A 56,467-nucleotide genomic window follows, 5' to 3' on the forward strand; every position below is an offset into this window, starting at 1 on the left:
CGCCCTCCCGCCCGCGCCCCTTTCCCCGCGCCCCCGCGCCCCCCGCGTCCCCCGCGGCCCCGGGGTCCGCCCGCCCCACCGGCACCCGGAGCGGGGGGTGCGGCGCCGATCCCCACGTCGACGCCGTCTCCGGGGAGCTTCCCGACGAACTGCCGGGGGACCTCCTCGCTTCCGAGCCCTTCCCCTTGGTCGGCCGCGTCTGCGCGGTCCTCCCGGGCGGCGCCGACACCGTCTCCGGCTGGGCCGAGACCACCACCGACGACGGCTCCCCCGCCCTCCTCGCCGTCCGCACCCCGCCCGGCGACCCCGCCGTCCCGGCCGGCCGCACCGCCCTCCTCCACGCCCACGACCCGGCCACGGACACCTACCTGATCACCCCCCTCGACCTCGGCGTCCTCTTCAGCTGAGCTTGTCGGCCGGACCGAAGAGCAGGCCATCCGACTTCCGGTCGGCGAACTCTTCCCGGAGTGGGAGGAGTTGAGTGTCCGACCTCCTGCCGGTCTTCCTCGACGACGCTGTCCGGGATGACGCTGGGGTACCGCGTCGGCGACGCCGAGTTCCGGATCGCGCCGCTGCTCGTCGGGCCCTGAGGGGCGCGGGGTCGCCCGGGGTTCAGCGGCGGGCGGCGGCGAGCAGGGCGGGGACGGTCGGGAGTTTGACGCGGGGGCGGCCGGTGGCCTCGCCGCGGGCGCGTTCGGCGCGGTCGATGGCGCGCAGCTGGCGCAGGCCGAGGGCGTCGGGGCGGCGGGTGCGGACCAGCCGGTCGAAGGACCTGCGGTCGGCGGTGGGGACGGGCAGGGTGCCCGCGACGGCGTCGTCCATCAGGGCGTGCACGGTCTCCTCGGCGCAGGCGCGGTTGGCGCCGATTCCGCCGGAGGGTCCGCGCTTGGCCCAGCCGACCAGGTAGGTGCCGGGCAGCGGCCGGCCGGTCGCCGGGTCGAGGACGCGGCCGCCGGTGTGCGGGACGCTGCCGGCGGTGTCGTCGAAGGGCAGTCCGGGGACGGGCACGCCGCGGTGGCCGATGGAGCGCACGACCAGGGCGGTACGCAGGAGTTCGCCGGTGCCGGCGAGGCGGACCGCCTCGACCCGGCCGTCGCCGAGGAGTTCGGCGGGCGCGGCGTGGAAGCGCAGCACGATCCGCCGCCCGGGCCGGGGCGGCGCGCCGGTGTCGACGCGCTCCAGCGGGACGCCGGCCGGCAGCGCCGCGCCGCGGACCTCCGGGCGGTCGTCCACCACGACGTCCACGCCCGGGAGTCGGGTGAGGGCGAGGAACTCGGGCGCGCTCCACGCGGCGTTCTCGGGCCCGCGCCGGGCGAGCAGGACGACCTCGCGGACCGCGCTGCCGCGCAGTGCGGCGAGCGCGTGGTCGGCGATGTCGGTGGCGGCGAGCCGGTCGGGGTCGGAGAGCAGGATCCGCGCGATGTCGACCGCGACGTTGCCGTTGCCGATCACCACCGCCCGGTCGGCGCCGCTCCCCGGCCCGCCGGACAGGGTCACCGCGTCGGCCGGCACCGTCGGTTCGGCGTTGTACCAGCGGACGAAGGTGGTGGCGGGAAGGCTGCCGGGCAGGTCCTCGCCGGGCACCCCGAGCCGGCGGTCGGCGGCGGCCCCGACCGCGTACACCACCGCGTGGTGGTGGGCGGCGAGTTCGGCGTGGCCGAGGTCGGTACCGACCTCGACGTTGAGGTGGACCCGCAGCCGCGGGTCGTGGAAGACGGACGCGAAGCTCTCGGCGATCCGCTTGGTCGACTGGTGGTCCGGGGCGACCCCGTACCGCAGCAGCCCGCCGGCCACCGGCAGCCGGTCGAGCATGGTGACCTCGGCGCCGGTGGAGCGCAGCAGCGCCTGCGCGGCGTAGCTCGCGGACGGCCCGGTGCCGACGACGGCGACCCGCAGCGGGCCGGGCCCGAGGTCGAGGCCGGCGGGCAGGCTGCGCGGGAAGACGGGCGCGCCCCAGGCGTGGTCGGCGGGATGGTCGCGGAAGAAGTCGCGGTTGAGCTCGGCGTGGGCGGCGTCGGGCCCCGTCAGCCGGTCGACCGGGAAGACCGCGTCCACCGGGCAGGCGTCCGCGCAGGCGCCGCAGTCGATGCAGGCGGCCGGGTCGATGTAGAGCATGTCGGTGCGGCCGAAGTCCGGCTCGTCCGGGGTGGGGTGGATGCAGTTGACGGGGCAGACGGACACGCACGAGGCGTCGTTGCAGCAGGTGCGGGTGATCGCGTAGGCCATGGCGGGGGTGGGGTCCTCGCTGCGCTGGGGCTGGGGCTGGGGCGGACGGGCGGGGCGTGGGAGGTGGGTCAGAGCATGTGGATGCGCCGGTAGAGCTTGGCCGCCGGACCGGTGATCAGGCCGTTCTCGGCGAGGAAGGCCATCAGGTGGCGGCTGCTGGTGCGCATCATGGCGCGCCGGTGCTCGCTGGCCCGGACCTCGGCGAGCGCCCGGGCGACGTCCAGCCCGGCGGCCTTGTACACGGACGGGTGAACCATGCTGGTGACGATGACGAAGGCGCCGGCCGCGATGCCGAAGGCGGCGTTGCGACGGCGCAGGGCGCCGGCTCCGCGCAGCCGTTCGCGGATCTCCTGGCGGGCGAACTTCATGTGCCGGGACTCCTCGACCACGTGGATCCGGGAGGTCCCGCGGACGATGTCGAGGACGTTCTCGCCGCGCATCCAGTCACGCTGCATGACGTCCAGCACCTCCTCGGCCACCAGGATGCCGCCGTAGGCGAGTTCGCCCCGGGCGAGGGACTTGTAGGCGCGCCCGGCCTGGGCGACGAGCCGGTTCGGCCGGTACTGCGGGACGCCCATCCGCTCGCAGGCGCGGGCGAACATGATCGAGTGGCGGCACTCGTCGGCGATCTCGGTGAGCGCGAAGCGGAACCCGGCGCTGCCGGGGTCCTTGAGGTACTGGTCGCGCAGCACCATCTGCTGCAGGATCATCTCGAACCAGATGCCGGTGGTCATGATCGAGCCGACCTCGTGGCGGGTGAGGGTGACCCGCTGCTCCTCGGTCATCCCGGCCCAGAGCGGGGTTCCGTAGAGGGTGCTCCACTCGGGGTTGAGCCCGTAGTGCCCGGGCGGGAGCGGGGCGTCCCAGTCGATCTCGACGGACGGGTCGTAGGAGAGGGTCGCGGCCGAGTCGAGGAGCCGCTTCGCGACGTCGTCGTCGGCCGCGGTGCGGGTCCGGGTGGGGATGCGTTCCGCCGGGTGAGCCATGGCTGCCTCCGTCAGGTGCGTGGCCTGCGCGGGAACCCGCCGGCCCCGCTTATTGACGGAGATTACAATAAGACTGGACGCCCGAGAACCCCCCGTGCAGCGCGCTGTCGCCGCCGGGAAACTGGCGGGCTCGCCGGGCCGGGGGATGATGGAGGGGTCGCGGCAGCGAACCCGCCGACGGAGAGGAGCGGACCGGATGGACACGGCGGACGCCCTGTACCGCGGCCGATCCCCCTTCGTCGTCAACGCCATGGGCGCCCTGCTCGACGCGGACGGCCGCATCGTCCGCTGGACCCCGGAGGCGGAACGGCTGCTCGCCCTCGGTGCCGCCCAGGTCCACGGCCGGCCGGTGCACGACCTGCTCGACGACCCCTCGGGGTGGCCGGCGATGTCCGAACTCACCGCGGAGCAGCAGGCCGAGGGCTGGTCCGGCGAAGCGGTGCTGCGCTCCGGCCGGGGCGAACGGCTCGCGCTCTCCTACCAGGTGCTGCCGCTGAACGCGCCCGAGGAGGACCCCCCGCCGGGCCCGGCGGGCACCGGCGCCCCCCGGTACTTCGTGCTCGCCGCCCCCACCGCGCTGATCGCCCGCTCGCGCCAGGACCAGGCCTTCACCCGCGAGCTGTTCCTCCAGGACCGGGTCGGCCTGGCCGTCTTCGACGAGCGGCTGCGCCTGATACGCACCAACACCCATCTGCTCCCCTACAGCGGCCTGCCGCCGGACCTGCGCGGGCGGCGCCTCGGCGACTTCCTGGAGGCGCAGGACGCCGCCGCCGTCGAACGCGGGCTGCAGGACGTGCTGCGCACCGGCCGGCCGCTGATCGGCGCGGAGGAGATCGTCCGCACCATCGAGGACCCGGCCGGCGGGGCGGTGATGGCGATCTCGGCGTTCCGGCTGCAGTCCCCCGACGGGCAGGTCATCGGGGTGACCGCGCTGTTCACCGACGTCACCGAGCTGCACCGGTCCGCCGAGCGGCTCGCCCTGCTGCACCGGGCGACGGCGGCCGTCGGCGGCTCGCTGTCGGTCACCGGGACGGTGGAGGAGCTGGCCGCCGTACTCGCCCCGCCGTCCCCGTCGGCCCCGTCGGTCGCCGCGGCCCCGCCCTCCGCCACGCCGTCCGCCCCGGGCGGGCCCTCGGCGGGCGACGGATCGGTGCCCGGGCTCGCCGACCTCGCGGTGATCGACGTCGCCGAGGCCGTGTTCACCGGCGGGGAGCCGTCCCCGGGCCGGGACGGCCGGGTGCCGCTGCGCCGCACCGCGGTCGCGAGCACGGCCAGGGCCGAGGCCGACGGAGCGGGGATCCCGGCGCCCCCGCCCACCGGGGTGACCCTGCACGCCGACCCCGGCGAGCAGACCACCCACACCGCGTTCCCGCCGTCGATGACCGTCCCGCTGCGCGCCGGCGGCAGTCTGCTCGGCCGGGTGAGCGTCCACCGCGCCCCGCACCGGCCGCCGTACCTGCCGGCCGACCTGGAGCTGCTGCGCGAGATCGCCGACCGCGCCGCCCTCGCCCTGGACAACGCCCGCCGCTACGCGCGCGAGCACCGCGCCGCCGTCGGCCTCCAGCGCAGCCTGCTGCCGCCCTCGCTGGCCGAGACCACCGCCGTCTCCACCGCCAGCGTCTACCTGCCCACCGACACGGCGAGCGGGATCGGCGGCGACTGGTTCGACGTGATCCCGCTGTCCTCCGCCCGGGTCGCGCTGGTCGCGGGGGACGTGGTCGGCCACGGGCTGGCCGCCAGCGCGACCATGGGCCGGCTGCGGACCGCCGTCCGGACCCTGGCCGATCTCGACCTGGAGCCGGACGAACTGCTGGTCCACCTCGACGACCTGGTCGCCCAGCTGATGGTGGAGGCCGAACGGCCGGACGAGGAGGAGGACGGCCCCGGCGCGGAGCCCGGGGCGACCGCGGCCACCCTGCCCCCGGTGAGCCACGGCGCGTGGAGCGACGGTGCCCACGACACCCCCGACGACCAGCAGACCGTGCCGTTCGGCGCCACCTGCGTCTACGCGGTGTACGACCCGGTGTCACGACGCTGCGCGATGGCCTCGGCGGGCCACCCGCCGCCCGCCGTCGCGGCACCGGACGGCCGGGTGCGGTACGTGCCGCTGCGGCCCGGGCCGCCGCTCGGCGTGAGCGGGCTGCCGTTCGAGGTGACCGAGGTCGACCTCGAACCCGGCAGCCTGCTGGCGCTGTACACCGACGGGCTGCTGCTCGGGTACGCGGACGACCTGGAGGAGGGCATGGACGAGCTGTCCCACCGGCTCGCCGCCGCGGCCGCCCCGCCGGACGGCTCCGTGCCCCCGGCCGGCGCCGCGCTGCGCGAGCTCGGCCGGGACCTCGTCGCCGACCTCCCGGCCCACCGGCTCACCGACGACGTCACCCTGCTGCTGGCCCGGACCCGGGCGGTGCCGCCGGAGGACACCGCGGGCTGGACGCTGGAGGCGGACCCGGCGGCGGTCGCGCGGGTCCGGGAGGCCGCGACCGCGCAGTTGCTGGCCTGGGGGCTGGAGGAGCTGGCGTTCACCACCGAACTGGTGCTGAGCGAGCTGGTCACCAACGCGATCCGCTACGCGGGCGGTCCGGTGGGCGTGCGCCTCATCCGCGCCGAACGGCTCACCTGCGAGGTCTCCGACCCCAGCGCCACCCAGCCCCGGATGCGCCGCGCCCGCCTGACGGACGAGGGCGGCCGCGGTCTCTACCTGGTCGCCCAGCTCACCACCCGCTGGGGCAGCCGCTACACCCGCCAGGGCAAGACCATCTGGGCCGAGCAGGACCTCCCGCCGGTCGGCTGACAGACCCCGTGCGCCGATCGGCGCACCCCGTACGGCGGGCGGTGGCGAAGACACGCCCTCGTTGCGAGCAATGCGCCGGGATCGCCGCCCCTCACCGGTGTGATGGTGCTCTGATCTGCCAACTCATCCCCTCACAAGGAGAGACATGCGCACTCGCACCGCCCTCGCCGCCGGCATCCTCGCGTCGGCCGCCCTGCTGGCCGGCGGCGGCACCGCCGCCGCCGACTCCGTCGCCGAGGGCATCGCCGCCAACTCCCCCGGCGTCCTGTCCGGCAACCAGATCCAGATCCCGGTCCACATCCCGATCAACCTCTGTGGCAACTCGATCGACATCATCGGGCTGGCCAACCCGGCCTTCGGCAACGTCTGCATCAACAAGTAGGACCACCGGCACCGCGACGCGGGTCCGCCCACTCGGGCGGGCCCGCGTCCGCGCGTCGGCCGAAGAACGAACCGCGCCGCCCGGGAGCCCCGGGCGGCGCGGTGTCGATCAGGCGACCGGTCGTCAGACCGAGAACCAGCCGATCAGGTCGGCGACCACGTCGGTGCTGCCCCACTGGTTGGCGAACGACACGCGTCCGTCCACCACCGGGACCATCACCAGCGTGGAGACGACCTCACCCGGGCGGTAGTTGATGTTCGAGGCGTCCGGACGGTCCTGTCCGTGCGGATAGACCGTCAGGAAGCTGGTGTCGGTCGGCCACACCACGGTGACGTTCATCAGCACCGAGGTCACCCCGGTCGAGGGCACGCCCTCGACGCCGTCCACCCGCACGCTGAGCAGGTCTCCGTTCCCGCCCAGGGTGCCGATCCGGGCGCCCTCGCCGGTGCGGGTGTCCAGCAGCCGCACCAGGTTCGCCGGCGAGTAGGTGGCACCCGAGGCGCCGTAGTAGCCGACGATGTCGACCCCGAGGTCGATCTCACCCCAGGCGTTGTACAGGTCGACCCTGCCGTCCGCCCCGACCGGGACCGTCACCAGGTTCGACACGTTCTGCCCGGCCGCGAAGTTGACCACCGAGGCGTCCGGCACCGACTCGCCGTGCGGGTACGCCGTCACGAAGCCGGTCCGGGTCGGATTGACGGCCGTCACGCTCATCACGACCGCCGTCACCCCGCTCGTCGGCACCCCGGCCACGCCGGTCACCTTGAGCGGCACCACGCCGCCCCAGCCGACCCGGCCGGCCGGCGCGCCGACCCCGAGCACGGTGTTCAGGATCCGGGTCGGCGACACCGGGCTCAGCAGGGAGCCCTGGGTGGTGCTGTCGGTGTAGTAGCCGACGACGTCCACCCCGAGGTCGACCTCGCCCCAGGCGTTGCGCAGGTCGACCCTGCCGTTGGCCAGCGGCACCGTCACCAGGTTGGTGACGTTCTGCCCGGCCGCGAAGCTCACCGTCGGCAGGTCCGGCACCTTCTGGCCGCTCGGGTACGCCGAGACGGCGCTGTCGCGGGTCGGGTTGACGGCCGTCACGTTCATCACGACCGCCGTCGCCCCGGTGACCGGGACCCCGCCCGCACCGGCGACCTGGAGCGGCACCACGCCGCCCTGGCCGACCCGGCCGGCCGGCGCGCCGACCCCCAGCACGGTGTTCAGGATCCGCGCCGGCGAGACCGGCACGAACCGGCCCTTGGCCGCGGCCTGCTCGGGCGTCACGGTGAAGCCCTTGGCGAGGGTGACACCGATGCCCCCGTTGTCGAGCACCACGTCGTACGCCCCCGGCTGGAGGCCCCTGGTGTCGAACAGGACGTGCGCCTCGGTGCCCTCGGGGTTCACCGAGATCGGCTTGAGGTCGTACGGGTACGAGGCTCCGTTGCCGGCCAGCCGCAGCTTGCTGCCCAGGGTGAGGCCGGAGCCGCGGACCGCGACCTGGACCGAGGTCCCGGCCGCACCGGTGGCGGGGCTGACCGAGGTCAGCCTGACGGGGGCCGGCTGGCCGCTGCAGGTGGAGTAGAAGCGGTCGCACACGCCCTGGAGGGTGTACTCGACCGGCGTGACGGAGTTGCCGGGGGTGACCAGCAGGACCGCCTGCCCGGCGACCGCGTTGTAGGCGGAGTTGCACCGGCCGCCGAACTCACCGGAGTTGGTGCTGCAGGTGTAGGCGGGCGTGGACTCGTCCCACGTCCCCGGCCCCATGAGGTGCACCAGGGGCTTCTCCCCCGATCCCACCGAGGCGGTACCGAAGACGTTGAAGGACTGCGACGGCTTCATGTCGACCACCGCGCAGTACGCCGTCGACGATTCGGTGAGCACCCCGCTGCGCAGCGGGAAGCCCGACACCGAGACCGGACGGGCGGTGCACTCCGGGGCCCACCCGTCCGCGGTGCCCACCCGCCAGGTGTCCACGTTGGTGTGGATCGGGGCGCCGCCCTTGTAGCCGGCCGCGAGCACGACCATCGTGTACGAGGTCGAGCCGGTGACCTTGCAGGCGTAGCCGAACTGGACGCAGACCGTGCGGCCGCTGCCGTCCGCGACCTGGAGCTGCACCGTGGGGTCGTAGCGGCCCGCGGTCGACCGGGCGCTCAGCCAGAGCCGGTCGGTGGCGGCGGCGGACACCCGGATGCAGCGGGCGTCCAGCGCCGAGCCCAGGTCCAGCGGCAGCGAGCGGCCGCCGACCGTGGTCGAGCTCGGGGTGAGGCAGTTCGCGGTCGGCGAGATGTCCCGTCGGGCCAGCTTGTAGCCGTCGTCGTAGCGGCCCGCCAGCAGCCCCGTGTAGGACACGCCGTCGGTGAAGGCGCAGGTGAAGGCGCCGCCCTGGCAGACCACGTCGCCCTGCGGGTCGACCACCTGCAGCGAGGCGCCGCCGGTGTTGGTGGCGTTCGTGTAGTCGACGGCCTCGGCGGTGCTGTGCTGACCGGCCGGCAGGCCGAGGCAGATCTGCGGCACGGCCTCGGTGGGCGTGACCTCCGCGCCCCAGCCGCCGTCGAAGGCGCTGCGCGGCCAGGCCGTGCAGCCGGCCGTCTCACCGGTGCGGTGGACCACCAGCCGGTACGTCTCGGTCGGCGCACCGGTCGGCAGCACGCGGAACGGCGCCGTCCCGGTCAGCTTGCAGATCGTGGTGCCGTACGCGAAGGGGTTCTCGCACTGCTTGGCGCCGACCGCGTCGAGCACCGTGAAACCGGCCCCGGTCATGTCCTTCGGCGGCTGGTTGAGCAGGTAGACGCCGGTGCCGGTGGCGGTGGGCAGGAGGAGGCAGGAAGCCTGCCCGGTGGCGCCGAAGGAGCCGGTCGCCGGGCCGGACACCAGTCCGGTGTCACCGGTCGCCGCGCAGCCCCTGGTCTCCCTGGCCGAACGCAGGACCAGGCCGAAGCCCTGGTCGGCCGGGGTACCCGGGTCGACCACCCAGGTGTGGTCGCCCGGGGTCAGCTCACAGGTGTAGGCCGCTGTGCAGCCGACGTTCAGCCGGCTCCGGTCGGGCGCGAACAGCTCGCCGGTGAGCGCGGTGCCGCCCGCCGCGGTGACGGCGGCGAGGTAGTACTTGTCCTTCTCCGTGATCCGCAGCGTGCGGCAGCGGGCGACCTGGCCCAGGTCCGGGGAGGTGCCGTAGGCCTGCGGCTCCACGAGCACGCAGCCCTGGGTGCTGGCGAGGCGTGCCATGGTGAGGTCGTACGCCTGCGTCGAGCCGTAGCCGGCCTGCACCGTGAACCGGAACGGCGCCTGGCCGGCCGTCGTGCAGTCCAGCCGGAAGGAGTCCCAGCTGTTGGTACCGGAGCAGATCTGCCGGCCGGTCGCGTCGTAGAGGGCGCGGGCGGCGGAGTAGGCGCTGACGCGGGTCCGCAGCTGGTCCCCGGCCGCGAGGTCGGCGGCGACGTAGCACTCACCGGCGGAACCGGTCGGCAGCGAGCCGTGGAACGCGGTCGGTGCGGCGAGCGAGAGGTCGGCGGCGCTCACCGTCCGGCAGGCCCCGGGCGCGAGCAGCGGCAGGTACGAGACGGAGAGGCCGCCCGCCACGCCGTAGTCCTGGGTGACCTGGAGGGTGTGGTCGCCCGCCTGCGTGGTGACGCAGCGGCGCATCCCGCCGGACTGGTCCTCGCAGGTCGGCGCCGTGCCGTCGGGCGCGCGCAGGGTCCAGCGCGGCGAGCCGGTGGCGGTCAGGACCCGGACGAACAGCACGTCCTGGGGCTGGGGCAGGGTGAGGGAGAACGACTGCGGCTTGCCCGGTTCGACCGCGCACTCGGCGACCGCGCCGGCCGTGAGCGCCGTCGGGCAGGGGCCGGTCGGGTCGGCCTGCTGGAGTTCGCGGGCGGCGGCCGCGGCCTCGGCCTTCGGGTCCACCGGCGGCGCGGCCGTCGGCCCGGCGGTGGGAGCGGCACTCGGCGTCCGCGCGGCGGCGTCGGCGCCCGGCTGCGGCGAGGCGGTGGCCGCCGGCGGCGGCGCCACGGCGACGGCGGGGCCGGCCTGGCCCACCAGCGTCGCCAGGACGGCGAGCAACAGGGCGCCCGGAGCGGCGATGCGCTTCCTTCTTCGGCCCTGTCCCCCGCGGCTGCCCGATGGCAGCAACTTCATTGATGCCCCCTCATGTTCTACGGCCCCAACTCATATGACGATCACAGAGTTCGTAGGCAGCCGGATTCTAGCGATCGCCGGACACCGTGCCGACCGGATATCCCGGATGCCACAGGACGGCGCCCCGTCCCGCCCCAGGGGGGTGCGAGCACCGACCACCACGAGGGCCGCCGAGCACGACGACGCCGGGCACGACGACGCCGAGCACAACGGCGCCGGGCGCTACTCCGCGGGGGTGTCCGGCGTCGGGCGCCGCCCGGCGGGGTCGGTGGCCCACCGCGGGCCGATCAGGAGCTCGCCGAGCCGCTCGATGTCGGCGGCCATGTCGATCTCCGGGTCGAGCAGCCACTGGAGCTGGATGCCGTCGACGGCGGCGATGAAGATCCGGGCGAGCCAGGCCGGGTCCACCTCGTCGGCGACGTTCCGCTCGATGCGCTCCGCGAGCCGGGCGCGGAGGTCCGCGTAGCGCTGCTCGAAGAAGTCGTGCGCGGGATGGTCGGGTTCGGCCGCCGCCGCCGCGAGGTCGACGAAGAGCTTGACCAGCCCCGGGGTGGACGCGTTGTGCCGCAGGATCTCCGAGTGCGGCAGTCCGGTGCCGTCGGGGTCGGGTCCGAAGCGTTCCGCGGCCACCGCGTCCCGGGCCTCCAGGACGGCCGTGAGCAGGGCCTCCTTGCTGCCGAAGTGGTGCATGACCCCGGCGTAGGTCATCCCGACCCGCTGGGCGATGTCGCGCAGCGAGACGTTGCGGCTGCCGGCCTCCGCGTAGGCGGCGAGGGCGGCGTCGATGATCTGCTGCCGCTTGGCCGAGGTCTTGGCGTACGGCCCCCGAGGCTTGCTCATGGGCGGATCCTACCGGGCACGCCACAAAAACATATCGATGCCAGGTTTTCGGCGGCGAAAGCATTGCCCTGTCATGTTTTCGTGCTTATGGTGGGGCACCCCCGCGCAAACGCGGCCGGCCCGGCCGGCGGACCGCACCACGGAAGAGAGACCCGTCATGAGCGACGCGCCGATCACCTCCCTGCCCGAGGGCTTCCTCTGGGGCGCCTCCACCTCCGCCCACCAGACCGAGGGCGGCAACACCACCAGCGACTGGTGGCCGCTGGAGCGCGCCGCCGGCGAGGGCGGCCACATCAAGGAGCCCAGCGGCGACGCCTGCGACAGCTACCACCGCTGGCGCGAGGACATGGACCTGCTCGCCGAACTCGGCTTCACCGACTACCGGTTCAGCATCGAGTGGGCCCGGATCGAGCCCGAGCCCGGCGAGTTCTCGCGCGCCGCCCTCGCCCACTACCGGCGGATGGTGGAGGGCGCCCACGAGCGGGGCCTGCGGCCGATGGTGACCCTGCACCACTTCACCTCGCCGCGCTGGTTCGCCGAGCGCGGCGGCTGGGCCGCCCCGGACGCGGGCGAGCTGTTCGCCCGCTTCGTCGAGACCGCCGCGCCCGTCTACGCCGACGGCGTGGACCATGTCTGCACCATCAACGAGCCGAACATGGTCGCCACCATGGCCCCGCTGCTCGACCTGATGCTCGGCCGCGTCGACCCCTCCGAGCTGTCCCTCCCGCCGGCCGGCCTGCCGGCGCCGGACCCGCGGACCACCGAGGCCCTGGTCCGGGCCCACCGGCTGGCCGTCGAGGCGGTCAAGTCCCGGGCGCCGCACGTGCGGACCGGCTGGTCGATGGCCAACCAGGTCAGCCACGCGCTGCCCGGCGTCGAGGGCGCCGAGCAGGCGCGCGCCGCGTACCTGCGTCCGCGCGAGGACGTCTTCCTGGAGGCGGCCCGCGGCGACGACTGGCTCGGCGTACAGTCCTACACCCGCACCCTGATCGGGGCGGACGGCCCGCTGCCGGTCCCCGAGGACGTCGAACGCACCCTCACGGGCTGGGAGTTCTACCCCGGCGCGCTCGGCGACGCGCTGCGCCACACCGCCGCCACCGCGCCCGGCGTACCGCTGATCGTCACCGAGAACGGCATCGCCACCGCCGACGACACCCGCCGCGTCGCCTACACCGCGGGCGCCCTGGAGGGCATGGCCGCCGCCATGGCCGACGGCGTCGACGTGCACGGCTACTTCCACTGGAGCGCCCTGGACAACTACGAGTGGGGCAGCTTCCTCCCCACCTTCGGCCTGATCGCGGTGGACCGGGAGACCTTCGTCCGCACCCCGAAGCCGTCCGCCGCCTGGCTGGGCGCCGCCGGCCGCAGCCGCGTCCTGCCCGTCGCCGGGGCCTGACCCGCGCCATCGACAACAGAAGGAGCACACCCATGACCGAGCAGAGCCACCACCCCGCCCTGAGCACCGAGCAGCAGGCCGCGCTGACCTCCGGCGGCGACTTCTGGCACACCCGCGCCCTGCCCGAGGCCGGCGTCGAGGGCATCATGCTCACCGACGGCCCGCACGGCCTGCGCAAGCAGCCCGAGGACGGCGACGCCCTCGGCATCGGCACCAGCGAGCCGTCCACCTGCTACCCGCCCGCCTGCGCCCTCGGCTCCTCCTGGGACCCGGCGCTCGCCGAGCGGGTCGGCCGGGCCATCGCGCTGGAGGCCGTCGCCAAGAACGTCTCCGTCGTCCTCGGCCCCGGCGTCAACATCAAGCGCTCCCCGCTCGGCGGGCGCAACTTCGAGTACCTCGCCGAGGACCCGCTGCTCACCGCCCGGCTCGGCGCCGCGCTGGTGCACGGCGTGCAGTCCCGGGGCGTCGGCACCTCGCTCAAGCACTTCGCCGTCAACAGCCAGGAGACCGACCGGCTCCGGGTGAGCGCCGAGGTCGACGAGCGCACCCTGCGCGAGATCTACCTGCCCGCCTTCGAGCACATCGTCACCACCGCCCGGCCCACCACCGTGATGGCCGCCTACAACGCGGTCAACGGTGTACCGGCCGCCCGCAACCACTGGCTGCTGACCGAACTGCTGCGCGGCGAGTGGGGCTTCGACGGCCTGGTCGTCAGCGACTGGGGCGCGGTCGCCGACCGGGTCGCCTCGCTCGCCGCCGGGCTCGACCTGGAGATGCCGCCCTCCCGGCGGGAGGCGCAGGTCGTCGCGGCCGTCGAGGACGGCTCGCTGGACCCGGCCGCCCTGGACGCCGCCGCCCGGCGGGTCCTGGAGCTGCTGGAGCGCACCGCGGCCGCCCGGGTGCCCGGCGGGAGCTACGACGAGGACGAGCACCACGCGCTGGCCCGCGCCGTCGCCGCGCAGTGCGCCGTGCTGCTCAAGAACGACGGCGGCCTGCTGCCGCTCGCCCCCGACGGCACCGGAACCATCGCCGTCGTCGGCGAGTTCGCCCGCAGCCCGCGCTTCCAGGGCGGCGGCAGCTCGCACGTCGTGCCCACCCGGCTCGACACCGCCCTCGACGCGATCCGCGCCACCGTCACCGGCCCGGAGCGGATCCGCTTCGCCCCCGGCTTCACCCTCGACGGGGCGGCCGACCCGGCGCTCGTCGCCGAGGCCGTCGAGGCGGTGCGCGCCGCCCGGCACGCGGTGCTCTTCCTCGGCCTGCCCGAGACCCACGAGTCCGAGGGCTTCGACCGCACGGACATCGACCTGCCCGCCGACCAGCTCGCCCTGCTCGACGCCGTCACCGCCGCCGCCGAGGCCTCCGGCGCCGACGTCACCGTGGTCCTCTCCAACGGCGCGCCGGTACGGCTCACCCCGTGGCAGGACCGGGTCGGCGCGGTCCTGGAGGGCTGGCTGCTCGGCCAGGCCGGCGGCTCCGCCCTCGCCCGGCTGCTGTTCGGACTCGACAACCCCTCGGGCCGACTCGCCGAGACGATCCCGCTGCGGCTGGAGGACAACCCCAGCCACCTGCACTTCCCCGGCGCGGACGGCAAGGTCCACTACGGCGAGGGCGTGTACGTCGGCTACCGGTACTACGACACCCTGGGCCTGCCGGTCGCCCACCCGTTCGGCCACGGCCTGAGCTACACCACCTTCGGCTACGACGGCCTGGAGGTGACGCCCACCGGGACCAACCGCTACGACGTCTCGTTCACGGTCACCAACACCGGCACCCGGGCCGGCGCCGAGGTCGCCCAGCTGTACGTGCACGAGTGCGCCCCGCGGCTGCGCCGCCCCGAGCACGAGCTGAAGGGCTTCGCCAAGGTCCACCTGGAGCCCGGCGAGAGCGCCCGGCTGACCATCGCGCTGGACGAGCGCTCCTTCGCCCACTGGTCGGTGCGCGACCACCGCTGGCGGGTCGAGGGCGGCGAGTTCGAGCTGCGGATCGGCGCGTCCTCCCGGGACCTGCGGCTGCGCACCACGGTCGGCTGCCCCGGCGACGGCCACGCCCCCGAGCTCACCGCGGAGTCCACCCTCGGCGAGTGGCTGGCCGACCCGGTCGGGGCGCAGATCATCGGCGCGGCGATGCAGACGATGGCGGAGTCCATCGGCATCCCCGCCGACGACCCGATCGCCACCACCATGGGCGGCAGCCTGCCGGTCGGCCGCATCCCGGCGTTCGTGGACAGCGTGACGCCCGAGGACGTCGAGCGCCTGGTCGCCGCCCACCGCGAGCTGACCGCCGCGCGCGCCGCCGGGGCCGGGGCCGACCGGGTCTGACGTTCGGCCCCGGGCGTTCCGCTCCCGGCATTCGGCCCCCGGGTGTTCAGCCCCCGGCGCCGTCCGGTCGCGGCTGGTCCCGGTCCGGCCACACCTCGATGTGGTCGGCCGCCAGGACCAGCCGCACCCGGTGCGCCGGTCCCAGCGACTCGGTGGACTCACGCGGCAGTTGGAGCCGGCCGACCCGGTCCGGCACCGTGTGCTCCTGGGCCGTGAGGCCGCCGCCGGCGCCCGGGGCGGCCGGGTGGCGCAGCCCCTCCGTGGACGTGCGGCCGTCGCGGATCCGCACCGTGCGGTGGACCTGCTCGGCCACCAGCGGGCCGTGGGTGACGATCAGCACGGTGGTGCCCAGCTCGCCGTTGGCGGCGCGCAGGGCGTCGAAGATCTCCTCCGAGGTGGCGGTGTCCAGCTCGCCGGTGGGTTCCGCACAGGTTCGCCGGGTTGTGCAGCCGCTGGCCGCGTTTTGTCCTCATCGCCGGGGCGGAACCAGCAACCATCCGGTCACGGCACCAACGGCTCACGGCCCAGTGGAGTCAGGGACGGCATGCAGGGACAGGACCGCGACGTCGCCGCCGAAGCCCACCACGAGCGAGCCTTCCGGGGTCACGGTCAGCGCATGGACTGGCGCGGGAAACACCAGCTCCCGGCCGATCTGCCGCCCGGCGGCCGGCTCCCACAGGCACACCGTTCCATCCGAACCACCGGTGACGACCCGGAGTTCTCCACCGATCACCGCGGTCACCACCGCGGACACGGTGCCTTCGTGGCCGACCAGCCTGCCGACTTCCCGTCCCATGACCAGGTCCCACACGCGCACGGTGGCGTCGTAACCCGCCGTGATCGCGTGGGCTCTGCCGCCGACGACCGCTGTCGCGACCGCCCACGCCTCGCCGTCGTGGCCCGGCAGGGGCTCCCCGACCGGTTGTCCGGTGGTCAGGTCCCACTGCCAGACCTTGCCACCGCTCGTACAGCCCACCGCATGGGGCCTGTCATCGATCACCAGCGTGTCGATGGCCATCAGGAAGTCGTCGTGTCCGGTGAGTTCGCCGACCTGTTCCCCGCTGGCCAGATCCCAGACCCGCACGGACACGTCGTCGTCGCTGGCGAGCGCACACGGTCGCCCCTGGACGACAGCCGTGCCCAGACACCACACCTCACCGTTGATCCCCGGCAGCTCGCCCGTCTGCCGGCGGGTGGCCAGGTCCCACGCGAGTACCGCCCAGTCGCCGGCCGTGACGACGCACGGCCGACCGTCCACGACCTCCGTCGCCACCGCCCACACTCTGCCGTTGAGGTCGCTCATGGGCCCGCCGACCGGTTGGCCGGTCTCAAGGTCCCGCACCCGGACCGTCTGGTCCTTGCTGCCGGTGACCACGACGTGGCGGCCGTCCGAGAAGGTTGTCACCACCGCGTCAACACCGCCGGTGTGACCGGACGGGTTCATCTGGAAGTGCGGGTCACTCTGCGCGCCGGTGGACCACAGCACCTGCCATGGCTCGGTGTCGACATCCTCCACTGACACGGCGGCAATCCGTGCCGACAACTCCCGGTCCCCGTACCGAGCAGCGTCCAGGGCCAGCAGCTGCCGCCGCACCCACGGTGGCACGTCCCGGTGTACGTCCACCGACGCCCGGTAGACCGCAGCCATCAGTCGCGCGTCGGAATCCGCATCGGAAGCCGGCAACCCCAGAACCCGCTCCGGATCAGCGTTCACCAGCCATGGCAGGTCCGTCCACCACCCTTCCGCCCCCGACGGATCCGATGCCGAAGCGGTCATATGAACGTCGTCACTCACGGCCGAAACTCTAGTGATGCGGCCGGACGGGTCCGCGCACCGAACTCGTACTGCCGCGGCGAACGATCCGCCGCAGTTTCCGCCCTTCCTGGTTGGTCGGTCTGCGCACACGGACAGGCTCGGCCACCGCGCCTCCAGCGGTCGGACCGGACGTCACCGCAGATCCAACCGCCATGACGTCCAACCCGGCGAACCCATGCGGTCGGAGCACTAGATCTCGATCCCCAACGAGCGGGTCAACTGGGCGAGTTCGGCTTGGAAGAGCTTGTCCGGCGCGGAGGTCTGGGCCCGCAGGTGGCCGTAGACCTCCAGCACGACCAGTCCGTGCAGACGGCCCCAGATCCGCAGCGCCAGGGCCACCCCGGCCGGCGGCAGCGCGGGGAACGCGGGGCGGACCTTGTCGAGCAGGCCGGGATCGAAGTCCTCCCAGTCGAAGCCGTCGCCCGCACCGGCCCCCGCACCCGCGGCGCCGCCCCAGGCGGTGTCGGCGAGCGCGGCGATGCCGACGCAGACCCGTCGGGCGGCGTCGGGCGCGGCCCCGCCCTCCGGAGCGCGGTAGCCGGGGACGGGGTCGCCGTAGATCAGCCGGAAGCCCTCGGGGTTGGCCAGCGCCCAGCTGCGGAAGGCGTGCGCCCAGGCCTGGATCCGCCCCGCCGGGGCGTCCTGCGCGGAAGCGGCCCAGGCGGCGTCGAGGGCGTCGGCGAGCGCCGTGTAGACGTCCGCGACGAGGGCGGTGACCAGGTCGTCGCGGGTGGCGAAGTAGCCGTAGATGGCGTTGGCGGTCATGCCCATCTCGCGGGCGATGGCCCGCAGGGTGATCGCGTCGGGACCGCCGGAGCGCATCAACTCCAGTGCGGTGCGCTTGATCTCGGCGGTCGTCTCGATCCGCAGTCGCTCGCGTCGTCCGGTGCTCGGGGTGGCTGCCACGGCGTCACTCTACAGCGTCACCTCACTGATTGCCGTGCGAAAACTTCACGCCGTATAGTTCCAGCACAGCGTGAGGGGCAGGCCTGAGGAAACGCTGCCCCGATCCGCCGTTTCGGCCTTGACCGTGGCATGAACCAAGGGGAGAACCATGCACATCGGCATCATCGGAGCCACCGGCACCATCGGCAGCCGGATCGTCACCGAGGCCCTCGGGCGCGGACACCGCGTCTCGGCGTTCAGCCGGGACGCCTCCGCGATCACCGACCGTCGCGAGAACCTGAGCTGGGCGAGCCTCGACGTCCTGGACCCGGCGGGCGTCGCCGCCGTCCTGCCCGGCCTGGACGTCCTGATCAGCGGCTTCCAGCCCGGCAACGCGGCGAAGGACTTCGCCGACACCGTCCGGCGCTCGATCGCCGACCCGACCGTCTACGCGGCCGCCGCCCGGTCGCTGCTCAAGGCGCTGGAGAGCCACCCCCGCACCCGGCTGATCGTCATCGGCGGCGCCGGCAGCCTGGAGATCGAGCCGGGCGTCGTCCGCGCCGACCACGACGAGCTCCTGCACGCCGCGCTGGACGAACTCGGCCTGCCCCGCGAGTACGGCGCCGCCGTGCGCGGCCACCGGGAGGCGCTGGACGTGCTGCGCCTGTCCAACCGGCTCTGGACGTACTTCAGCCCCGCCGAGCAGATCGGCCCCGGCGAGCGCACCGGCCGCTTCCGGATCGGCGGCGACCAGGTCGTACTGGACGCCGACGGCCGAAGCCGGATCTCGGCGGAGGACGCCGCGGTCGCGCTGGTGGACGAGGCGGAACTGCCCCGCTTCGTCCAGCGCCGGTTCACCGCCGGCTACTGAGCCGACGACGGCCGACGGGCCGACGGGCCGCCGGGCCGCCGGGCCGCCGGCAACCACCGGGCCGGACCCGGCCGCGCCGCCGCACGGCCGGTCCGGTTCCCCGGATCAGGGGAAGGCGGGAAGGGCCGGGTCGAGCACAGGCCCGTCCGGGACGAGGACGGGCCCGTCCGGGTCGGTCACGGGCCCGGTCGGGATGACGGGCCCGGTCGGGACGTGGACGGGATCGATCGGGACGTAGTTCGCGTCACCGGCGAAGAAGATCTGCGCGCCGGTCGCGAGGGTGGTCGGCGCGCTGAGACAGAGCTTCAGCTGGGTGACGGCGAACGGCCCGCCGCCGACCCAGTAGTTGACGTTGTACGCGGCCATACACTGCTGCTTCCGCGAGAGCTGCAGCATCGAGGGGTTCGACGGCAGGATCGTGAAGTCGGGTGCGGGTGCCACGGCGGTCACGGGTCCGGGGTCGGTGGCGGGCCCCTGCGCGGCCTGCGCGGTTCCGGCGGCCAGCGCCAGCAGCGGGGCGAGCACCGCCACGGTGGCCACCGCGGAGACCGATCGGCGAAGACTCATGGGACGAACACTCCTTCGGGGGAACGGAATCGGCGGCGCCCGGCACCCGTTCGGCGACGGACGGCCTGGACCGAATCCTCGCTGTCCCGACCGGTGCGGCGACATCCCATGTTTCTGGGCCGTTTCCCGCCGCGACGTGTCGCCCCGTCAGGTGCTCGGCAGTCCGCAGTCATTTGACTGATGCCGCCGCCTCCCCCGCACGGGCAGTCTCGTGGTGCGGCGAGCCCGGCCCGGGGCCCGCCGCGCACGAGTACTGTCACCCGCCCGCGTCACAGCCGTGGGCAGACCCCGAAAGCGAGTTCCACCATGGCCCTCAAATCCTTCAAGCTGGCGACCACCGCCGTCGCGGGCGCGATCGCCGGGGCGATGATGTTCCTGTCGGCCGCGCCGGCCTCCGCCGCCAACCCCCCGTACGACGGGTGCCCGGGCTGGGCGCTCTGCCTCTACCAGAACAGCGGCGGCACGGGTTCGAAGGCGATCGTGACCCCGCCCCCCGCCGGCAGCGGCAGCCTGATCGTGCGGCTGAACCAGGTCCACTTCCTGAACGGGGTCCTGGCCGACAACCAGGTGTCCTCCTGGATCAACAACTCGCAGTGCTCGGTCGAGTTCTGGGACGACCCCTACGGCGAGCTGCACCCGTCCCAGGTCGACTACGCCCAGGCCTGGAGCTGGGGCACCAAGGGCGACTACGACGCGGGCGGCTCCGACTACTACAAGAACGACCGGATCTCCAGCCTGCGGTTCGGCTGCTTCAACAACTAGCTAGTCGTCGCCGGTCCGCGGGCACCACTCCCGGCGGACCGGACCGTCCAGCACACCGCCCCCGTCTCGTCCAAGGAGCCGGGGGCACTTCTGCGACCCCCCGGAACGAGGTCCCGTGAAACGTCTACGACCATCGGCCGCGCTGCTGTCCGGCCTGCTGCTCTCCCTCACCCTCCCGGCGCTCGCCCCGGCGGCACCGGCCTCCGCGGCCCCGGCCGGCTCCGTCACGGCCGGTCCCGGAGCCGAGGGCCCGGACCTGAGCTACGCCAACCGCACCGGACCGGCCCCCGGCATGCCCGACTGGTCCCGGGTGGGCTTCCGCGGCGGCCGGCCGCTGCCCGGCGACGGCGACCTGACCACGAACGCCGATTGCCGCATCACCCCCGACCGGCTCGCCTCCCAGTACGGCGTGCGGGCGGACGACGGCGCCGACGACACCACCGGCCTGCAGCGGGCGATCGACGACATCAAGGCCAACTGCTCGCCGGGCGCCAACTTCAACAGCCTCTCGCTGATCTCCCTGCCGGCCGGCCGGATCGACGTCTCCCGGCAGATCTACGTGGACGCCGACTTCCTCGTCCTGCGCGGCCAGGGCTCCGGCGCCGGCGGCACCCGCCTGGTGTTCCGGCCCGACGTCAACACCCGCTACGACACCCTGGTCAACGGCCGCTGGGACCAGGACAGCATGAAGGCCGGCAGTGGCAGCGACGTCGGCACCGGCGGCTGGATCTGGCCGGGCCGCGGCCTGTTCCGGGTCCAGACCCGGGACATCGCCGAGCGCTACCAGGACGACTGGGCCGCCGCCCCGGCGAACCGCAAGGACATCTTCGAGGGCAGCGTCAACCAGCACTGGGCCTCCGGCATCAAGGTCGCCGCCAAGACGGCCGACCCGGGCTGGGCGGGCCGGCAGGGCCAGGACGTCGTGCAGCTGGACCCCAAGGCCGACATGAAGAAGTTCTCCCTGGGCGGCTACGTCTGGGTCGGCGCGGCCAACAGCGTCAAGTTCTACGAGCAGCAGGGCGTCTCCGACCGCAGCCAGATGGACAACCTCCACATGCGGCAGCAGATGTTCCGGGTCAACGCGATCGACGCCGCGGCGAAGACGGTCACCCTGGACCGCCCGCTGGAGTGGGACCTGCCGGTCGACTCCACCTCGGACGGCTCCACCCCGCTCGGCGACAAGCCCTACGCCAGCAAGGTCACCCCGCTGAAGGTGGTCGAGGGTGTCGGCTTCGAGGACTTCGCCTTCACCCAGGACATGAACGGCCTGCCCAAGCTCGGCGGCGGCACCTACGACCTGACCCCCGCCCAGGCCGTGCACAACTACGGCAACATGGCGCCCGAGTACGCGATGCACGGCATCGTCTTCAAGTGGGCCGCCAACGACTGGGCCCGCGGGCTGAAGGCCGAGATGACCGGCTCGCACCCGATCGTCACCGAGGACGCCCGCAACGTCCAGATCGAGCGCAACAGCTTCGACGGCGCCTGGAACAAGGGCAAGGGCGGCAACGGCTACCTGCGCGGCAGCCGGGTCTGGGACTCGCTGTACGCCTACAACCTCAGCCGCAACCTGCGCCACTTCACCTTCCAGTGGTCGGCCAGCGGCAACGTCGCCTTCCGCAACGACCTCGACTCCGACCTCAACCTGCACGGCGGGTGGGAGCACAACAACCTGTTCGAGCAGAACACCCTGCGCGTCCCCTACGAGCACCGCTCGGGCAGCTGCACGACCAACTGCGGCGGCGAGGGCGGCGAGATCGACGAGGGGACGTGGTACCCGGTCTGGTGGGCGGCCGGCCCCAAGGCGGTCAAGTGGTCCGGCTCCTCGGGCCCGCAGAACGTCTTCTACGACAACACGATGGTCAAGCAGACGGCACCGGGCGGACCGTACGTGCCCTACACCCCGTACGGCACCCAGTCCGGCACCGCCTTCCAGTTCGGCTCCGCCAACGGCTCCCCGAGCACGTTCCAGCCGCTGAGCCAGGGCGGCCAGGCGATCCCGGACTGGACCGGCCGGGAGACCCTCGACTTCACCGGCCAGGGGGTCGTCCCCGCCGACGTCGGCAAGCGGCCGTCGCTGTTCCTGCGGGACACCGGCGGTGATCTCGACCCCCGTGCGGGCAACCGCCGCACGATCGCCACCTGGAACATGCAGGGCGCGGGCACCGGCGGCGGGACGGGCGAGGACTCCTCCGCCTACGAGAGCAAGTACACGCTGGGGGTGAACCAGCTGGCACGGCAGAACCAGGCCGACATCATCGCCCTCCAGGAGGCCGGTGCCCCGCCGAGCGGCGCCGGGTTCGAGCAGGACATCCCGCAGAACCCGCCGGTCTTCTTCGACTGGGCCGGCCGCACACCCCCGGTCCGCGAGTACCGGTACGGCGGAACGGGCGCCAGGCCGCAGGGCTACCTGTACTGGCTGCACACGGACACCGACCCCAACACCGACACGGGCCGGGTCAACCTGGCCATCCTGAGCCGTACCCGGGTCCAGCCGCAGGACGTGTACGTCATCGAGGCGGGGCGGGACAACGGCTTCACCGGCCGGCCCGCGCTCGGCGTCAACGTCGACGGCGTCGTGTACTTCACGGTGCACGGCCTCTCGGGCAGCGGCAACGACGACCCCGGGCTGCTGCGCAACATCCGGCAGCGGATGGCCACCGCGGGCCCCAACCAGAGCCCGCTGCCCTGGATCGCCCTCGGCGACTACAACCGCGCGCCGCTGCCCCCGGCCAATCCGAACGAAGCGGACAGGTCGCTGGCCACCGCGGTCGCCGGCGAGTTCACGGTGCACGCCCCCGCGCTGCCGACCCATCCGACCGTCCGGCGCCTGAACTCGAACACCCCGGACCGCGTCCTCGACTACGTGGCCGTTCCCGTCGGCAACACGAACCCCAGCGTCCTGGGAATGAACCGGGTCGGACAGATGCTGCTGTCGGACCACTACCCCGTCGTGATGGAGGTCGGCAACCTGCCGAACCCGCCACGGTCCCAGACCGTGACGGTGCCGGTGCAGAGCCCCGCCGTGCTGCGCAACGCCGCCACCACCAACGTGGCCGCCCCCGGCAGCAGCACCCACGCGGTCAGTGACCAGCCGATCAACCCGGCCGGTATCCAGACGCAGGTGTTCAACCTGTCGCCCGACCCGGAGTACAGCGGCTTCTACCGCCTGTTCCACGCCAACGCGCCCTACGCCGGCCGCTACCTCGGCCAGGAGGGCGGAGCCCGCGACGCACGGACGGTGCTGTGGCCGAACGCGGCGCTCGACCAGCTCTGGCAGCCGGTCCCCCAGGGCGACGGCACCTGGACCCTGCAGAACTACGTCACCCGCCAGTTCCTCACCGACCTCGGCCCGGGCCTCGGCATCGTGGCCCGTGACCAGGACGGCTCGGCCGCCCAGCGCTGGTTCCTCCAGGACCCCCAGGAGAGCACCCGGCTCACCGAGATCGTCGCGACGGACTCCGGCGGCTCGGCCCCGGCGCTCTCGGTCGACGACCTGGAGGTCGCGCCCTACCCCGTCTACCTGGCCCCGGACTCGCACGGGAACCACCAGCGGTTCAGCGCCATCTCCGCGGGCCCGGACGGCGCCGACAACTGCGTCTACCTCGTCTACGGCCGCCAGTACGTCAACTCCACGGCGGCCCACCCCCAGGCCCCGCAGAACGGCGACTACGTCACCATGGGCGCCTACCGCCCCAATGACAACGGCTACCTGTGGTGCAAGACCGACGACGGCCCCAACGGAACGCTGCTGTCCAACTTCGCCAGCCCCTACGACCACCTCGACCTGACCCGCAGCACCCTGGTCGACACGGTCACCATCACCCGCCCCGGAGCCGCCACCGCCCGACTCCACTGGCTCTTCCGCACGGTCACCCAGTGACCGGATCCCCACGGTGAGCCCGGCCCCCCGCACGAACGCGGGGGGCCGGTCCGCTTCCCGGGCACGACCCGTTCGGACGGCGCACGACCCGACCGCACGGCGTGGCGGCGCCCCTCCCGCCACCGCACTCGTAGCCTCCCGAGTGTTCCGGGGGTTCCTCCCCCATTCACGCCCATCGAGCGAGCCCGAGGTGAACGGAGCATGGCCCCGACCCCCCTGCGCGGAGGATCCCCCGATGCCTGAACTGACGCCCGACACCGCCCGCGAGATCGTCGCGCTCTACCACCGCGCGGAGCGGGAGCCCGGGGCGGCGCCGCCCGCGCTGGGCATGACGCCCGTGGAGGAGTTCGCCGTCGGGGCCTCGGCGCGCGGCCTGACCGAGCCCGGGTTCGACTGGATGAACTGGGCCCCGTACCAGGACGGCCGGATCTCCGACCCCGAGTTCATCGCCTCGGCCGACGCCACCACGCTTCGCCGGATCGCCACCGCCCACCTGCGGCTCGACCGCTTCGCCGGCGGCCACCTCGAAGCCGCCGAGGAGAACGGGATCCTCGGCGCGGTCGTCGATCGTCTGGAGCAACTGGCGGACAGCGACGCGCTGTGACGCCCGGACGCCGCCCCGGCGCCGTCCGGGCCGGCGCCCGTGAGAGGGTCGTCCCCGAGGGGCGGGGGGTACTCGGGATGTCGGACGGGGCGGTGGGCGTGGACGGCGAGGCGTTCGCCGCGGCGGCCGAGCGGTACCGGGTCGGAGCTGCGGGTGCACTGCTACCGGATGCTGCGCTCCTACGACGAGGCCGAGGACCTGGTGCAGGAGGCGCTGCTCCGGGTGTGGCGCTATCGTGCGAGCTTCCGGGGACGCTCCTCCCTCCCGGCCTGGCTGTACCGGATCGCCACCAACGCCTGCCTGGACTTCCTCGACCGGCATCCTCGGCGGCCGAAGCCCGGCGGGGGCGGCCGGCCGGCCGAGGTGGCCTGGCTGCAGCCCTTCCCGGACCGGCTGTTGGAGCCGGTGGCCGCCCGGGAGGCGGAACCGGAGGCGGTGGTCGTCGCCAGGGAGACCGTCGAGCTGGCCTTCGTGGTGGCCGTCCAGCACCTGCCGCCCCGCCAGCGGGCGGTGCTGCTCCTGCGGGACGTGCTCGGCTGGTCCGCGGTGGCTCCACGGCCGCCGAGTTCACCGACCGGGGCCGGTCCTGACGAGCGCGGGCGACCGGCCCTGCGGGCGCGGTGGCGCCGCGCCCGAAGGGCCTCCGGGTCAGCCGATCAGGGTCTCTTCCAGCCAGGGGACGATCACGGCCCGGGCCGTCGAGCGCGGTGAGCTCCCGCCGGGCACCGACACGGCACTGGCCCTGGAGCTGCTCTGCGCCCCGCTCCAGACCCGCGCCCTGCTCGGCCCCGCCCGGTCGGACCGCACCTGCCGGAGCGTCTGGCGGACCCGGTACTGAACGGCCTGAGGGCGCGGAGTCAGCTCCCCTCACTCGTTCGAGTGCAGCTGACGGCCCTTCGGTTTCCGGCCCTCCCCTCGGGTCCATGATCCGCCTGGACGGCGCCCCCATCGGGCGTCCCGACCTTCCAGGAAAGGGCAGTTCACATGACCACTGAGGGCGGAGAGCCGACCGCGGCGATCACCGATGCGACACTCGCCGACATCGCCGCCAACGGGATCTGGCGCGGCGCGAGCCTCGACATCAACCCGGCGGTGCTCGCCGTCGCCCGGGCTCTGCTCGCCGCCCTCCAGGGCACGGCCCCGGCCGCCGCGCTCCCCGAGGACCTGCGGAAGCTGGTGGAGCAGATCCTGCGGGAGGCCGGGGTCACCTTCCCGCGCATCCCCGTGACGGAGGAGGTCAGCCTCTCCGCGTTCGCGATCGAGCAGAAGACCTCCGAGCCGCGCCCGGTCGTGATCGTGCCCGCCGGCTGGAACCCGTACGGCTGGCTGCCGTTCCTGGTCGGCTACCTCTCCCTGGCCGCCCGCGGCTACCACGTGCTGGCGTACACCCCCCGGGGGTTCGGCGCGCCGGGCGAGCTCTACAGCTCCAACGGCTTCATCGGCGTCGCCGGGCGGGACGACTGGGAGGACGGGTCGCTGGTGATCGACCACGCGGAGGGGCTGTTCTCCCCGAGCAAGGTCGGGTTCCTGGGCCTGTCCTACGGCTCTGGGATCAGCCAGCTGGTCGCCGCGCACGACCAGCAGAACCGGGTCTCCGCCGTGGCCGCCCTGAGCACCTGGGGCAACCTGGCCACCAGCCTCTACGACCACGGCACCCGGCACCTCAAGGCCGTGGAGCTGCTGATCAAGTTCACCGGGGCCGAGGAGGGCAAGGAACACGAAAGGTTCGACGAGGAGACCTGGCGCATCCTCCAGAACTTCCTGGCCGGCCGGGAGATGGAGGAGGTGGTGCGCTGGGGCCACGCACGCTCCCCGGAGACCTACGTCGACCTCACCAACTCCCAGGGCGTCCCCACCTTCTACTCGAACACCTGGCACGAGAGCCTGTTCCCGGCCGGCGAGGCGATCGCCACCTTCGAGAAGCTCACCGTCCCCAAGCACCTGAACCTGTGGATCGGCGACCACGGTGCCCCGGAAGGCCTCGGCATCACCGGCTTCCCGAGCGGCACGCCCTTCGTCGGCTCGCTGACGCCGACGCTGGAGACCTTCGCCTGGCTCGACCACCACCTGCTCGGCAAGCCCACCGAGGTGCCGGACTGGCCGGTGGTCAACAGCCAGGTGATGTTCACCTACGACACCGCCCCGGCCATCGGCGGCGGCAGGCGGATCACCAAGGCGGCCCGGCGCGAACCCCTCGATTCCTGGTCCGAGGCCACCACCGGCACCGAGGCCTGGTACCTGAGCGGCACCAACGGCAACGGCGACGGAGCCCTGTCCGACAAGCCGTCCGCGGGCTGGAGCCGCACGTTCACCGCCGGGAGCGAGACCAGCGCCACCGCGATGGACGACATCATGGAGACCGGGCAGAAGGAGTGGTTCGGCAACCCGAAGGCCTACGACCCGGCCGGCTTCGAGCGCGACCGGCTGCTCGTCTGGTCCACCGAGGCGCTGGCGGGCGGGCGCCGGATCCGCGGCGCCGCCACGCTCCGGCTCGCCGTGGGCGTCGAAGCGGGCGACGCCGCGTCCCTGGTCGCCTACCTCTTCGACCTCGACCCGGACGGCTCCGCCCGGATCATCACCCACGAGCCCCTCACCGTCACCGGTCTGAGCGCCGGCACGGAACGGACCGTCGACTGGACGCTCCAGCCCGCCGCCTACGACCTGGGCGACGGCCACCGGCTCGCCCTGGTCGTCAACAGCCGCGACCGGCTCTACTCCTTCGTCGGCGGCGAGGGCGGCACCGGCAGGACCACCGTCACCTCCCTGAGCAGGGAGGAAGCCCTCCTGAAGCTGCCGCTCGGCTGAGCGGCACGACCTGGAACAGGAGCGGCCGGTCGGTTCGGGGAGCGACCGGCCGCTCTCCGCGCGGCGGGTCAGCCGGCGAACCCCGGCACCACCAGGCCCGACTCGTACGCGATCACCACGGCGTGGGTCCGGTTCTGCGCGCCGAGCTTGGTCAGCACGTTGCCGACGTGCGTCTTCACCGTCTCCAGGCTCACCACCAGCGACTGCGCGATCTCCGGGTTGGACGAACCGGTGGCCATCAGCCGCAGCACCTCCTCCTCCCGTCCCGTCAGCGCGGCCTTCGGCAGCGCCTCGGCGGAGTCCAGCGGGCGGGCGGCGACCATCCGGCGCAGCGCCGCCGGGAAGAGGATCGCCTCCCCCGCGGCCACCACCCGCACCGCCTCGGCGATCTGCCGGACCGGGAGCCGCTTGAGCACGAAGCCGCTGGCCCCGGCGCCGAGCGCGGCGGTGACGTAGCCGTCGTTCTCGAAGGTGGTGATCACCACGACCTTCGGCGGTTCGGCGCATTCGGTGGACCCGGCGGCCAGCAGCTGCCGGGTGGCCTCGATCCCGTTGAGGCGCGGCATCCGCACGTCCATCAGGACCACGTCCGGCCGCAGCCGTCGTGCCTGCTCCACCGCCTCGATGCCGTCGGCGGCCTCTCCGACCACGGTGATCCCCGGCTGTGCCGCGAGCAGCATGCGAAGTCCGCTGCGGGTGATCTCGTCGTCGTCCGCGATCAGCAGCGCTACACGGTCGCCGCCGGGGCCGGTCGCCTCCGGGTGGATCACGCCGACACCCGTACCGGCAGCCGGACCGCCAGCCGCCAGTGCTGCGGCCCGTCCGGCCCGGCCTCGAACTCGCCGTGCAGCAGCCGCACCCGCTCGGCCAGCCCGGGCAGGCCGTGCCCGGACGTCGGGAAGGCCCGCTGATTCCTGCCGGTGGCCACCGCCCCGGTCCGGTTGACCACGCGGAGCTCCAGCGCGTCCGGCCCCGCCACCACCCGGACCTCGATCGGACCGCCCGCCCCGTGCCGCAGGGCGTTGGTCAGCCCCTCCTGGAGGATCCGGTACGCCGCCCGGGAGACCGTGCCCTGCACCTGCGCCCACTCGCCCGACAGCTCCGGTTCCACCATCGCGCCCGCGTGCCGCAGCCGGTCCAGCAGTTCGGGCAGGTCGGCCAGGGTGCGGACCGGCGCCGTCCCCGCCTCCTCCTCGCGCAGCACGCCCAGCACGTAGTCCAGGTCCTCCAGCGCGGCCCGGGTCGACTCCTCGATGCTGCGCATGGCCGCCCGCGCCGCCACCGGGTCCACGGCGAGCACCTCGCCCGCCACCGCGGCCTGGATGGTGGCCGCCGTCAGGGTGTGCCCGATGGAGTCGTGCAACTCATGGGCCAGCCGGTTGCGTTCGGCCAGCAGCTGCTCCCGTTCGGCCGCCAGCGCCAGCCGCTCGGCCGCCGACGGGCCCAGCAGCCGGGGCGCCGTCCACCGCAGCACGCCCGTCACCACCCCGCACACCACCGCTGCCAGCAGCAGGCAGCCGGCCGCCGCCGGCCAGCTCCACCAGCCGTCCGCCAGATCCGTCGACCGGTCGAACAGCTTCAGCCGCGCCGTACCGCCGAGCCAGTTCCCCGGCAGCGACAGGCCCAGGAGCAGCAACAGCCCGGCCGTCGGAGCGCCCGTCCACCCCAGCGCCACGAGCAGCACCAGCCAGACCGGGGTCCGCAGCCGGTCCGCGGCGGACCGGCTGCCGGCCGCCGGATCCGGCAGCGGCACTCTCAGCGCTCGGCGGGCGGACACGATCAGCACCCGCCGTGTGGTGCGGGCCAGGCCGACCAGGCCGAGCAGCAACGACCAGGCCAGCAGGGTCAGCACGGCCTGCACCGCGTACGGAGCCGAACTCCACAGCAACGCCGGCAGCGTGGCGAACGGCAGCAGCGGAAGGCTCGCCAACGCGCCGCAGAGGGCGAACAGCACGCCCGTGTACGTGGAGCCGCTCAGCAGCGGCCGGGTTCCCCTGATCATGATCGCCAGTATGGGCGGGCATCTCGCCGGGGGCCTCCCCCGATCGAGGGATCGCGCTTTCCCGCCTTTCCGCGATGTGCGCCGCGGGCCCCGGATCCCATGATCGTGCCGCTACCACTTCTCCCAGCGATTCCCAGGAGTTGACCCATGCGTGAGCAGTCGAGGCTGAGGCTTCGTTCCCTGTCGGCCGCCGCCGCGGTGGCCGTCGCCGCCCTGACGGCGGGTGTCCTCGCGCCGCCGGCCGCGTCCGCCGCACCCGCCGTCGGCCGGCCCGACACCGTGCAGCGGGGTCTCGACGCGCTGGTGCGTGACGACGGCCTGCCCGCCGCGCTGGCGAGCGCCAAGGACCGTACCGGCCGCACCCGCACCTACACGGCGGGCGTCGGCGACCTGGCCACCGGCGCAAAGGTGCCCGGGGACGGCCAGGTCCGGATCGGCAGCAACACCAAGACGTTCACCGCGGTGGTCGCGCTGCAGCTGGTCGGCGAAGGGAAGGTCGACCTCGACGCCGACGTCGACAGCTACCTGCCGGGCCTGGTGCGCGGGGACGGGATCGACGGCCGGCACATCACCGTGCGTCAGCTCCTCCAGCACACCAGCGGACTGCCCGAGTACGAGGGCTACATCAGCGAGTCGGAGATCCGCAGCCGCTACTACGAGCCGCGCGACATCCTGGACATCGCCTTCCAGCACAAGGCCGACTTCGCGCCCGGGGCGAGGTTCGCGTACAGCAGCACCAACTACGTGCTGGTCGGTCTGATCGTCCAGAAGGTCACCGGCCGCCCGATCGCCGAGGAGATCGGGCGGCGTGTGCTCCAGCCCCTCGGGCTGCGGCACACCTACTTCCCCACCGCCGGCGACCGGACCGTCCGGGAAGCCCACCCGAAGGGGTACTACCGGGAGTCGGCGGCCGAACCCCTGCGCGACATCACGGAACTGGACCCCTCGGTGGCCTGGGCGGCGGGCCAGATGGTCTCCACCAACGCCGACCTCAACCAGTTCTTCGCCGCCCTCCTCGCCGGCCGCCTCCTCCCGGCGGCCCAGCTCGCCCAGATGCGCACCACCGTGCCGATCGGGAACAGCGGCGCCGGCTACGGGCTGGGGCTGATCAGCCGCCCACTGTCGTGCGGCGGGGTCTACTGGGGGCACGGCGGCGACATCCCGGGCTACGAGACCCGGGGCGGAGCGACGGACGACGGGCGCGCCGTCAACATCGCGGTGACCACCGTCCCCACGGACGAGGCGGTCACGGCGCACCTCGAAGACGTCGTGGACACCGCCCTCTGCCGCTGAGCCGCATCGCCCGCACAGCAGCGTGGCCGGCCGACCCGACAGTCTTCGGGTCTGTCGGCCGTCACCCGTGACGTGCACAATCAGCCGTATGACGATCACCGCGGTCGCGCCACCCACGCACACCAGGCCTGCCGGCCTCGCACGGGGATTCCTGACAGGTGGCGTGACCGGGGTGTCGCTGACCGCGTTCATCAGCGGATGCGTCGTCGGGAAGGCACCGCTGATCATCATCGGCCTGGTTCTGCCTGCGGTCTACGGCCTGGTCCTCCACCTCTGCACCCTGCCGCGCCGCTCCCGCGAAAAGGCCGTTGCGCCGCGCACGGCGCTCGCGATGGTCGAGAGCCTGGAGGCCGTCGGGAGCGACACCAGTGATGTGCCGGTGCGGTTCGAGCTGACCGTCGCACCGGACGACGCGCCGGCGTACCGCGTCGAGATCCGACAGGGCATCAACCTCGTGGAGCTTCCCGACTACCGCCCGCGCGGGATCGTGGTGGTCGAGTACCCGCCGGACCGGCCGTGGGAGTGCCGGATCGTGAAGCGGCCGACGCCGGCCTGGGAGGAACGGGCGGCCGGCGCGTACCTGGACTCGGCGCCCGGTCCGGTCATGAAGGACGATCCCCCGACGGGCCGTGCCGGCGGGTTTCTCACTCTTCTCGGCCTGCTGCTCGGCGTGGGCGCCGTGCTCCTGCTCTTCCGCGCCGACCTGTTCGGCCCCGACGCGAGCAGCACCGCCCCGAAGCCGTCCGCTTCCACCTCGTCCACGACCACCGTGACATCGGCGACCGGCACGGTCACCCTCGGTCCGGGCCGGTCGATGCTCGATCACGGCGAACTTCGCAGGGCCGTGGAGTCGTTGACGCAGGACGGGGAGACGCGCCAGGCACTCACCGTCGTCGTGCAGGACCGGCTGCTGACGGTCGTCTTCTCCCCCACCGGCGTGCGGACCTCCGGGTTCGACCCGCGTTCGCTGCCCTTCGATCGTGTGGCCGCGCTGGTCGAGGAGGCCAGGAGCACCCTCGGCGTCGATTCCCCGCGCAGCTGGCAGCTGACCGCCGACGGCGTCACCGGCTCGCTCGCGCTCAGGGTCGTGGTGACCGGTGACGGCGGCACCGGAAGCCTGGAGGCGGACGGGCAGGGCACAGTACTCCGGCGCAACGGCAGTTGACCGGATCGGATCGGATCGGCCGGAGGAGAGCGCATGGGGTGGCACGAGTCACTGGTGCTGTGGTGTGCGGTGTGGGGTGCGGCGGCGGTGACCGGGGCCGGTATGTCTCTGGCCGGCGTGACCAAGGCGCAGCGGACCGTCCGGCTCACGGCGCGGATCGAGCGGGTGCGGGTACCCCGGCACGGTGGGTCCCGGGACGGCGGGATATCGGTGGTCGTCTCCTATCGCGACCCGGCCTCCGGGCAGGACATCGTCGTGACGAACGACGGTGAGCGCGGCGAGATGATCACCGTGGCGTGGGAGGGCCGGGAGGTCGGGCTCAACCATCCGCGGGGCAGACCGCACGCCTACCGGTTCTCCAACGTCCCCGAGAAGCCCACGCGCGGGCTGGGCCGGCCGAGCTGCGCGGCCTTCCTGGTCTACGTCGGGCTGGTGGTCCTCGCCGCGGTCGACTGGGGGTGGCCGTGGGCGCTGATCGGTTCCGGCGGGCCGTTGGCGCTGCTCGGTGCCGTTCAGCTGCCCGGGGCGGTGCGCGCCGGGAACGACCGCCTCGGCAGGCTGGCCACGATGGAGACCGCACCGGGGCGGATCGTCGCCGTCCTGAAGGACGTCACCGTCGACGAGGACGACGGCCACACCAGGACCACGATCACCCCGGTGGTGTCGTTCGTCACCCGCGAGGGCGCCGTCGTCACGGCCCACTGCACGTCGAACCTTCCGGACCCCGCCGGCGCGTACGGCCGTGATGTCACGGTCCACTACACGGCTGCGGACCCGGCCGAGTTCACCCTGGACCCGGCCGCGGAACGCCGCTCGGAGAAGTGGGACGTGAGGATCCACGCCCTGGTGATCGCCGTGCTCGCGGCAGTGGCCGTGGCGGGCGTGGTGTTCCTCCGGGCCTGAAGAACAGAACGGCCGGTCGATCCGAAGATCGACCGGCCGTTCATTTGTGCGCGAGGGGGGAGTTGAACCCCCACGCCCTTTCGGGCACTGGAACCTGAATCCAGCGCGTCTGCCTATTCCGCCACCCGCGCAACTGGGTGATGGGTAAATAGTAGCCCATCCCCAGGGGTGGTCCTAACCAACGGGGAGGGAGCCGTCCCGGAGGGAGGTGAGGAAGGACTGCCAGGAGGCGGAGGTGAAGAGGAGGACCGGCCCGGAGGGGTCCTTGGAGTCACGCACCGGAACGACGCCGGGGAGGGAGGAGACGAGGGCCACCTCGACGCACTCGCCCCCGTGATCTGCGCTGTAACTGCTCGTCCGCCACACCGCCGCGCTGAGATTGACGCTCCTCATACCGGTACTCCTCCATCGCATCGGCGATCAGCGCCCGAGAGTCGCTCACCGAGAGTACGTGTCCGCGCAGCAGGTCATAGTCACCCCGATGCTCCGCGACGACCGACGGCGAATCACTGAAGTGTCCGCGGTAGAGGCTCTCCGAGTAAAGCCACTCGGTGCCATCCGGCATCTCCATCAGGAACATTGAAGTGGCGGGACGCCTGCTCGGCACGCAGCCGAAGGGCGCCAGGAGTGCTGGTTCGCCACAACAGTCGGCCACGCCTGGCCCGTTGCGAGATGATCCAGCTGTGACACCAGATTCACGAGATCGGCGCCGGACGAAACCCCCCGTGGCGCATCCTCAAGTGAAGGCCAAACCGTCGAGTGATGACGAGCTTGAAGTGGTCTACTTCCAACGCCATCATGACGATGATCCCGAGCAGCAGGCTCCGGGGAGAGCTTTCCTGAACGAGGTCTGCCCGCCCGGCGTCAGGGCCAAGATGCGCGCCGTGCTCGTCGCCGTCGCGGCCGCACCCCCGAAGCACTTTGCCGGTGGCGGCTACTGGGAGGCCATGAAGGGCGACATGGCCGGCTGGTTCGAGGTCCGGGTGGACGGGCCGAAGAGACACCACTACCGGCTCTTCTGCCTCCTCGACTACGAGGCCGCCGGGGCTGCGAAGCCCTTGCTCGTGGTCGTCTCCGGACTGGACAGACCCTTCAAAACCGTACTGTCGGATGCCGACTACGAGGATGTCCGGGAACTCGGCTCCGAATACCGGAAACGCAACCCTCGTTCGACGCTCTAGCGTCCGGGCGGGGTCAGGCGGCGGAGCGAGAATGGGACTTCGTCTCGCGCATGGCGGTCAGGTGCTCCGCCAGCGTTTGCACGTCCGCCGCCTGCCCGTCCAGGAGTGGAGTGGTGATCGACTCACGCTCGGCATCGGGCAGCGGCTCCAACGTAATGCGCATTCCCAGGGCCGCCGCGACCTCCGCGAGCGTCCCCAAGGTCGGATTCACATGCCCTGCCGAGAAGAGGCGCCGAACAACCGCCGGTTCCGCGCTGATGGCTCTCGCCAGGGCCGCCTTCGAGAGGTCGGCCGCTTCGCGAGCCTCGTCGAGCTCGTTGACGATGCGGTCGATCGTGGCGATCCGCATCGACTCAACCACGTACTCGCGAAGGAAGTCGGGGTCCTGAAGATCCCGAATGAGGTCGTCCCAAAAGGCGCCTTGGGTCATCACGTGCCACTCCCTCCATCAACCTCCACCAGAGCGTACCATTTATGTTACACACCGCCCAGGTGTCGCCGCGCGTGTCCGCCGTCGGCGACTGCCTTCGGGGTCGCACCCCCGGCAACCTCCCGCCCCGCACCACGGGATCGGATGGGCCCGGCCGCGCGGAAGCCTCCGCACGGCCGGGGCCTCCGGCGTGGTGCACACCTCGGTCAGCCCGACAACGGTGCTGCTGCCAGGCGCAGTTGAATGAGGGGGCTCTCAGGGGTGGCGTCATCCTTCGTGATGATCCGGGGCCTCCTCACGCTTCGCAGGATGGCTCGGTACGAACAAGTCGGTTCACCCCCTGGAGCGCCACGTGAGTATCCGCGTCCGCACCGCCCTTGCCGCCGCGCTCGTACTGGGCCTCGGTACCGCTGTTCCGCTGACCGTCGTGCCCACCGCGCAGGCTGCGGCGAGCCGGCTTCCCGGCCAGGACGTGGAGTCGCTGGAGGACGCCCTGCTCGGACTCCCCGGCGCGGACGCGACGGCGGCGCTCGTACGTGTCGGCGGCAGCGACGGGAGCTGGCGCGGGAGCGCGGGGGTGCACGATCTGGAGAGCGGCCGCAGGGCGGTGGAGGAGGCCCGGTTCCGGGCCGGGTCCACCACCAAGGTGGTCACCTCGGCCGTCGTCCTGCAGCTCGCCGCCGAGGGCAGGGTGGACCTGGGCGGCACCGTCCAGCACTACCTGCCCGGCCTGCTGACCGACGCCTTCGAGCCGATCACCGTACGGCAGTTGCTCACCTTCACCAGCGGACTCCAGCCGGGTTCCTCCCTGGGACCGGAGAACGCCGAGGGCTACGAGAACCGCTTCCGGACGCTGCGCCCCGAGGACGTCGTCGCGGCGTCGGTCGCCAAGGGCCCCTACCGGGGAGCGGGAGAAGGCCCGGGCAGGAAGCAGCGGTACAGCAACATCGACTACACGGTCCTCGGCCTGCTGATCGAGAGGATCACCGGGGACACCTACGAACACCAAGCGCAGGTGCGCATCCTCCGCCCGGCCGGCATGCGGCACACCTCCTTCCCCGGCGGCCCCGACCCCCGTATCCAGGGCGCCCACAACCGGGGCTACCAGCGGCTCGCGGACGGCAGGCTCGTGGACGCGACCGAGTGGAACATGTCGGACCGCTGGGCGGCGGGCGACATGATCTCCACCACCGCGGACCTGGAGAGGTTCCTCGTCGCGCTGTTCAGCGGCAAGCTCGTGCCCCAGCCGCTTCTGGAGCGGGAGATGTTCACCGTGCCGGACATCGAGGGCGCCGTGATGAGTGCGGGGCTCCAGCGCTACCACGACGAGGCCTCCGGGCAGGTCATCTGGCTCAAGACCGGATCCCGGCCCGGTTACAGCACGCTCGTCGCGGCGACCAGGGACCTGTCCCGCACCCTCGTCTACTCGGTCAACGCGACCGACGCCAAGGGCTCGGGCATGAACCCGGTCGGCGAGCGCATCCTCCGGGCCGCCTTCCCCCGGCCCGCCGACCACTAGGCTCGGGTCGCCCAACCAGTCGAGGAGGCAAGGGTGTTCCGAGGCAGGCCGCCGAAGGGCTTCCGGATTCCCACCGACCGGGAGACGGCGCTGGCGTTCGGTGAGCCGGCGGCCGTCCTGCGGGACGCGCCCGCCGAGTGGGTCGTCACCGTGGGGCGGCAGGGCGTCGACGGCTTCGTGTACCGGATCGACGTCGGCTACCACCTTCCGGGCGGCGGACCGGTGGCCACGGTGTCGACCGTCCGCTCGTCGCCCGAGCACCCGCACCTTCCGCAATACCTCGATCCGACCGAGGAGTTGAACACCTTCCTCGTCAACAGTGACCGGCCCGCCGAGGACGTCGGCCGGGTCCCCTACCTCAGCCGGGACGCGCGGCTCGGCCCCCTGCGGATCCCCGTGCACGTCCACCACCGCCGGGACTGCTTCGGCACCCGCCTCCCCAGGTTCCCCCACGAGACCGGCTGCATCGTGGTGACCGGGCTGACGGCGCACTGGCCCGTGCTGTCCACGCTCGTGCTGCGCGAGCCCGCCGACTTCCCGGACACCCACTTTCGCAGCCGGTAGCCGCCCGCACCCATTCGTATGCATGCGTATCGCCCGCTCGGCGCGCGCGGATTGCGGCCACTCCTGGCGGCGGAGACGTTGTGTTCGGGGCACCGACGCCCCGGCACCCACCCCCTCTCCCCCAAGGAGCAGCATCCATGCGACGTCTCGCGACCGTTCTCGGCACCCTCGCCGCCGCCGGGACCGCGGCCCTCGCCCTGCCCACCACGGCCCTCGCCGCCACCGGAGAACTCGTCATCGCGCCGGACACGGTCATCACCAACCCGAGCGGCTGCTACAACTCGACGATCGCCCCGCTCATCGTGTTCAACGAGACCGACGGGTTCGCCCTCGTGTACAGCGGCCCGAACTGTACCGGCAACGTGATCGCGGTCGTTCCCCCCGGTGGCGGGACGACCCAGGAGTTCGGCTCCTCCGTGTACGTCAAGTAGGACCCGCCGCGCAGGAAGTCGGCCGGTCCGACTTCCTGCGCAACCGTGCCGGCCTCACACCTCGGCACCGGCCGCCGCCTCCAGGGTGGCGCGCCACAGCGGGCTGTCCACGTAGTGGTTGTCGTACCGCTCGGAGGAGTCCTTGATCTCCTGCGGGCTCGCCTCGCCCCGCATCACCCGGCCGAGCAGGCGCAGGTAGTCGAAGCGCGGCATGCCCGGGGTGAAGACGAACAGGACGTCGGCCTCGGAGCCGGGGGCGGCGGCAAAGGCGTGCGGGGTGTGCGGCGGGACAAGCAGGAAGTCACCGGCGCCAAGCAGTTCGACCTTCTCGTCCAGCAGGACCTGGAGCGAGCCGCCGATCACGAAGAACAGCTCGGAGGCCCGGGTGTGGAAGTGGGCCGGCGCGCCGACCGCGCCCTTGGCGAAGGTGGAGCGGTAGCTGGTGATCGGGCTGCCGTCGGTGCCGCAGTCGGCGAGCAGGGTCATCACGCTGCTCGGGTCGCTGGTGGTCTCGGCGGTGGCAGCGCGGGTCAGCAGCGGCTTCAGCGGTGCGGCGTTCACGGTGGTCTCCCCGGTCTCGGGCGGTCCCGGCTCCCCTGCCGCGACCTTGTGATGATCACTCTAGGGACTCGATCGACCTGACCTGGGGTGCATTCTCCTCTCGAAATCATGGGTCAATTTCCACTTCGCCAGGGCCCCGAGCACGCCCGAGGGCCGCACCCCGCACCAGCGGAGTACGGCCCTCGGAAGGCGTTGCCCTGCGCGTCAGGCGGCCAGGCGCTCCGCCGCCGCGTCCAGACGGGCCAGGGTCCGCTCGCGGCCCAGCACCTCCAGCGACTCGAACAGCGGCAGGCCCACCGTGCGGCCGGTGACCGCGACCCGGATCGGCGCCTGCGCCTTGCCCAGCTTCAGCCCGTGCTCGGCGGCCACGGCCTCCAGCTCCTCCTTCAGCGCGGCGGCCTGCCAGGCCTCCAGCGCGGCGAGCTTCTCGCGGGCGGTGCCCAGCAGGGCGAGCGCGACGTCCTTGTTCTTCATCGCCTTCGCCCACGACTGCTCGTCCTGGACCGGCTCGGCCAGGAACAGGAAGTCGACCTGCTCGACGATCTCGCTCAGCACCGCGATCCGGGACTGCGCGAGCGGCGCCAGCTCGGCGTAGGCCGCGGCGTCGAAGGCCTCGGCCGGCCACGGCGCCCGGTCGGCGGCCAGGTACGGCGCGGTCGCGTCGATGAACGCGTCCACCGACAGCGCGCGGATGTACTCGCCGTTGAACGAGCGCAGCTTCTGCACGTCGAAGAAGGCCGAGGCCGCGTTCACCTCGGAGATCCGGAACAGCTGCTCCAGCTCGGCGTACGGACGGATCTCGACGTCGTCCTTCGGGCCCCAGCCCAGCAGCATCAGGTAGTTCACCATCGCCTCGGGCAGGTAGCCCTCGGCCAGGTAGTCCTCCAGCGCCACCTTGTCACGGCGCTTGGACAGCTTCTGCCGCTTCTCGTTGACGATCACCGGCAGGTGCGCCCAGACCGGCGGGACGGCGCCGAGCGCCTCCCACAGCAGCTGCTGCTTCGGGGTGTTCGACAGGTGCTCCTCGCCGCGGATGACCTCCGTGACGCCCTGCTCCAGGTCGTCGACCACGTTGGCCAGCAGGAACACCGGGCTGCCGTCACCGCGGGCGATGACGAAGTCCTCGATCGCGGAGTTCGGGAAGGCCGGCTCACCGCGGATGAGGTCCACCACGACGGTGGTGCCCTCGTCCGGGGTGCGGAAGCGCAGCGCGCGGCCCTCGGCGTACTCCAGGCCCCGCTCGCGGCAGAAGCCGTCGTAGCCGGTCTGGGCGGAGCCGGAGCGCTCGGCGGCCTGCTCGCGGGTGCAGTCGCAGTAGTAGGCCCGGCCGGCCGCGTACAGCTTCTCGGCGGCGGCGCGGTGGCTGTCGGCGTTGGCGGACTGGAAGTACGGGCCCTCGAAGCCCGGGTCGCCCTCGTGGATGCCGATCGCGGCGAGGGCACTGATGATGCCGTCGGTCCACTCGGGCTTGTTGCGGGCTGCGTCGGTGTCCTCGATCCGCAGGACGAAGACACCGCCCTGCTGTCGTGCCGTCGCCCAGTTGTAGAGCGCCGAGCGGGCACCGCCGACGTGGAACATGCCGGTGGGGCTCGGAGCGAAACGGACGCGGACGGGACGGGATACCTCGGTCATGAAACCCAAGGGTATCGGGCCGGAGCGGGGTGCCCGGCACCCGCACCCCCCGCCCCGTGCCCGCCCCGCACCCGCTGCGGGGGCCTACGCGGCGTCCAGGGTGATCGCGTTCTTCGCCCGCTCGACCGACTCCTCGGCCGCCGGGCCGCCGGGGTTCTCGGTGGCGAGGGCCTGGTTGAGGGCGACGAACGGGCGCATCCGCCGCTCGTAGCGCGCGAAGGCGGCGCGGTGGTCCGGCCCTGCGGCGAGCTCGTCGGCGAGGACGTAGGCGCCGACCAGGGCGAGGCCGGTGCCCTGGCCGGAGAGCGGGGAGGCGCAGTAGCCGGCGTCGCCGACCAGGACGGTGCGGCCGGTGGACCACGCGTCCAGGTGGACCTGGGCCATCACGTCGGCGTAGAAGTCGGTCGAGCGGTGCAGCGCGTCCAGCAGGCGCGGCGTCTCCCAGCGCAGCGCGCCCATCCGCTCGGCGACCCGCTCGCGCGCCGCCGCGGGGTCGCGCTCGGCGGGCGCGTCGTCCGCCCAGCCGAAGCAGACCCGCAGCTCGCGGTTGCCGCGCACCGGGTAGACGCCGTAGCCGGCGTCGCCGTCGCGCTGCCAGAGCTGCCAGTCCTCCAGGCCGAGAAAGTTGTCGGCGGAGAAGACCGCGAGGTGGGTGCCGAGCGGGCGCAGGAACTCCCCCTCCGGGCCGAAGGCCAGCCGGCGCACTCGCGAGTGGAGGCCGTCGGCGCCGACCACCAGGTCGAAGGTGCGGGGCTGCCCGTGGGTGAAGGAGGCATGCACGCCGCGCTCGTCCTCGCGCAGTGCGGCGATGCTGTCGCCGTGGACGAACTCGACGCCGTCCAGGGCGTGTTGGTGCAGGAGAGTGAGCAGGTCGCTGCGCAGCAGCTCGACGTCCCCGCTGTCGAGCCGGCCGCTGCTGAACGTCGCCCCGGTCGAGCGGTGCACCTCGGTGCCGTCGGCGTCGAGCACGGACATGCCGCGCATCCGGGTGCGGACGGCGCGCACCCGCTCGGTGAGGCCCATCCGGTCGATCACGTCGAGGGCGGTGCCGCGGATGTCGATCGCCTGACCGCCGGAGCGCGGGGCGGGGGCCTGCTCGACGACCGTCGGCGCGAAGCCGCGGCGGGCCAGCCAGTGGGCGAGGACGGTACCGGCGATTCCGCCGCCGGAGACGAGGACGTTCTGCACGCGTGGGCCCCCAAGGGTGTCGGCGCGGCGTTCCCGTACGCCGCGAGGTCTCTGAATGTACGACGTACAGAATGCGCTTGCAACGTACAAACATGCAGGTCAAAGCACCATCTGAGCTAGTACAGCGGGCCGAATCCGGCGATCCTCCCTGGTAGCGTCTGCGCTAGTACAGTCACGGCGACGACGGCGGAGAAGGACGACACCATGGCCCCCGAGACGGACCCGCCGTTCCGGCGCATCGCCGCCGACCTCCGGCGCCGCATCACCAGCGGCGAACTCGCCCCCGGCGACCGCGTCCCCTCCAACCGGCGGCTCGCCCAGGACTGGGGCGTCGCCCTCGCCACCGCCACCAAGGCCCTCACCGTGCTGCGCCAGGAAGGCCTGGTGGAGGCCCGCCCCAGGATCGGCACCGTGGTCGCCACCGCCCCATCGACGTCCCAACCCGCCACCACGTCTGTGGAGTTCAGCCGCGACCGACTGATCCACGCGGCCCTGGAGATCGCCGACGCCGAAGGGCTCGCCGCCCTCTCGATGCGCGCCGTCGCCGCCCGGCTCGGCGTCTCCGCGATGTCCGTGTACCGGTACGTCACCAGCAAAGACGAACTCGTCCTCCTCGCCGCCGACGCCGCCTTCGGCGAGGCCGGCTACCCCGCCGATCCCCCCACCGGCTGGCGCCCCCGCCTGGAACTCGGCGCCCGCACCCTGTGGACCCTCTTCCGCCGCCACCCCTGGCTCGCCCACCTCAGCCCGCTCACCCGCCCGTTGCTGCTCCCCAACCTGCTCACCCACGCCGAGTGGGCGCTCGCCGCCCTCGACGGCCACGGCCTCTCCCCCACGGCCGCGCTCGACATCCACGTCCTGCTCTACAGCCACGTCGAGGGCATCGCCGTGAACCTCGAACGCGAGACCCAGGCCCGCGCCACCACCGGCCTCACCGACGACCAGTGGACCGACACCCGCCTCGCCGCCTTCGCCACCCCCGGCGCCGCCACCCGCTTCCCGGTCTTCACCCGCCTGACGGCCGAACTCACCGACGGCTACGACCTCGACCTCGACGCCCTCTTCGAACTCGGCCTCGCCACCCTCCTCGACGGCCTCACCCCCCGCATCGACGCCGCCACCGCCGACCGCTAACGCGAAGTCTGCGAAGGCAGCGCCGGCACCGCCCCCGACTCCAACTGCACCAGGTGGCTCTGGAATTCGGCCACCCACATCATCGTCTCGTTCTCCACCACCAACGCGAACTCATCCACGAACCGCGCCAACTCCTGGGCCGCGGCCGCGAACCCCTCCTGACTGGGATCCGCCGCGAACCGCGCCTCGATCCGCGGCCAGGCCGCCTGGAACCGCACCAGCTGGCGGTTCAGCGCCATCGCCGTCGACACGTACCGCATCCACGCGGACGAGTAGCCGTACACCCGGTCCATCGCCACGAAGCACGCGCCGATCCCGATCAGCCCGTACCCCCAGATCGACTCCCCCGCCCACCCCATTCCCACCGCCACCACCGGCGTCACCGTCCCCCCGGCGATGCTGAGCACCGCCGCCACCCGCAGGAACTTCGACCACCGCGCCTTGGACACCTTCTCCTCGGTGTACCAGTTGATCGACTCGACCGCGTAGGCCTCCACCCACAGGTACAGCTCCCGCAGCCCCACCCGCAGATCCGCCGTGTTCGACAGATCCGGCAACCGCACCGCCCGCAGATCCCCCGCCGCCGTGACGCGGGGGTCGGGGCGCGTCGCATCCTCGCCCCCCATGGTCATGCCTTCCTCCCGGGTCGCTGCCACTTTCTGGTGTCAAAGAACTCCACCACACCCTCCTCGGACCGGGAGATCGCGGAGAACTTCTTCCAGTCCACCAATTCAATAGCGTCCAGTCGCCGCAGATACTCCCCCAGCTCGGCGACCGAAACAGCCCTTCTGCCCGCCACCTTCTGCCGGTTTTCAACAGCATCGAGCCACTGAGAGATCAGCCAGGAAAGCAGCGCAAGCCGGTCGGGCGAGCCCTCCGATTTGGATTCCAAGATTTCATCCACCATCTCCTGCCAAGGATGACCTGGCAAGAGGTATTTCGTGCCGCCCAGCATGAAGCCGCGCATGTCCTGCGCGAACCCGTCTTCCACCACGTCACGCAACGGAATTCTGACCATCTTCGAAGAAAGTCCGTATCCGTCGTTCTCCCTCTCGAAGAATTCTGCGATGGTTCGCACCCGCTGCGCATCCACCCAACGAGGAGGCCGCCCCTGCCCCTTTCTTACCCACCTGACGCTGCACGCACGATTCTTGACATCACCGGAGACCCCGCCTACTTCCCATCCGGAAAGAAACATTTCGTCAACATCTGCGAAATTTCCGAGCCGAGTACAGAGAAGCGAGGCGCCGTCATGCGATCGCGCACCCATGAGCGCGAGAACTGATTCCCGGGTCCCTCCGGGCAGCTCCCTCAGGAGGGACTCGACGTGGTCGGTCACCGCACTCTCGAGCGTATCGATCTCCGACAACTCAAGCAGCTCGTCCACTGCGGCATTCCTCCTCGCGCCATCCTTCTCGACAAGGAAGAAGGGGACACGCCGGAGCTCCTCGTGAAGCAGGTTCGGCAATATTGCCGTCGCGCGAAATGCCGGCCAAGGGGCCATGAGTGGCCTTGCGATATAAACTGCTTCTTGCGTCGCCCAAGTGATCGAATGCCCGCGCTCCGACTGGAGCGAATTCATCTCCTCGATGACGTGATCACAATAGACCGAATAGCATGATCTAATAAAACTCTCCCGCTCCGGAGTCGGCTCGAGCGCCGACCTCGCAACATTGGTTCGCGGTGAATTTTCGCCGAAGGTATTGACAAGTGCGACGACAGGGCCGGGGCCTCGAAATCCAGGCGTCGTCGCCTCCACTCGAATTCCGGCAATGCAGATTCCGGACGCAAAGATTTCCGGTGCCACAGAGTTCCTCAGGCCCGAGACTTCCTGTTGGAACATCCACTCCCTGAAGTGCTCGTTCCAATAGACGGCATACGCGAAAGTCATATTTCCAATACTGCGCTCGACAATCCTGACCTTTCCTCTTTCGAGGTCCCGAGCAAGACCGGGGTTCGATCGCGCGATCGAGTCCCTCAGCGCCTCTCCGACGGAGGCATATCCAACGTGCTCAACACTGTCACCTTCTCGAACCGTGACCTTGCACTCGGGCAGGACCACGAAGTGCTGAGCAGTCGCGGTTACGCTCTCCAACTCGGCGCTCGGCCTGAGCGTCAGCCGCACGATCGTCCCGTGGGGTCGGATCCTCTCGGGCACGTCCTGGCTCTTGTCGAGCGTACGCACCAGGTACTGGCCGTGCACCGAGCGCAAGGACAACTGCCGAGCCTTCTCCTCCTCCGGGTGGCATGTGATGATCTCGACCTGGTCGGCCACCATGAAGGTCGAGAGCACGCCGATGCCGAAGCGGCTGATGGGATTGAAGTCGGGGTTCTGCTTCCTGAACTCCGGGTCCTGGTAGCGGCTGGAACCGGCCTTCAGGAGGTTGTTCTCGATAACGCTCTGCGTCATGCCCGTGCCGTTGTCGCAGATCTCCAGCGACCGCTCGGCGCTGTCCCAGCGGACCTCGACCCTCCCGAGCTCGGACGACCGCGCACCGTGCTGGAGCCGCACGGCGTCGATCGAGTTCTGAAGGAGTTCTCGCAGGACCACGTTGGTGTCGTTGTACAGGGTGTGGCCGGTGAGGAGATCCAGGATCTTCTGGTGATCGATGGTGAACTGGAAGGCCTCGGTGAGGAACCCCTCTGCCTCCACGTGGCTCGTGTCGATGGACCGCCAGGGGAAGAAGTACTTCGAGCCTTCCCTCGTGTTGGCGCGTTGCGCCCAGGTGTGGCTCAGCCGCAGTTGCTCCTCCGCGTACTTCAGGTAGGAGGTGAGGCCGAAGAAGCCGTTCTCGACGGTGAACCTCGCGTGGACAGCGACGGTGTCCTGTGGCGCGTCCTCGGAGGGCACCCCGTCCTTGTTCAACCCCTTCATGGCGACGACGGCCCGGACCGCGCGTTGCTTGGCCCACTCGTTCTGGCTGATCGGGTCCATCGGGTTGAAGACCCGGAAGGCCACCGACGGGGTGCGGTCACTCGTGATATGCAGGAGGTCGGCCGAACGGAGCAGGATCGCCGCGAACTGGACGTTGGCCCGCTCTCGCTCCGAGGAGCCGTAGTAGCGCTCGACCGGGAACTTCTTCATGTCGTAGAGGTCGTCCAGGTGGTGGCTCTCGCACACCTTGGCCAAGTCCGCCCGGAAGACCGGCTCGACCTGCCGAAGGAGGTCCTGGATCTCCGTGACGACCTTGTCCGTCGCGCCCAGGTTCGGAGAGAAGTCCCCCGTGATCCACTTCCGCACCCTCGCGGCGTGGTGGTGGCGCACGAACTCCTGGTAGAGGAACTTCTCCCGTTCCTCCGCACCCAGCACGTTCAGCCGCGCCAGGTAGTCCCGGCCGTCGGGGTCCGAGGCATCGAGGGCCTCCTGCCGGAACTGCGGGAAGTCGGACTCCTCCCGGCGCTGGTACTCACTCTTGGTGACCAGCATGCCGAGGTCGTGGAAGTAGACCGCCAGCACGACCAGCAGCCAGTCCGCCGGCGTCATCGCTTCGCGGGTCTTCGCCGTGACCAGCCAGTCGAGTTTGGCGAGCATCGCGTCGATGTGCGAGATGTCGTGCTTGGTGTACTCGTCGAAGAAGCCGAAGCTGCCGATCTTCCCGAGGAGTTCCTGCAGATCCTTCCTGGTCTGCACCAGGCTGAGGCCACCGAAGGCCGGCAGGTCACAGGCCTCGCTCGCGTACCGTTCGGCTTCCGAAGGAAAGACGTTCAATCCAACTCCCAGGGCTTCGGTCGCTGAATGTTAGCGCCACCCGACAAGCACGTCAGGGAGTTTGACGGATCACCAGATCACCGCCATCACCCCACGTCACGCCCCCGGAACGTCCGCCGGTACTCCCTCGGCGGGATGCCCAGGCGGGCGGTGAAGGGTGGGCGCAGGGAGACTGCGGAGGAGAAGCCGCAGCGCGTGGCGACCGTGTCGACGGGGAGGTCGGTGTCCTCCAGGAGGTGCTGGGCGGTGAGGACGCGCTGGTCGAGGAGCCAGCGCAGCGGGGTGGTGCCGGTGGTGGCGGCGAAGTGGCGGGCGAAGGTGCGTTCGGACATGACGGCGAGGGCGGCCATCCGGCGCACGGTCCAGGGGGTGTCCAGGGCCGCGAGGACCTCGGTGCGGACGCGCGCCAGGGGGTCGTCGGAGTCGGCGGGCTCCGGGACCGGGGAGGGGATGAACTGGGCCTGCCCGCCGGAGCGGAAGGGTGCGGTGACCATGGCGCGGGCGATGGCCGCGGCCGCGCGTTCGCCGTGGGCGGCGCGGACCAGGTGCAGGCAGAGGTCGATGCCGGCCGCCACCCCGGCGGAGGTCCAGAGCCGGTCCTCGCCGGTGAACAGCACCTCGGGGCGGACGTCCACCGCCGGGAAGCGGCGGGCCAGCAGATCGGTGAACGCCCAGTGGGTGGTGGCGGCGCGGCCGTCGAGGAGGCCGGCCTCGGCGAGCAGGAAGGAGCCCGCGCAGAGCGAGGCGAGGGTGACGCCGTGCTCGTGGGCGGCGCGCAGGGCGGTGAGGACGGCGGGGTCGGCGGGCTCGGCGGGCCGTTGCATGCCGGGCACGACGACCAGGTCGCAGTCGGCGAGCGCGTCCAGCCCGAAGTCCGGGACGCGCTCCAGCCCGCCGGCGAACCGGACCCGGGCGCCCTCCGGTCCGCAGATCCGCAGCTCGAACGCGGGCAGGCCGGGGCGGCTCTCCCGGTTCGCCCAGACCTCGCCGATCACGGCGTAGTCGAAGGGCCGGACATCGTCGAAGATCACGCATCCCACCGTCCGCATGGACGGGATCGTAGTGGCAGGACCCGTAGTGGCAGGATCGTATCGATGGGTGGCTCCACTGCCGCTCACGGCGGCGCCCGGGCCCGCCGCAGCATGGACGCATGACGAACACCAGCGCCCTCGACGCCCCGCTCACCATCGACTCCGACGCCGTCCTGGTCGTCATCGACGTCCAGAAGGGCTTCGAGGACCACACCTTCTGGGGCGAGCGCGACAACCCCGGGGCCGAGCAGCGGATCGGCGAGCTGATCGAGGTGTGGCAGGCCACCGGACGGCCGGTCGTGACCGTGCAGCACGCCTCCCCGGCCGGCCCGCTCGCGACGGGCACGCCGGGGTACGAGCTGAAGGACTTCGTGGCGGCGATCACGCCCGACCTGCACATCACCAAGACGGTGAACAGCGCCTTCTACGGCACCCCGGACCTGCACGCCTGGCTCCAGGAGCGGGGTGCCCGGCAGGTGGTGATCACCGGGATCATCACCAACGTCTGCAACGAGACCACGGCGCGGATGGCGGGCAACCTCGGCTACGACGCGGTCTTCCCGCTCGACGCCATGCACGCCTTCGACCTGACCGGCCCGGACGGCGTGACCGTCCCCGCCGCCGAACTCACCCGCGCCACCGGGGCGGTGCTGCACGCGATGCGGTTCGCCAAGGTGGTGACCACCGAGGCGGTGGTCACGGCGGCCAGGACCGGCGAGCCGGCCACCGTCAGCTGGTCCTGACCCGGCCGGTGGCGACCTCGCGCGCGCGAGCCGGGAAGGTCTCGGCCAGGAACGCCTCCCAGCTGCGGGCGCCCCGATCGGCGCCGGGCGCGGCCAGGTTGGCGCCCTCCCGGTAGCAGCGGCCCACCGTGCCGGGCACGCGCAGCGCCAGCACCGGGCGGCGCCTGCCGGCGGCCGCCAGGTAGTCGCGGGTCAGGTCGCCGAGCGTACGCACGGCCGGGCCGGCGAGGTCCGGGACGAGCCCGGCGGGTGCCGCCGAGGCCAGCGCGACCAGCCGCTCGGCGACGTCCCGGGCGTCCACCGGTTCCCAGCGGACGCCGTTGACCGCCGGGACGACGGGCAGCTTGGCCATCGCGGCCACCGTCCTGAGCGTCAGGTCGTGGAACTGGGCGGCGCGCAGCGTGGTGGAGGGGATGCCCGATTCGGCGACCGCCCGCTCGGCCGCGTGCTTGGCCCGGAAGTAGCCGAGCGGCACCCGGTCGGCGGCGATCACCGAGATGTGGACGAGGTGCCGCACCCCGGCCCGGCGGGCGGCGGCGACCAGGGTGCGAGTGGTGGCCTCGTCGTGCTTGGCGTCGCCGGCCAGGTGCAGCACCACCTCGACGCCGGCCAGGGCCGCGTCCACGCCCTCGCCGTTCAGCAGGTCGCCGGCGGCGTACACGACGCCGTCGGCGGCCGGGCGGGGGTTGCGGGTGAGCACCCGGACGTCCTGCCCGGCCGCGCGCAGCAGCGGCACCACGTGACGACCCAGGGTGCCGGTGCCGCCGGTCACCAGGACAGGGGCGCCGGCCGGGTTCACGGCGCCGGTCGAGCGGGTCGGGTTTGTCATGGTCGTCTCTCCTTCGCCGACCGGAAGCCGGGCCTCCGGTGGAGCCGTTAGGTTTCGTGGTTCCGGAGCTTTGACCCTCGGCGACGAAGGAATGTGACACGGGTGGACGAAAGAACTCTGGCCGCCGGATCCATGGGGGACGCGGAGCCGTTCGAGGCGCACCGGCCGCAGCTGCGGGCCGTCGCCTACCGGATGCTGGGCTCGCTCGCCGAGGCGGAGGACGCCGTCCAGGACACCTGGCTGCGCTACGACCGCACGGACACCTCCGGGGTGGAGAACCTCGGCGGCTGGCTGACCACGGTGATCGGGCGGCTCTGCCTCAACCGGTTGCGCGCGCGGGCGTCGCGCCGCGAGGAGTCCTTCGAGTCGCGGACCGAGGCGGGCGTCGAGGAGCCGCCGCGGATACCGGACCCGCTGATCGGGCGGGCGGACGCGCCGGATCCGGAGCAGGAGGTGCTGCTCGCCGACTCGGTGGGGCTGGCGCTGATGGTGGTGCTGGAGTCGCTCTCCCCCGCCGAGCGGGTCGCGTTCGTGCTGCACGACCTGTTCGCCGTGCCGTTCGAGGAGATCGCCCCGCTGATCGAGCGGACGGCGGCCACGACCCGCCAGCTGGCCTCACGGGCCCGCCGCAAGGTGCGGGGCCGGGCGCCCGCGCCGGACCGGGACCTCGCCCGGCAGCGGGTCGCCGTCGACGCGTTCTTCGCCGCCACCCGCACCGGGGACCTCGACGCGCTGCTGGCCGTCCTCGACCCCGAGGTGGTGCTGCGGGCGGACGGCGGCGCGGGCCGGGAGCGGCGTCCGGTGCTGCTGGCCGGTGCCCGGACGGTCGCGGGGCAGGCGGTCATGTTCCGCGCCCTGTCGCCGTACGCGCGCCCGGCGCTGGTCAACGGCGCGGCGGGCGTCGTGGTGATCGGCGCCAACGGCCGGCCGGTGTCGGTCATGGCGTTCACCGTGGTGGGCGGCGTGATCGTGGCGATCGACGTGCTCAGCGAGCCGGAGCGGCTGGCCGCGCTCGACCTGACGGCGTTCGCGGACTGAGGCGGGGCGACGGCCGCCCCCGCGCACCGAGGAGGGTGCGCGGGGGCGGCCGTCGCGGTCGGTGCGGCGGGCGTCAGCCCTTCTTGGAGATGAAGTCGTACGCGCCGGCCGCCACGTCGTCCAGGTACGGGCCGGCCTGGAACTTCGGGTCACCGGTGTGCTTGCCGACCGAGACGTTGCTGACCAGCGTCGGCTTGCCGTCCTTCACCGTCAGCCAGCCACCGCCGCTGGAACCGCCGGTCATGCTGCAGCCGAGGGCGAGCATCGGCGGGCGGGTCGGGTCGTAGGACACCCGGCTCGGCTTGCCGCTCTCGCAGCGGTTCAGCTCCATGCCGTCGAACGGCGGGGCCGCCGGGTAGCCGTACTCGGTGATGCTCAGCTGGTCGCGCGGGGCGTTGAACCAGACCGGCACCGCGCCGCCGACCGTCTCCTCCAGTGACTTGCCGCCGTCGGCGGGCTGCACCCGGACGATCGCGAAGTCGTAGTGGGTGGCCGGCGAGCCGTTCTCGCCGCCCTCGGCCTTCCACTGCGGGGAGGTCACCGCCTGGGTGCCGTTCCAGACCCCGTACGGCGCGTACTGGGCCTCCTCCGCCTGCTTGCCGCCGCTCAGCGCGCCGGTGCTGTTGAACGCCGGGATGAAGGAGATGTTGCTGTAGAACTGCCCCGCCTTGCCCTGGTGGACGCAGTGGCCGGCGGTCCACACCAGGTTGCTCTTGCCGGGGTGGGCCGGGTCGGCGACCACGGTGGCGGAGCACTGGTAGTGGCCCAGGCCGCCGGCGGCGTCGGCGCCGCTGCCCGGCTTGTCGGCGAACAGCTTCCCGTGCACACCGGGCTTGGTGTACGGGTGCGGGAGGGGCTGGGCGTTGACGGTCTTGGGCAGCGGGTCGTTGCCGTTGTCGGCGGGCTGCGCGGGCTGGGCGGGCGGCTGCGCCGGGGCCTGCGACGGCTGGCCGGGCTGGGCCGGGGCCTGGGTCGGCTGGGCGGGCGGCTGTGCCGGGGCCTGCGACGGCTGCGCGGGCTGGGCCGGCGGCTGGGCCGGAGCCTGCGAGGCCGGCTGCTGGGTGTTGGACGGCTTCGGCGCCGCGGGCGGCTGCGTCGGCTGCCCCGGCTGGGTCGGCTGTCCCGCCGGCGGCTTGCCGGTCGGGGCGGACGGCGTGCCGGGCTGCGCCGGCGCCTGGGTGGGCTGCCCGGGCTGGGCGGGCGGCTGCGCCGGCGCCTGGGTCGGTGCGGCCGTGGGCGGCGCCGGCGGCGCGATCGGCTCGTTGGGCTTGGCCTTGAGCAGCTTGTCCAGCGTCCAGAAGCCCTTGGCGGCGGCCGGGAGGGCGTAGTCCTTCGCCCACTTCTCCCAGTCCTCGAACTTCCACTTCTTCAGGTCGTCGAGGTTGGCGGGCAGTCCCAGGTTCGGCCCCCCGGCCGAACCCGCCGCCGCCGTCACGGCCGAGTCGGCCGAGCTGTTGTCCGGGCCGCAGGCCGCGGTGGTGAGCATCGTCAGCGCCAGCGCCGAGGCCCCGAGGGCCGTCCTGGCGGTGCGCACGGTACGACGGCGGCCAACATTTCTGTCAGTCGATGACATGAACTTCTATTCCCCCTGTATGAAAAACACCCGGCACCGCCGAAGCGGCGCCGGGTACTGCGCGGGGGAGTATTCCACTATCCGTCAGCGACCACCCAACCCGCCCCCGTCAGCGGCCGACCGAACCGTCCAGCCGCTCACGGATGATGTCGGCGTGACCGGCGTGCCGGCCGGTCTCCTCGATCATGTGCACCAGCAGCCAACGCATCGACGGCGCTTCGGCGTTGGGGCGCAGCGAGCGCACGCCGGGCCGGTCGAGCCGGTCGGCCGCCGCGGCGATCACCTCGTTGGCGCGGGCGATCGCCGCGCGGTACTCGGCGACCGACCCCGCCACCGTCTCGTCGCCGGGCGAGGGCGCGTCGTCGTCCCACCGCTCGACCTCGTCGCCCCGGTAGGCCCAGAGGAACCAGTTGAGTTCGACGGCGGTGAGGTGGCGCACCAGCCAGAGCAGGCTGGTGCCGGAGGCGACACCGGGCCGCCGGGCGTCCTCGTCGGAGAGTCCCGCGGTCTTGGCGATCACGCAGTCGCGCAGGTAGTCGAGGAAGGAGAGCAGCGTGGTGTGCTCGTCGGCGTTGATCCCCGGCGGGCGCAGGTCGGTGGGCCCGCCGGCGGCGGCGTCATCGGTCATCTCGCCACACTAACCGCCGGTCCGACACCCGACCTCCCGTCACCAGCCCTGCTTGTGCAGCCAGTCGGCGAGGTGACGGGCGCAGTCGTCGACGGTCTCCCGCCAGGTGTGGCCGGCGCCGTCCCCCGCCTCGTCGCTGACGTGCTTGACCAGGCGGACCGGCAGTCCGGCGCGGTGGGCGACGGTGGCCACGGCGTAGCCCTCCATGTCGACGAGGTCCGCGTGCTCGGCGAGGCGGTCGCGGGCGGCCCGGTCGGAGACGAAGAGGTCGCCGGTGGCCAGCACCGGGCCGTCGCCCTTGCCGACGACCAGCGGGGCGCCGTAGGTGCGGCCGGTCAGGGCGTAGAGGGTCGGGGTGTCGAGGTCGTGCTGGATCACCTGGGTGACGGTGTGAGTGCCCTCCCAGCCGGGGCGCAGGGCGCCGGCGGTCCCGAGGTTGACGACTTCGGAGGGGTGCGGGCCGTCGGCGAGGACGGTGGCCAGCGCGGCGGCGGCGTTGACCTTGCCGATGCCGGTCAGCAGCACCGGCAGGTGGTCGCCGAGGTGGGCGGCCTCCTCCCGGACGGCGACGACGAGCAGCGGTCGGTCGGCGGAGATCGTTCCCAGAAGACGCATGCCGCCATGGTACGGAGGGCCCGGCCGTCGCACCGGCACACGAACCGCCCGTGCCGGGAAGCGGACCGCGCAAAAGCGCCCGTCGCCTCCGGATCGCCCGGGAACCGTTCGCCGCCCGCCGCGCGTCGACCCGTTCGCCGTCCGCCCCTCGCCACGGGGCGGCCCGGGCCGGGGAGGGCCGGGAGCCGCGGAGCAGGGCGGGGACGCACGGCGGGAACGCATCGCGGGAACGCACAACGGGACCGCAGGGCGGGGAAGCACAGCTCAAGATCCGCGCAACTCGGGTGTGGCCGTCGGAAGTGACGGCCATACTGCTGGCAACGGCCGGGCCCCGGAGACCGGGGGGCGGGCCACTGGGGAGGGGGAGGCTGGTGGCGACACCGGTGCGTATCGAGAGGCCGGGACCGCCCGTGCCGCGGTCCGGCGGCACCGGGGCGGTGCTCCTGCGGCGCGGTCCGGTCGCCCGGCTGGGGCGGGCCACCCGGACGGCGCCGGGGCGGCTGCGGCTCGCCGGGGTGCTGCTCGCGGCCCTGGCCCTCGCGTTCGGCGCGCTGACCGCCGTCCAGCTGAACTCCCGGGCCGCGGCGGCCGAACGGGTGTTCGGCTCCAGCCAGCCGCTCAGCCAGGCCGCCGCCGACATCAACCGTTCGCTGGCCGACGCGGACGCCACCGCGGCGAGCGGCTTCCTGCTCGCGGGCGCCGAACCGCGGGCGGTCCGGCAGCGCTACGAGCAGGACCTCGCGACGGCCTCCCGGCTGATCTCCGAGGCGGCCACCCGCACCTCCGCCTCCCCGAACCTCGGGGAACTGCTCTCCACCCTCAACCAGAAGGTCCCGGTGTACGCGGGGCTGGTGGAGAGCGCCCGGGCCAACAACCGGCAGGGCTACCCGCTCGGCGGCGCCTACCAGCGGTACGCCTCCGAGCAGATGCGCACCGAGCTGCTGCCGGCCGCCGCCCGGCTGTCGGCCGCCCAGAACGAGGTGCTGGCCCGCGACCTGGCCGATGCCCGGGCCACCCCGTGGGCCGGGTACGCGCTGGGGCTGGTGGCGCTGCTGACGCTGGTCTGGGTGCAGCTGACGCTGTTCCGGCGGACCAACCGGGTCTTCAACATCGGGCTGCTGGCCGCCACCGCGTCCGTCCTGGCGGCGGTGCTCTGGCTGACCGTGAGCGCGACAGCCGCCCACTCGGCGCTGGGACGCGGCGAGCGCGAGGGGGCCGCGCCGCTGCGCGCGCTCAACGCGGCCCGGGTGGACGTGCTGACTGCCCGGCTGGCCGAGAACCTGCACTACGTCTCGCGCGGCTCCAGCGCGACCTACGCCAAGCTGTGGTCGACGACCACCGACCACCTGTACACCCGCGACCCGCAGCGCGGCGACGCCACCGGCACCCTGGCGCAGGCCCGGGCGCTGGCGCCGCTGGAGGCCCGGTCCACGGTCGACCAGGCGCTGAGCGACTACCAGCAGTGGAGCGACCGGCACGCCGCGGCCACCGCGCTGGAGAACCAGGGCGACTACCAGGCCGCGCTGGACGCCACCGTGACGGCCAAGGAGGCGGACGCGCCGAAGACGGCCGACGCCGCGTTCAGCTCGGCCGACCAGCAGCTGGCCCGGGCCGCGGTGGTGGAGGAGAGCCGGTTCCAGGACGCGACGCTGGGCGTCGACGGGGACCTGCGCACCGCCGCCGCGGGGGTCGCGGCGCTGGGCCTGGTGGCCGCCGCCGCCGCGCTGGTCGGCCTCGGCCGACGACTGGCCGAGTACCGGTAGAGGGGGGACGGACGGGATGGACACGGTCACGGACCGGGAACAGGAACGGGGGCGGGGCCGCGCCACGGCGCTGCGGGCCGCCCGGACGGCGGCGGCGCTGGCCCTGCTGGCCTCCGGCGCGCTGGCGCTCGGCGCGGGCGGGCCGCACGGCGACGGTACGGCCGACGGGCCGGCGCGAGCACCGCTGGCGGGACAACAGGCGCAGCAGGACCAGCAGGACCGGTCCGGCCAGGCCGCGGAGCCCTGCGACCTCTACAGGAGCGTCCCGCCGAGCACCGAGGACGGCGCGGCGGTGAAGGCCATCAAGGCCCGCCGCAGCCTGGTCGTCGGCATCGACCTGAACAGCTACCGGTGGGGCTCGCGCAACCCCAACACCGGCCAGCTGGAGGGCTTCGACGTCGACCTCGCGCGGGCGATCGGCACCGCGATCATGGGCGACCCGGACAAGGTGGTGTTCAAGGCGGTACCGACCGCCGACCGGATCAAGTACATCAAGGAGGGCCGGGTCGACATCATCGTCCGCACCATGTCGATCACCTGCGACCGGCTCCAGGAGATCGCCTTCTCCCGGCCGTACTTCACCACCAGCCAACGGGTCCTGGTGCCCAGGACCTCACCGGCCAAGAGCCTCGACGAGGCGCTGAACGGCACCACCGCGTGCGCGGCGAACGGCTCCTCCGCCCTGGAGGAGCTGAAGACCCGGCCGCTCAAGCAGCTCGTCCCGGTGGAGAACAACCTGGACTGCCTGGTGCTGATGCAGCTCGGCAAGGTCGACGCGACGATGACCGACGACGGCCTGGCGGCCGGTCAGGCGGCGCAGGACCAGACCGTCAAGGTGCTGGACGGCGACGTGCGGCCGGGCGTGATGGGCGTCGGGATGCTGAAGGAGAGCACCGATCTGACGGCCCGGGTGAACCAGGTGATCAACGACTACTACGCCAGGGGCGCCTGGCGCGGCGCGTACGACAGCTGGCTCAAGCCGTACCTGCGGGACGACGCCGACCGGCACTGGCCGATACCGCGGTGACGGCCGGACGGGCGGGGGCACGCGTTAGGGTCTGTCCGACGGCCGCCCGGGGTCGGGAGCGGTCCCCGGTCGCGGGAACGACGCAGGTGGAGGAGGGGAGGGAACGATGGCGGCTTCGGTCGGCCCGGCGCTGAGCCGGGAGGAGGTGGACCGCGCGCTGGCGCGCCTCGGCGCGGAACGCGACGCGGTCGAGTCGGCGCTGCTCTCCCTCCAGGACCACCCGGGCCTGCGCCTGCTCGACGGCGCCGGCCTGACCGGGCGGACCCAGGAGCGCTGGGCCGTCGCCGGACAGGGCCTGCCGATGCTCTGGGCGCTGTTCGACCGCTACTCCGAGGCACTCGCCTCCGCCCGCGCGGTGCGGGCCCGCAAGGCCCGGCCGGGCGCGCCCGAACTCGCCGAGCTGAGCGAGCTGCTGACCGGCGACGCGGTCACCGTGCCCGGCGGCGCGCCGGACGGCCCGCAGCGCCTCGGCGCGCCCGCCCGGCTGGTCGAGCGGGTCAGCCTGGACGGGCTGATGGACCGGATGAACGCCTGGTACGCCACCGTCCTGGAGGTGGTCTCGGCGGCCGACGCGGTCTGGACGGCGCTGCCCGCCCGGATCGACCTGCTGATCGCCGAGCTGCGCCGGGTGCAGACGCTGGCCGCCTCGCTCGGCGTGCGCGTCGGCACCCATCCGCTCGGCGACGACCTGGACACGCTGGACGGCGAGCTCGGCGGGCTGCGGACCGAGGTGCGTTGCGACCCGCTGGCGCTCTGGCGGCCCGCCCGCGTCCCCGCGCAGCGCGGCACGGTGCCGGACGGCGGCGCGCTGGCCACGCCGTCCGGGGTGGTGGACACCGAGCGCTTCGACCTGGCCGGGCGGGCGCTGGACGACGTCCGGCTGGAGCTGGAGAACCTGCTGCGGCTGCGCGACGACGCCGAGGAGCGCCTGCAGGGCGTCGGGGACCTGCTGCAGCGGGCCGACGCCACGCTGGCCGAGGCCCGCCGGGCGCGCGGCGAGGTGCTGGCCAAGATCGCCGCCACCGAGGTGCCGGCCGTACCGGGACCGGCCTCGGCGCTGCGCGAACGGATCGTGGTGGCCCTGGAGTTGCGGCAGAGCGGGCAGTGGTACCGGCTGGCGCCGCTGCTGGACGCGCTGGAGGACGCGGCGGCCAAGGAGCTGGCCCGGGCCCGGCAGTCGCTGACCGAGGTGACCCAGCCGCTGGCCATCCGGGCCGAGCTGCGCGGGCGGTTGGACGCGTACAAGGCGATGGCGGCCCGGCTGCGGGTGGCCGAGGACCCGGAGGTGCTGGAGCGCTACGAGAAGGCGCGCTGGCTGCTGTGGAGCGCGCCGTGCGACCTGCGGGCGGCGGCGGGCGCGGTGGCCCGGTTCCAGCAGGCGCTGCGCCCGGCGGCGGGCGGGCCGGACGCCGGCGAGGGCGGAACCGCGCAGGACGGAAGCGGGCAGGACGGGGCGTCGGCGGGCGGGGAGCCGGTCGACGGACAGGTTGTCGACGGGCGGGGACAGGGGGGCCGAGGGTGATGGGCGAGACGTGCGTGCGGCCGCAGTGCGGCGGCACCGGGACGATCGACGCGGACGGCTACTGCGACGAGTGCGGGCTCGCCCCGGAGGGCACCTCCTCGGTGCGGACCGCCACCGGACCCACCACCGGATCGGCCACCGGACCCGCCACCGGATCGGCCACCGCCACGGCGGCCCCGACGGGCGCGGGCGACCCCTGCCCGCGCGACTGCGCCGGGACGATCGACGCCGACGGCTACTGCGACGAGTGCGGCCTCACCCCGCCCGAGGTCCCGGCCGCACGCTCCGCGACGAGCGGCTCCGCGACGGGCCGCTCCACCTCGCACACCTCCACCGTGGAGATCGCGTTCGACCCGGACACCGGATCGCCCCGCAGCGGCTCGGCCCGTTCGCTCTCCGGCCGCTCCCGCTCGCACCGCTCGACCCGCACCGGCAGCGGCCGCTCGGTCTCGGTGCGCAGCAGCCGCGGCGGCGCCACCGCCAACCGGCACCGCCTCGGCGCGGGCCTGGTGACCGTGCCCACCGTCCCGGCCGCCGACCCGGCGCAGGCGGTGCTGGAGAACCCCGAGGTGCCGGAGCGCAAGCGGTACTGCTCCAAGTGCGACGCCCCGGTGGGCCGGGAGCGGGGCGGCACGCCCGGCCGCCCGGAGGGCTTCTGCACCAAGTGCGGCACCCCGTACTCGTTCACCCCCAAGCTGCGCCGCGGCGACCTGGTCGGCGGACAGTACG

47 protein-coding genes, 1 tRNA gene and 2 pseudogenes (1 of these 50 cut by a window edge) are annotated in these 56,467 nt (G+C 72.9%); 26 read left to right on the forward strand and 24 right to left on the reverse strand.

All coding sequences use genetic code 11. The annotated features are described in order from the left end of the window. Window positions 1-407 (forward strand): annotated as a pseudogene (locus ACFVVU_RS11810) (hypothetical protein); the annotation flags it as partial. Window positions 408-612: 205 nt separating this feature from the next. On the opposite strand, the gene ACFVVU_RS11815 reads toward ACFVVU_RS11810, so the two are convergent. Continuing rightward, on the reverse strand, window positions 613-2,226 hold the full coding sequence (locus tag ACFVVU_RS11815; protein ID WP_387789484.1) for a 4Fe-4S binding protein: 1,614 nt from the start codon (window positions 2,224-2,226) through the stop codon (window positions 613-615). A 68-nt stretch (window positions 2,227-2,294) separates the two neighbouring features. After that, the gene (locus tag ACFVVU_RS11820; protein WP_387789486.1) at window positions 2,295-3,212 is read right to left on the reverse strand and encodes a diiron oxygenase; all 918 of its coding nucleotides are present in this window, start codon (window positions 3,210-3,212) and stop codon (window positions 2,295-2,297) included. 196 nt (window positions 3,213-3,408) lie between these two features. Between ACFVVU_RS11820 and ACFVVU_RS11825 the strand changes: the two genes are divergently transcribed. Both ACFVVU_RS11825 and ACFVVU_RS11830 read left to right on the forward strand, forming a co-directional pair. Further along, a complete protein-coding gene (locus ACFVVU_RS11825; RefSeq protein ID WP_387789488.1) occupies window positions 3,409-6,006 on the forward strand; it encodes a SpoIIE family protein phosphatase in 2,598 nt (865 codons plus the stop codon). Window positions 6,007-6,151: 145 nt separating this feature from the next. Further along, window positions 6,152-6,388, forward strand: a complete 237-nt coding sequence (locus ACFVVU_RS11830; RefSeq protein ID WP_380687748.1) for a chaplin — start codon at window positions 6,152-6,154, stop codon at window positions 6,386-6,388. Window positions 6,389-6,511: 123 nt separating this feature from the next. On the opposite strand, the gene ACFVVU_RS11835 is transcribed toward ACFVVU_RS11830, so the two are convergent. After that, window positions 6,512-10,507: a hypothetical protein gene (locus ACFVVU_RS11835; protein WP_387789490.1), complete on the reverse strand. Its 3,996-nt coding sequence runs from the start codon at window positions 10,505-10,507 to the stop codon at window positions 6,512-6,514. 222 nt (window positions 10,508-10,729) lie between these two features. Beyond that, a complete protein-coding gene (locus ACFVVU_RS11840; RefSeq protein ID WP_387789492.1) occupies window positions 10,730-11,347 on the reverse strand; it encodes a TetR/AcrR family transcriptional regulator in 618 nt (205 codons plus the stop codon). 157 nt (window positions 11,348-11,504) lie between these two features. On the opposite strand from ACFVVU_RS11840, the gene ACFVVU_RS11845 reads away from it, so the two are divergent. Both ACFVVU_RS11845 and ACFVVU_RS11850 read left to right on the forward strand, forming a co-directional pair. Further along, window positions 11,505-12,743, forward strand: a complete 1,239-nt coding sequence (locus tag ACFVVU_RS11845) for a glycoside hydrolase family 1 protein (protein ID WP_387789494.1) — start codon at window positions 11,505-11,507, stop codon at window positions 12,741-12,743. A gap of 32 nt (window positions 12,744-12,775) precedes the next feature. Continuing rightward, a complete protein-coding gene (locus ACFVVU_RS11850) occupies window positions 12,776-15,064 on the forward strand; it encodes a glycoside hydrolase family 3 C-terminal domain-containing protein (protein ID WP_387789496.1) in 2,289 nt (762 codons plus the stop codon). Window positions 15,065-15,110: 46 nt separating this feature from the next. On the opposite strand, the gene ACFVVU_RS11855 is transcribed toward ACFVVU_RS11850, so the two are convergent. The 3 genes from ACFVVU_RS11855 to ACFVVU_RS11865 all read right to left on the reverse strand — a co-directional run bounded on the left by ACFVVU_RS11855 (window position 15,111) and on the right by ACFVVU_RS11865 (window position 17,786). Then, window positions 15,111-15,404, reverse strand: coding sequence for a hypothetical protein (locus ACFVVU_RS11855; RefSeq protein WP_387789498.1), 294 nt, complete (start codon window positions 15,402-15,404; stop codon window positions 15,111-15,113). 177 nt (window positions 15,405-15,581) lie between these two features. Continuing rightward, window positions 15,582-16,859 carry a WD40 repeat domain-containing protein gene (locus tag ACFVVU_RS11860; protein ID WP_387789499.1) on the reverse strand — a complete coding sequence of 426 codons (1,278 nt, stop codon included), beginning with the start codon at window positions 16,857-16,859 and terminating at the stop codon, window positions 15,582-15,584. A 210-nt stretch (window positions 16,860-17,069) separates the two neighbouring features. Continuing rightward, window positions 17,070-17,786 (reverse strand): TetR/AcrR family transcriptional regulator, encoded by a 717-nt coding sequence (locus tag ACFVVU_RS11865; RefSeq protein WP_387789501.1) that lies wholly within the window; start codon window positions 17,784-17,786, stop codon window positions 17,070-17,072. 148 nt (window positions 17,787-17,934) lie between these two features. On the opposite strand from ACFVVU_RS11865, the gene ACFVVU_RS11870 reads away from it, so the two are divergent. Next, window positions 17,935-18,636, forward strand: coding sequence for an NAD(P)-dependent oxidoreductase (locus ACFVVU_RS11870; RefSeq protein ID WP_380685483.1), 702 nt, complete (start codon window positions 17,935-17,937; stop codon window positions 18,634-18,636). A gap of 105 nt (window positions 18,637-18,741) precedes the next feature. On the opposite strand, the gene ACFVVU_RS11875 is transcribed toward ACFVVU_RS11870, so the two are convergent. Beyond that, complete coding sequence (locus ACFVVU_RS11875; RefSeq protein WP_387789503.1) at window positions 18,742-19,203, reverse strand: hypothetical protein; 462 nt, start codon at window positions 19,201-19,203, stop codon at window positions 18,742-18,744. Between the two features lie 306 nt (window positions 19,204-19,509). Between ACFVVU_RS11875 and ACFVVU_RS11880 the strand changes: the two genes are divergently transcribed. The 6 genes from ACFVVU_RS11880 (at window position 19,510) to ACFVVU_RS11905 (ending at window position 27,257) form a co-directional block, all read left to right on the forward strand. Beyond that, window positions 19,510-19,965, forward strand: a complete 456-nt coding sequence (locus ACFVVU_RS11880) for a peptidase inhibitor family I36 protein (protein WP_355368467.1) — start codon at window positions 19,510-19,512, stop codon at window positions 19,963-19,965. A 115-nt stretch (window positions 19,966-20,080) separates the two neighbouring features. Next, the gene (locus ACFVVU_RS11885; RefSeq protein ID WP_387789505.1) at window positions 20,081-23,848 is read left to right on the forward strand and encodes an endonuclease/exonuclease/phosphatase family protein; all 3,768 of its coding nucleotides are present in this window, start codon (window positions 20,081-20,083) and stop codon (window positions 23,846-23,848) included. Between the two features lie 235 nt (window positions 23,849-24,083). Continuing rightward, window positions 24,084-24,452 carry a DUF6508 domain-containing protein gene (locus ACFVVU_RS11890; protein ID WP_387789506.1) on the forward strand — a complete coding sequence of 123 codons (369 nt, stop codon included), beginning with the start codon at window positions 24,084-24,086 and terminating at the stop codon, window positions 24,450-24,452. A gap of 153 nt (window positions 24,453-24,605) precedes the next feature. After that, entirely contained in the window at window positions 24,606-25,163 is a 558-nt protein-coding gene (locus ACFVVU_RS11895) for a sigma-70 family RNA polymerase sigma factor (protein ID WP_387789508.1), read from the forward strand. Between the two features lie 25 nt (window positions 25,164-25,188). Continuing rightward, window positions 25,189-25,290 (forward strand): hypothetical protein, encoded by a 102-nt coding sequence (locus ACFVVU_RS11900; protein WP_387789586.1) that lies wholly within the window; start codon window positions 25,189-25,191, stop codon window positions 25,288-25,290. Window positions 25,291-25,436: 146 nt separating this feature from the next. Next, window positions 25,437-27,257 (forward strand): CocE/NonD family hydrolase, encoded by a 1,821-nt coding sequence (locus tag ACFVVU_RS11905; RefSeq protein WP_387789509.1) that lies wholly within the window; start codon window positions 25,437-25,439, stop codon window positions 27,255-27,257. 68 nt (window positions 27,258-27,325) lie between these two features. Here the strand turns inward: ACFVVU_RS11905 and ACFVVU_RS11910 are convergent, their stop codons facing one another. Next, window positions 27,326-28,024, reverse strand: coding sequence for a response regulator (locus ACFVVU_RS11910; protein ID WP_387789588.1), 699 nt, complete (start codon window positions 28,022-28,024; stop codon window positions 27,326-27,328). Beyond that, complete coding sequence (locus ACFVVU_RS11915) at window positions 28,024-29,259, reverse strand: sensor histidine kinase (protein ID WP_387789511.1); 1,236 nt, start codon at window positions 29,257-29,259, stop codon at window positions 28,024-28,026. The genes ACFVVU_RS11910 and ACFVVU_RS11915 overlap by 1 nt, the downstream gene beginning before the upstream one ends. A 147-nt stretch (window positions 29,260-29,406) precedes the next feature. Between ACFVVU_RS11915 and ACFVVU_RS11920 the strand changes: the two genes are divergently transcribed. From ACFVVU_RS11920 to ACFVVU_RS11930, 3 genes are all read left to right on the forward strand, one after another. After that, window positions 29,407-30,552, forward strand: a complete 1,146-nt coding sequence (locus tag ACFVVU_RS11920; protein WP_387789512.1) for a serine hydrolase domain-containing protein — start codon at window positions 29,407-29,409, stop codon at window positions 30,550-30,552. Window positions 30,553-30,640: 88 nt separating this feature from the next. Beyond that, window positions 30,641-31,717 carry a hypothetical protein gene (locus ACFVVU_RS11925; protein WP_387789514.1) on the forward strand — a complete coding sequence of 359 codons (1,077 nt, stop codon included), beginning with the start codon at window positions 30,641-30,643 and terminating at the stop codon, window positions 31,715-31,717. Between the two features lie 33 nt (window positions 31,718-31,750). Continuing rightward, the gene (locus ACFVVU_RS11930) at window positions 31,751-32,620 is read left to right on the forward strand and encodes a DUF3592 domain-containing protein (RefSeq protein WP_387789515.1); all 870 of its coding nucleotides are present in this window, start codon (window positions 31,751-31,753) and stop codon (window positions 32,618-32,620) included. Window positions 32,621-32,667: 47 nt separating this feature from the next. Here the strand turns inward: ACFVVU_RS11930 and ACFVVU_RS11935 are convergent. The 3 genes and pseudogenes from ACFVVU_RS11935 to ACFVVU_RS11945 form a co-directional block, all read right to left on the reverse strand. Continuing rightward, window positions 32,668-32,751 (reverse strand) — tRNA-Leu (locus ACFVVU_RS11935). A 43-nt stretch (window positions 32,752-32,794) separates the two neighbouring features. Continuing rightward, window positions 32,795-33,013: a DUF397 domain-containing protein gene (locus ACFVVU_RS11940; protein WP_380683653.1), complete on the reverse strand. Its 219-nt coding sequence runs from the start codon at window positions 33,011-33,013 to the stop codon at window positions 32,795-32,797. Window positions 33,014-33,047: 34 nt separating this feature from the next. Further along, a pseudogene (locus ACFVVU_RS11945) lies at window positions 33,048-33,275 on the reverse strand (hypothetical protein); the annotation flags it as partial. An 85-nt stretch (window positions 33,276-33,360) separates the two neighbouring features. On the opposite strand from ACFVVU_RS11945, the gene ACFVVU_RS11950 reads away from it, so the two are divergent. After that, on the forward strand, window positions 33,361-33,801 hold the full coding sequence (locus tag ACFVVU_RS11950; protein WP_387789516.1) for a hypothetical protein: 441 nt from the start codon (window positions 33,361-33,363) through the stop codon (window positions 33,799-33,801). A gap of 13 nt (window positions 33,802-33,814) precedes the next feature. Here the strand turns inward: ACFVVU_RS11950 and ACFVVU_RS11955 are convergent, their stop codons facing one another. Beyond that, window positions 33,815-34,231 carry a helix-turn-helix domain-containing protein gene (locus tag ACFVVU_RS11955; protein ID WP_380683651.1) on the reverse strand — a complete coding sequence of 139 codons (417 nt, stop codon included), beginning with the start codon at window positions 34,229-34,231 and terminating at the stop codon, window positions 33,815-33,817. Window positions 34,232-34,589: 358 nt separating this feature from the next. Between ACFVVU_RS11955 and ACFVVU_RS11960 the strand changes: the two genes are divergently transcribed. The 3 genes from ACFVVU_RS11960 to ACFVVU_RS11970 all read left to right on the forward strand — a co-directional run bounded on the left by ACFVVU_RS11960 (window position 34,590) and on the right by ACFVVU_RS11970 (window position 36,745). Further along, window positions 34,590-35,750, forward strand: coding sequence for a serine hydrolase domain-containing protein (locus ACFVVU_RS11960; RefSeq protein ID WP_387789589.1), 1,161 nt, complete (start codon window positions 34,590-34,592; stop codon window positions 35,748-35,750). 33 nt (window positions 35,751-35,783) lie between these two features. Beyond that, window positions 35,784-36,314 (forward strand): hypothetical protein, encoded by a 531-nt coding sequence (locus tag ACFVVU_RS11965; protein ID WP_387789518.1) that lies wholly within the window; start codon window positions 35,784-35,786, stop codon window positions 36,312-36,314. Window positions 36,315-36,451: 137 nt separating this feature from the next. Next, a complete protein-coding gene (locus ACFVVU_RS11970; protein ID WP_380683649.1) occupies window positions 36,452-36,745 on the forward strand; it encodes a hypothetical protein in 294 nt (97 codons plus the stop codon). Window positions 36,746-36,799: 54 nt separating this feature from the next. On the opposite strand, the gene ACFVVU_RS11975 is transcribed toward ACFVVU_RS11970, so the two are convergent. The 3 genes from ACFVVU_RS11975 to ACFVVU_RS11985 form a co-directional block, all read right to left on the reverse strand. Beyond that, complete coding sequence (locus ACFVVU_RS11975; RefSeq protein WP_387789519.1) at window positions 36,800-37,306, reverse strand: cupin domain-containing protein; 507 nt, start codon at window positions 37,304-37,306, stop codon at window positions 36,800-36,802. Window positions 37,307-37,510: 204 nt separating this feature from the next. After that, window positions 37,511-38,884, reverse strand: coding sequence for a glutamate--tRNA ligase (gene gltX / locus ACFVVU_RS11980; RefSeq protein ID WP_387789591.1), 1,374 nt, complete (start codon window positions 38,882-38,884; stop codon window positions 37,511-37,513). A 138-nt stretch (window positions 38,885-39,022) separates the two neighbouring features. Beyond that, entirely contained in the window at window positions 39,023-40,126 is a 1,104-nt protein-coding gene (locus ACFVVU_RS11985; RefSeq protein WP_387789521.1) for an FAD-dependent monooxygenase, read from the reverse strand. A gap of 204 nt (window positions 40,127-40,330) precedes the next feature. Here ACFVVU_RS11985 and ACFVVU_RS11990 point away from each other — a divergent pair, with 204 nt between their 5' ends. After that, on the forward strand, window positions 40,331-41,260 hold the full coding sequence (locus tag ACFVVU_RS11990; protein ID WP_387789523.1) for a GntR family transcriptional regulator: 930 nt from the start codon (window positions 40,331-40,333) through the stop codon (window positions 41,258-41,260). Here the strand turns inward: ACFVVU_RS11990 and ACFVVU_RS11995 are convergent. The 3 genes from ACFVVU_RS11995 to ACFVVU_RS12005 all read right to left on the reverse strand — a co-directional run bounded on the left by ACFVVU_RS11995 (window position 41,257) and on the right by ACFVVU_RS12005 (window position 46,018). Beyond that, window positions 41,257-41,892: an SLATT domain-containing protein gene (locus tag ACFVVU_RS11995; protein ID WP_387789525.1), complete on the reverse strand. Its 636-nt coding sequence runs from the start codon at window positions 41,890-41,892 to the stop codon at window positions 41,257-41,259. The two genes, ACFVVU_RS11990 and ACFVVU_RS11995, sit on opposite strands and share 4 nt — an antisense overlap. Further along, window positions 41,889-44,969, reverse strand: coding sequence for an ATP-binding protein (locus ACFVVU_RS12000; protein WP_387789526.1), 3,081 nt, complete (start codon window positions 44,967-44,969; stop codon window positions 41,889-41,891). Before ACFVVU_RS12000 ends, ACFVVU_RS11995 begins: the two co-directional genes overlap by 4 nt. An 86-nt stretch (window positions 44,970-45,055) precedes the next feature. Next, a complete protein-coding gene (locus tag ACFVVU_RS12005) occupies window positions 45,056-46,018 on the reverse strand; it encodes a GlxA family transcriptional regulator (protein WP_387789528.1) in 963 nt (320 codons plus the stop codon). 101 nt (window positions 46,019-46,119) lie between these two features. On the opposite strand from ACFVVU_RS12005, the gene ACFVVU_RS12010 reads away from it, so the two are divergent. Further along, on the forward strand, window positions 46,120-46,743 hold the full coding sequence (locus tag ACFVVU_RS12010) for a cysteine hydrolase family protein (protein WP_380683641.1): 624 nt from the start codon (window positions 46,120-46,122) through the stop codon (window positions 46,741-46,743). On the opposite strand, the gene ACFVVU_RS12015 is transcribed toward ACFVVU_RS12010, so the two are convergent. After that, window positions 46,730-47,572, reverse strand: coding sequence for an SDR family oxidoreductase (locus ACFVVU_RS12015; protein ID WP_380683640.1), 843 nt, complete (start codon window positions 47,570-47,572; stop codon window positions 46,730-46,732). The two genes, ACFVVU_RS12010 and ACFVVU_RS12015, sit on opposite strands and share 14 nt — an antisense overlap. A 132-nt stretch (window positions 47,573-47,704) precedes the next feature. Between ACFVVU_RS12015 and ACFVVU_RS12020 the strand changes: the two genes are divergently transcribed. Then, window positions 47,705-48,610 carry a sigma-70 family RNA polymerase sigma factor gene (locus ACFVVU_RS12020; RefSeq protein WP_380683654.1) on the forward strand — a complete coding sequence of 302 codons (906 nt, stop codon included), beginning with the start codon at window positions 47,705-47,707 and terminating at the stop codon, window positions 48,608-48,610. Window positions 48,611-48,683: 73 nt separating this feature from the next. Here the strand turns inward: ACFVVU_RS12020 and ACFVVU_RS12025 are convergent, their stop codons facing one another. The 3 genes from ACFVVU_RS12025 to ACFVVU_RS12035 form a co-directional block, all read right to left on the reverse strand. Beyond that, on the reverse strand, window positions 48,684-50,144 hold the full coding sequence (locus tag ACFVVU_RS12025; protein WP_387789530.1) for a trypsin-like serine peptidase: 1,461 nt from the start codon (window positions 50,142-50,144) through the stop codon (window positions 48,684-48,686). Between the two features lie 148 nt (window positions 50,145-50,292). Continuing rightward, complete coding sequence (locus ACFVVU_RS12030; protein WP_380685024.1) at window positions 50,293-50,811, reverse strand: DinB family protein; 519 nt, start codon at window positions 50,809-50,811, stop codon at window positions 50,293-50,295. A gap of 39 nt (window positions 50,812-50,850) precedes the next feature. Continuing rightward, on the reverse strand, window positions 50,851-51,426 hold the full coding sequence (locus tag ACFVVU_RS12035; RefSeq protein ID WP_387789532.1) for a nucleosidase: 576 nt from the start codon (window positions 51,424-51,426) through the stop codon (window positions 50,851-50,853). Between the two features lie 410 nt (window positions 51,427-51,836). On the opposite strand from ACFVVU_RS12035, the gene ACFVVU_RS12040 reads away from it, so the two are divergent. From ACFVVU_RS12040 to ACFVVU_RS12055, 4 genes are all read left to right on the forward strand, one after another. After that, window positions 51,837-53,189: a hypothetical protein gene (locus ACFVVU_RS12040; RefSeq protein ID WP_387789534.1), complete on the forward strand. Its 1,353-nt coding sequence runs from the start codon at window positions 51,837-51,839 to the stop codon at window positions 53,187-53,189. 16 nt (window positions 53,190-53,205) lie between these two features. Then, entirely contained in the window at window positions 53,206-54,216 is a 1,011-nt protein-coding gene (locus tag ACFVVU_RS12045; RefSeq protein ID WP_387789535.1) for a glutamate ABC transporter substrate-binding protein, read from the forward strand. 106 nt (window positions 54,217-54,322) lie between these two features. After that, window positions 54,323-55,738, forward strand: a complete 1,416-nt coding sequence (locus ACFVVU_RS12050) for a hypothetical protein (protein ID WP_387789537.1) — start codon at window positions 54,323-54,325, stop codon at window positions 55,736-55,738. Beyond that, a protein-coding gene (locus tag ACFVVU_RS12055; protein ID WP_387789539.1) for a tetratricopeptide repeat protein crosses the window boundary here: on the forward strand, window positions 55,738-56,467 show its 5' portion. Its footprint extends 1,970 nt past the window's final position; only the first 730 of its 2,700 coding nucleotides appear in the window; the start codon lies at window positions 55,738-55,740; the stop codon falls past the right edge of the window. The genes ACFVVU_RS12050 and ACFVVU_RS12055 overlap by 1 nt, the downstream gene beginning before the upstream one ends.

Origin of the sequence: Kitasatospora sp. NPDC057965 (assembly GCF_042887135.1) — a bacterium.
Lineage (GTDB): Bacteria > Actinomycetota > Actinomycetes > Streptomycetales > Streptomycetaceae > Kitasatospora.

Excerpts from the sequence above, each read along its gene's own strand:
- ACFVVU_RS11815 (WP_387789484.1), bottom strand. The coding sequence starts at position 2,226 with ATGGCCTACGCGATCACCCGCACCTGCTGCAACGACGCCTCGTGCGTG.
- ACFVVU_RS11820 (WP_387789486.1), bottom strand. The coding sequence starts at position 3,212 with ATGGCTCACCCGGCGGAACGCATCCCCACCCGGACCCGCACCGCGGCC.
- ACFVVU_RS11825 (WP_387789488.1), top strand. The coding sequence starts at position 3,409 with ATGGACACGGCGGACGCCCTGTACCGCGGCCGATCCCCCTTCGTCGTC.
- ACFVVU_RS11830 (WP_380687748.1), top strand. The coding sequence starts at position 6,152 with ATGCGCACTCGCACCGCCCTCGCCGCCGGCATCCTCGCGTCGGCCGCC.
- ACFVVU_RS11835 (WP_387789490.1), bottom strand. The coding sequence starts at position 10,507 with ATGAAGTTGCTGCCATCGGGCAGCCGCGGGGGACAGGGCCGAAGAAGG.
- ACFVVU_RS11840 (WP_387789492.1), bottom strand. The coding sequence starts at position 11,347 with ATGAGCAAGCCTCGGGGGCCGTACGCCAAGACCTCGGCCAAGCGGCAG.
- ACFVVU_RS11845 (WP_387789494.1), top strand. The coding sequence starts at position 11,505 with ATGAGCGACGCGCCGATCACCTCCCTGCCCGAGGGCTTCCTCTGGGGC.
- ACFVVU_RS11850 (WP_387789496.1), top strand. The coding sequence starts at position 12,776 with ATGACCGAGCAGAGCCACCACCCCGCCCTGAGCACCGAGCAGCAGGCC.
- ACFVVU_RS11870 (WP_380685483.1), top strand. The coding sequence starts at position 17,935 with ATGCACATCGGCATCATCGGAGCCACCGGCACCATCGGCAGCCGGATC.
- ACFVVU_RS11875 (WP_387789503.1), bottom strand. The coding sequence starts at position 19,203 with ATGAGTCTTCGCCGATCGGTCTCCGCGGTGGCCACCGTGGCGGTGCTC.
- ACFVVU_RS11880 (WP_355368467.1), top strand. The coding sequence starts at position 19,510 with ATGGCCCTCAAATCCTTCAAGCTGGCGACCACCGCCGTCGCGGGCGCG.
- ACFVVU_RS11890 (WP_387789506.1), top strand. The coding sequence starts at position 24,084 with ATGCCTGAACTGACGCCCGACACCGCCCGCGAGATCGTCGCGCTCTAC.
- ACFVVU_RS11905 (WP_387789509.1), top strand. The coding sequence starts at position 25,437 with ATGACCACTGAGGGCGGAGAGCCGACCGCGGCGATCACCGATGCGACA.
- ACFVVU_RS11915 (WP_387789511.1), bottom strand. The coding sequence starts at position 29,259 with ATGATCAGGGGAACCCGGCCGCTGCTGAGCGGCTCCACGTACACGGGC.
- ACFVVU_RS11920 (WP_387789512.1), top strand. The coding sequence starts at position 29,407 with ATGCGTGAGCAGTCGAGGCTGAGGCTTCGTTCCCTGTCGGCCGCCGCC.
- ACFVVU_RS11925 (WP_387789514.1), top strand. The coding sequence starts at position 30,641 with ATGACGATCACCGCGGTCGCGCCACCCACGCACACCAGGCCTGCCGGC.
- ACFVVU_RS11930 (WP_387789515.1), top strand. The coding sequence starts at position 31,751 with ATGGGGTGGCACGAGTCACTGGTGCTGTGGTGTGCGGTGTGGGGTGCG.
- ACFVVU_RS11940 (WP_380683653.1), bottom strand. The coding sequence starts at position 33,013 with ATGAGGAGCGTCAATCTCAGCGCGGCGGTGTGGCGGACGAGCAGTTAC.
- ACFVVU_RS11955 (WP_380683651.1), bottom strand. The coding sequence starts at position 34,231 with ATGACCCAAGGCGCCTTTTGGGACGACCTCATTCGGGATCTTCAGGAC.
- ACFVVU_RS11970 (WP_380683649.1), top strand. The coding sequence starts at position 36,452 with ATGCGACGTCTCGCGACCGTTCTCGGCACCCTCGCCGCCGCCGGGACC.
- gltX (WP_387789591.1), bottom strand. The coding sequence starts at position 38,884 with ATGTTCCACGTCGGCGGTGCCCGCTCGGCGCTCTACAACTGGGCGACG.
- ACFVVU_RS11990 (WP_387789523.1), top strand. The coding sequence starts at position 40,331 with ATGGCCCCCGAGACGGACCCGCCGTTCCGGCGCATCGCCGCCGACCTC.
- ACFVVU_RS11995 (WP_387789525.1), bottom strand. The coding sequence starts at position 41,892 with ATGACCATGGGGGGCGAGGATGCGACGCGCCCCGACCCCCGCGTCACG.
- ACFVVU_RS12005 (WP_387789528.1), bottom strand. The coding sequence starts at position 46,018 with ATGCGGACGGTGGGATGCGTGATCTTCGACGATGTCCGGCCCTTCGAC.
- ACFVVU_RS12010 (WP_380683641.1), top strand. The coding sequence starts at position 46,120 with ATGACGAACACCAGCGCCCTCGACGCCCCGCTCACCATCGACTCCGAC.
- ACFVVU_RS12015 (WP_380683640.1), bottom strand. The coding sequence starts at position 47,572 with ATGACAAACCCGACCCGCTCGACCGGCGCCGTGAACCCGGCCGGCGCC.
- ACFVVU_RS12020 (WP_380683654.1), top strand. The coding sequence starts at position 47,705 with ATGGGGGACGCGGAGCCGTTCGAGGCGCACCGGCCGCAGCTGCGGGCC.
- ACFVVU_RS12030 (WP_380685024.1), bottom strand. The coding sequence starts at position 50,811 with ATGACCGATGACGCCGCCGCCGGCGGGCCCACCGACCTGCGCCCGCCG.
- ACFVVU_RS12035 (WP_387789532.1), bottom strand. The coding sequence starts at position 51,426 with ATGCGTCTTCTGGGAACGATCTCCGCCGACCGACCGCTGCTCGTCGTC.
- ACFVVU_RS12045 (WP_387789535.1), top strand. The coding sequence starts at position 53,206 with ATGGACACGGTCACGGACCGGGAACAGGAACGGGGGCGGGGCCGCGCC.
- ACFVVU_RS12050 (WP_387789537.1), top strand. The coding sequence starts at position 54,323 with ATGGCGGCTTCGGTCGGCCCGGCGCTGAGCCGGGAGGAGGTGGACCGC.